The organism is Streptomyces sp. NPDC054883 (assembly GCF_053610645.1).
In genome coordinates this window covers 1-55,704 of record NZ_JBSGYT010000042.1, presented here as the reverse complement: position 1 = coordinate 55,704, position 55,704 = coordinate 1, and the positions used below count along the sequence as shown (strand labels likewise).

At 68.7% G+C, this 55,704-nt stretch carries 54 protein-coding genes and 9 pseudogenes (1 of these 63 only partly in view); 28 read left to right on the top strand and 35 right to left on the bottom strand.

Annotated features, from left to right (window positions below):
* Positions 1-110: the 3' portion of a hypothetical protein gene (locus ACWGH1_RS26565; RefSeq protein WP_453351500.1), read on the top strand. 553 nt of this gene lie to the left of the window's left edge; 110 of the gene's 663 nt are visible here — the last part of the coding sequence; its start codon lies beyond the left edge, outside the window; the stop codon is at positions 108-110.
* A gap of 336 nt (positions 111-446) precedes the next feature.
* On the opposite strand, the pseudogene ACWGH1_RS26560 reads toward ACWGH1_RS26565, so the two are convergent.
* Positions 447-712, bottom strand: a pseudogene (locus ACWGH1_RS26560) (hypothetical protein).
* 447 nt (positions 713-1,159) lie between these two features.
* Here ACWGH1_RS26560 and ACWGH1_RS26555 point away from each other — a divergent pair.
* The 8 genes and pseudogenes from ACWGH1_RS26555 to istB all read left to right on the top strand — a co-directional run bounded on the left by ACWGH1_RS26555 (position 1,160) and on the right by istB (position 9,670).
* Positions 1,160-3,847, top strand: coding sequence for a tyrosinase family protein (locus tag ACWGH1_RS26555; protein WP_453351501.1), 2,688 nt, complete (start codon positions 1,160-1,162; stop codon positions 3,845-3,847).
* Between the two features lie 453 nt (positions 3,848-4,300).
* Positions 4,301-4,453 (top strand): hypothetical protein, encoded by a 153-nt coding sequence (locus ACWGH1_RS26550; RefSeq protein WP_453351502.1) that lies wholly within the window; start codon positions 4,301-4,303, stop codon positions 4,451-4,453.
* Between the two features lie 563 nt (positions 4,454-5,016).
* Positions 5,017-5,304 (top strand): SbtR family transcriptional regulator, encoded by a 288-nt coding sequence (locus ACWGH1_RS26545; RefSeq protein ID WP_453351503.1) that lies wholly within the window; start codon positions 5,017-5,019, stop codon positions 5,302-5,304.
* 81 nt (positions 5,305-5,385) lie between these two features.
* Complete coding sequence (locus tag ACWGH1_RS26540) at positions 5,386-5,823, top strand: hypothetical protein (RefSeq protein WP_453351504.1); 438 nt, start codon at positions 5,386-5,388, stop codon at positions 5,821-5,823.
* Positions 5,824-5,929: 106 nt separating this feature from the next.
* Complete coding sequence (locus ACWGH1_RS26535; RefSeq protein WP_453351505.1) at positions 5,930-6,652, top strand: hypothetical protein; 723 nt, start codon at positions 5,930-5,932, stop codon at positions 6,650-6,652.
* A gap of 296 nt (positions 6,653-6,948) precedes the next feature.
* Positions 6,949-7,419, top strand: a complete 471-nt coding sequence (locus tag ACWGH1_RS26530) for a class I SAM-dependent methyltransferase (RefSeq protein ID WP_453351506.1) — start codon at positions 6,949-6,951, stop codon at positions 7,417-7,419.
* 131 nt (positions 7,420-7,550) lie between these two features.
* Positions 7,551-8,903: an IS21 family transposase gene (gene istA, locus ACWGH1_RS26525; protein WP_453351507.1), complete on the top strand. Its 1,353-nt coding sequence runs from the start codon at positions 7,551-7,553 to the stop codon at positions 8,901-8,903.
* Positions 8,900-9,670, top strand: a pseudogene (istB, locus tag ACWGH1_RS26520) (IS21-like element helper ATPase IstB). Before istA ends, istB begins: the two are co-directional and overlap by 4 nt.
* Positions 9,671-9,763: 93 nt before the next feature.
* Here istB and ACWGH1_RS26515 read toward each other — a convergent pair.
* From ACWGH1_RS26515 to ACWGH1_RS26500, 4 genes and pseudogenes are all read right to left on the bottom strand, one after another.
* Complete coding sequence (locus ACWGH1_RS26515; protein ID WP_453351508.1) at positions 9,764-10,258, bottom strand: hypothetical protein; 495 nt, start codon at positions 10,256-10,258, stop codon at positions 9,764-9,766.
* Between the two features lie 91 nt (positions 10,259-10,349).
* A pseudogene (locus ACWGH1_RS26510) lies at positions 10,350-10,682 on the bottom strand (transposase); the annotation flags it as partial.
* 130 nt (positions 10,683-10,812) lie between these two features.
* Complete coding sequence (locus ACWGH1_RS26505) at positions 10,813-11,166, bottom strand: hypothetical protein (RefSeq protein ID WP_453351509.1); 354 nt, start codon at positions 11,164-11,166, stop codon at positions 10,813-10,815.
* Positions 11,167-11,227: 61 nt separating this feature from the next.
* Positions 11,228-11,746, bottom strand: coding sequence for a DUF6262 family protein (locus ACWGH1_RS26500; RefSeq protein ID WP_453351510.1), 519 nt, complete (start codon positions 11,744-11,746; stop codon positions 11,228-11,230).
* Between the two features lie 86 nt (positions 11,747-11,832).
* Between ACWGH1_RS26500 and ACWGH1_RS26495 the strand changes: the two are divergent.
* Positions 11,833-12,460, top strand: a pseudogene (locus tag ACWGH1_RS26495) (DNA polymerase III subunit alpha); the annotation flags it as partial.
* Positions 12,461-12,810: 350 nt separating this feature from the next.
* On the opposite strand, the gene ACWGH1_RS26490 reads toward ACWGH1_RS26495, so the two are convergent.
* From ACWGH1_RS26490 to ACWGH1_RS26460, 7 genes are all read right to left on the bottom strand, one after another.
* The gene (locus ACWGH1_RS26490; RefSeq protein ID WP_453351540.1) at positions 12,811-13,038 is read right to left on the bottom strand and encodes a hypothetical protein; all 228 of its coding nucleotides are present in this window, start codon (positions 13,036-13,038) and stop codon (positions 12,811-12,813) included.
* 120 nt (positions 13,039-13,158) lie between these two features.
* Positions 13,159-15,204: an NACHT domain-containing protein gene (locus tag ACWGH1_RS26485; RefSeq protein WP_453351511.1), complete on the bottom strand. Its 2,046-nt coding sequence runs from the start codon at positions 15,202-15,204 to the stop codon at positions 13,159-13,161.
* Positions 15,205-16,163: 959 nt separating this feature from the next.
* Positions 16,164-16,763: a hypothetical protein gene (locus ACWGH1_RS26480; protein WP_453351512.1), complete on the bottom strand. Its 600-nt coding sequence runs from the start codon at positions 16,761-16,763 to the stop codon at positions 16,164-16,166.
* 125 nt (positions 16,764-16,888) lie between these two features.
* A complete protein-coding gene (locus ACWGH1_RS26475) occupies positions 16,889-19,096 on the bottom strand; it encodes a hypothetical protein (protein ID WP_453351513.1) in 2,208 nt (735 codons plus the stop codon).
* Between the two features lie 167 nt (positions 19,097-19,263).
* Positions 19,264-19,608 carry a helix-turn-helix domain-containing protein gene (locus ACWGH1_RS26470; RefSeq protein WP_453351514.1) on the bottom strand — a complete coding sequence of 115 codons (345 nt, stop codon included), beginning with the start codon at positions 19,606-19,608 and terminating at the stop codon, positions 19,264-19,266.
* Between the two features lie 4 nt (positions 19,609-19,612).
* Complete coding sequence (locus ACWGH1_RS26465) at positions 19,613-20,770, bottom strand: tyrosine-type recombinase/integrase (RefSeq protein WP_453351515.1); 1,158 nt, start codon at positions 20,768-20,770, stop codon at positions 19,613-19,615.
* Positions 20,771-21,028: 258 nt separating this feature from the next.
* A complete protein-coding gene (locus tag ACWGH1_RS26460) occupies positions 21,029-21,205 on the bottom strand; it encodes a hypothetical protein (protein WP_453409060.1) in 177 nt (58 codons plus the stop codon).
* An 18-nt stretch (positions 21,206-21,223) separates the two neighbouring features.
* On the opposite strand from ACWGH1_RS26460, the gene ACWGH1_RS26455 reads away from it, so the two are divergent.
* The 3 genes from ACWGH1_RS26455 to ACWGH1_RS26445 all read left to right on the top strand — a co-directional run bounded on the left by ACWGH1_RS26455 (position 21,224) and on the right by ACWGH1_RS26445 (position 22,773).
* Entirely contained in the window at positions 21,224-21,508 is a 285-nt protein-coding gene (locus ACWGH1_RS26455) for a hypothetical protein (protein ID WP_453351516.1), read from the top strand.
* Entirely contained in the window at positions 21,505-21,831 is a 327-nt protein-coding gene (locus ACWGH1_RS26450; protein ID WP_453351517.1) for a transposase family protein, read from the top strand. The genes ACWGH1_RS26455 and ACWGH1_RS26450 overlap by 4 nt, the downstream gene beginning before the upstream one ends.
* 138 nt (positions 21,832-21,969) lie before the next feature.
* The gene (locus tag ACWGH1_RS26445) at positions 21,970-22,773 is read left to right on the top strand and encodes an SMI1/KNR4 family protein (protein ID WP_453351518.1); all 804 of its coding nucleotides are present in this window, start codon (positions 21,970-21,972) and stop codon (positions 22,771-22,773) included.
* Between the two features lie 486 nt (positions 22,774-23,259).
* Here the strand turns inward: ACWGH1_RS26445 and ACWGH1_RS26440 are convergent, their stop codons facing one another.
* On the bottom strand, positions 23,260-23,826 hold the full coding sequence (locus ACWGH1_RS26440; RefSeq protein WP_453351519.1) for a TerD family protein: 567 nt from the start codon (positions 23,824-23,826) through the stop codon (positions 23,260-23,262).
* Positions 23,827-23,902: 76 nt separating this feature from the next.
* The gene (locus ACWGH1_RS26435; protein WP_453351520.1) at positions 23,903-24,874 is read right to left on the bottom strand and encodes an LLM class flavin-dependent oxidoreductase; all 972 of its coding nucleotides are present in this window, start codon (positions 24,872-24,874) and stop codon (positions 23,903-23,905) included.
* A 479-nt stretch (positions 24,875-25,353) separates the two neighbouring features.
* Here ACWGH1_RS26435 and ACWGH1_RS26430 point away from each other — a divergent pair, with 479 nt between their 5' ends.
* Positions 25,354-25,647, top strand: coding sequence for a YciI family protein (locus ACWGH1_RS26430; protein ID WP_453351521.1), 294 nt, complete (start codon positions 25,354-25,356; stop codon positions 25,645-25,647).
* Between the two features lie 514 nt (positions 25,648-26,161).
* On the opposite strand, the gene ACWGH1_RS26425 is transcribed toward ACWGH1_RS26430, so the two are convergent.
* Positions 26,162-26,854 (bottom strand): FadR/GntR family transcriptional regulator, encoded by a 693-nt coding sequence (locus tag ACWGH1_RS26425; RefSeq protein WP_453351522.1) that lies wholly within the window; start codon positions 26,852-26,854, stop codon positions 26,162-26,164.
* Positions 26,855-27,005: 151 nt separating this feature from the next.
* Between ACWGH1_RS26425 and ACWGH1_RS26420 the strand changes: the two genes are divergently transcribed.
* Together ACWGH1_RS26420 and ACWGH1_RS26415 are read left to right on the top strand one after the other, a co-directional pair.
* Positions 27,006-28,787 carry a 2-isopropylmalate synthase gene (locus ACWGH1_RS26420; RefSeq protein ID WP_453351523.1) on the top strand — a complete coding sequence of 594 codons (1,782 nt, stop codon included), beginning with the start codon at positions 27,006-27,008 and terminating at the stop codon, positions 28,785-28,787.
* A pseudogene (locus ACWGH1_RS26415) lies at positions 28,739-29,055 on the top strand (IS5/IS1182 family transposase); the annotation flags it as partial. The gene ACWGH1_RS26420 and the pseudogene ACWGH1_RS26415, both read left to right, overlap by 49 nt.
* A 413-nt stretch (positions 29,056-29,468) precedes the next feature.
* On the opposite strand, the gene ACWGH1_RS26410 reads toward ACWGH1_RS26415, so the two are convergent.
* The 3 genes from ACWGH1_RS26410 to ACWGH1_RS26400 all read right to left on the bottom strand — a co-directional run bounded on the left by ACWGH1_RS26410 (position 29,469) and on the right by ACWGH1_RS26400 (position 30,461).
* Positions 29,469-29,672, bottom strand: coding sequence for a hypothetical protein (locus tag ACWGH1_RS26410; RefSeq protein WP_453351524.1), 204 nt, complete (start codon positions 29,670-29,672; stop codon positions 29,469-29,471).
* A 112-nt stretch (positions 29,673-29,784) separates the two neighbouring features.
* The gene (locus ACWGH1_RS26405; RefSeq protein ID WP_453351525.1) at positions 29,785-30,168 is read right to left on the bottom strand and encodes a DUF6233 domain-containing protein; all 384 of its coding nucleotides are present in this window, start codon (positions 30,166-30,168) and stop codon (positions 29,785-29,787) included.
* Positions 30,165-30,461, bottom strand: coding sequence for a hypothetical protein (locus ACWGH1_RS26400; protein ID WP_453351526.1), 297 nt, complete (start codon positions 30,459-30,461; stop codon positions 30,165-30,167). The genes ACWGH1_RS26405 and ACWGH1_RS26400 overlap by 4 nt, the downstream gene beginning before the upstream one ends.
* Positions 30,462-30,661: 200 nt before the next feature.
* Between ACWGH1_RS26400 and ACWGH1_RS26395 the strand changes: the two genes are divergently transcribed.
* Together ACWGH1_RS26395 and ku (ACWGH1_RS26390) are read left to right on the top strand one after the other, a co-directional pair.
* Positions 30,662-31,048, top strand: a complete 387-nt coding sequence (locus ACWGH1_RS26395; protein ID WP_453351527.1) for a hypothetical protein — start codon at positions 30,662-30,664, stop codon at positions 31,046-31,048.
* A gap of 215 nt (positions 31,049-31,263) precedes the next feature.
* The gene (gene ku, locus ACWGH1_RS26390) at positions 31,264-32,184 is read left to right on the top strand and encodes a non-homologous end joining protein Ku (RefSeq protein WP_453351528.1); all 921 of its coding nucleotides are present in this window, start codon (positions 31,264-31,266) and stop codon (positions 32,182-32,184) included.
* Between the two features lie 441 nt (positions 32,185-32,625).
* Here the strand turns inward: ku (ACWGH1_RS26390) and ACWGH1_RS26385 are convergent, their stop codons facing one another.
* The 3 genes from ACWGH1_RS26385 to ACWGH1_RS26375 form a co-directional block, all read right to left on the bottom strand.
* A complete protein-coding gene (locus ACWGH1_RS26385; RefSeq protein ID WP_453351529.1) occupies positions 32,626-32,880 on the bottom strand; it encodes a hypothetical protein in 255 nt (84 codons plus the stop codon).
* Positions 32,881-33,277: 397 nt separating this feature from the next.
* A complete protein-coding gene (locus ACWGH1_RS26380; RefSeq protein ID WP_453351530.1) occupies positions 33,278-33,847 on the bottom strand; it encodes a hypothetical protein in 570 nt (189 codons plus the stop codon).
* Between the two features lie 167 nt (positions 33,848-34,014).
* Positions 34,015-34,254: a hypothetical protein gene (locus tag ACWGH1_RS26375; RefSeq protein WP_453351531.1), complete on the bottom strand. Its 240-nt coding sequence runs from the start codon at positions 34,252-34,254 to the stop codon at positions 34,015-34,017.
* Positions 34,255-34,684: 430 nt separating this feature from the next.
* On the opposite strand from ACWGH1_RS26375, the gene ACWGH1_RS26370 reads away from it, so the two are divergent.
* The 5 genes and pseudogenes from ACWGH1_RS26370 (at position 34,685) to ACWGH1_RS26350 (ending at position 37,668) form a co-directional block, all read left to right on the top strand.
* The gene (locus ACWGH1_RS26370) at positions 34,685-35,344 is read left to right on the top strand and encodes a hypothetical protein (protein WP_453351532.1); all 660 of its coding nucleotides are present in this window, start codon (positions 34,685-34,687) and stop codon (positions 35,342-35,344) included.
* Between the two features lie 21 nt (positions 35,345-35,365).
* A pseudogene (locus ACWGH1_RS26365) lies at positions 35,366-35,629 on the top strand (HD domain-containing protein); the annotation flags it as partial.
* A 28-nt stretch (positions 35,630-35,657) separates the two neighbouring features.
* On the top strand, positions 35,658-36,077 hold the full coding sequence (locus ACWGH1_RS26360) for an SDR family NAD(P)-dependent oxidoreductase (RefSeq protein WP_453351541.1): 420 nt from the start codon (positions 35,658-35,660) through the stop codon (positions 36,075-36,077).
* A 33-nt stretch (positions 36,078-36,110) separates the two neighbouring features.
* Positions 36,111-36,548 carry an NUDIX domain-containing protein gene (locus tag ACWGH1_RS26355; protein ID WP_453351533.1) on the top strand — a complete coding sequence of 146 codons (438 nt, stop codon included), beginning with the start codon at positions 36,111-36,113 and terminating at the stop codon, positions 36,546-36,548.
* 193 nt (positions 36,549-36,741) lie between these two features.
* On the top strand, positions 36,742-37,668 hold the full coding sequence (locus tag ACWGH1_RS26350) for a DUF6624 domain-containing protein (protein WP_453351534.1): 927 nt from the start codon (positions 36,742-36,744) through the stop codon (positions 37,666-37,668).
* A 197-nt stretch (positions 37,669-37,865) separates the two neighbouring features.
* On the opposite strand, the gene ACWGH1_RS26345 is transcribed toward ACWGH1_RS26350, so the two are convergent.
* On the bottom strand, positions 37,866-38,489 hold the full coding sequence (locus tag ACWGH1_RS26345) for a TetR/AcrR family transcriptional regulator (RefSeq protein WP_453351535.1): 624 nt from the start codon (positions 38,487-38,489) through the stop codon (positions 37,866-37,868).
* A gap of 69 nt (positions 38,490-38,558) precedes the next feature.
* Between ACWGH1_RS26345 and ACWGH1_RS26340 the strand changes: the two genes are divergently transcribed.
* Positions 38,559-38,996, top strand: coding sequence for a hypothetical protein (locus ACWGH1_RS26340; protein ID WP_453351536.1), 438 nt, complete (start codon positions 38,559-38,561; stop codon positions 38,994-38,996).
* Between the two features lie 127 nt (positions 38,997-39,123).
* Entirely contained in the window at positions 39,124-39,852 is a 729-nt protein-coding gene (locus ACWGH1_RS26335) for a hypothetical protein (RefSeq protein ID WP_453351537.1), read from the top strand.
* 348 nt (positions 39,853-40,200) lie between these two features.
* On the opposite strand, the gene ACWGH1_RS26330 is transcribed toward ACWGH1_RS26335, so the two are convergent.
* From ACWGH1_RS26330 to ACWGH1_RS26305, 6 genes and pseudogenes are all read right to left on the bottom strand, one after another.
* Positions 40,201-41,000 (bottom strand): IS5 family transposase gene (locus tag ACWGH1_RS26330; RefSeq protein WP_453351542.1). Its coding sequence is split into 2 segments (ribosomal slippage): positions 40,201-40,661 and positions 40,661-41,000, totalling 801 coding nucleotides; the frame shifts between segments, so codons are not numbered across the junction.
* Between the two features lie 175 nt (positions 41,001-41,175).
* A complete protein-coding gene (locus ACWGH1_RS26325; protein ID WP_453351538.1) occupies positions 41,176-41,652 on the bottom strand; it encodes an ATP-binding protein in 477 nt (158 codons plus the stop codon).
* Positions 41,653-42,061: 409 nt separating this feature from the next.
* Positions 42,062-42,400 (bottom strand): MerR family transcriptional regulator, encoded by a 339-nt coding sequence (locus ACWGH1_RS26320; RefSeq protein WP_453351539.1) that lies wholly within the window; start codon positions 42,398-42,400, stop codon positions 42,062-42,064.
* A 989-nt stretch (positions 42,401-43,389) separates the two neighbouring features.
* Positions 43,390-44,297: pseudogene (ku, locus tag ACWGH1_RS26315) on the bottom strand (non-homologous end joining protein Ku).
* Between the two features lie 404 nt (positions 44,298-44,701).
* Positions 44,702-44,959: a hypothetical protein gene (locus tag ACWGH1_RS26310; protein WP_453357724.1), complete on the bottom strand. Its 258-nt coding sequence runs from the start codon at positions 44,957-44,959 to the stop codon at positions 44,702-44,704.
* A gap of 39 nt (positions 44,960-44,998) precedes the next feature.
* Entirely contained in the window at positions 44,999-46,030 is a 1,032-nt protein-coding gene (locus tag ACWGH1_RS26305) for an ATP-dependent DNA ligase (RefSeq protein ID WP_453409059.1), read from the bottom strand.
* A 136-nt stretch (positions 46,031-46,166) separates the two neighbouring features.
* Between ACWGH1_RS26305 and ACWGH1_RS26300 the strand changes: the two genes are divergently transcribed.
* Positions 46,167-46,370: a hypothetical protein gene (locus tag ACWGH1_RS26300; protein ID WP_453409058.1), complete on the top strand. Its 204-nt coding sequence runs from the start codon at positions 46,167-46,169 to the stop codon at positions 46,368-46,370.
* A gap of 538 nt (positions 46,371-46,908) precedes the next feature.
* Here the strand turns inward: ACWGH1_RS26300 and ACWGH1_RS26295 are convergent.
* Both ACWGH1_RS26295 and ACWGH1_RS26290 read right to left on the bottom strand, forming a co-directional pair.
* The gene (locus tag ACWGH1_RS26295; protein ID WP_453356628.1) at positions 46,909-48,000 is read right to left on the bottom strand and encodes a hypothetical protein; all 1,092 of its coding nucleotides are present in this window, start codon (positions 47,998-48,000) and stop codon (positions 46,909-46,911) included.
* Between the two features lie 63 nt (positions 48,001-48,063).
* Positions 48,064-49,140 carry a hypothetical protein gene (locus tag ACWGH1_RS26290; protein WP_453356627.1) on the bottom strand — a complete coding sequence of 359 codons (1,077 nt, stop codon included), beginning with the start codon at positions 49,138-49,140 and terminating at the stop codon, positions 48,064-48,066.
* Positions 49,141-49,543: 403 nt separating this feature from the next.
* Here ACWGH1_RS26290 and ACWGH1_RS26285 point away from each other — a divergent pair, with 403 nt between their 5' ends.
* Positions 49,544-49,756 (top strand): hypothetical protein, encoded by a 213-nt coding sequence (locus tag ACWGH1_RS26285; protein ID WP_453409057.1) that lies wholly within the window; start codon positions 49,544-49,546, stop codon positions 49,754-49,756.
* A 507-nt stretch (positions 49,757-50,263) separates the two neighbouring features.
* On the opposite strand, the gene ACWGH1_RS26280 is transcribed toward ACWGH1_RS26285, so the two are convergent.
* Complete coding sequence (locus ACWGH1_RS26280; RefSeq protein WP_453356237.1) at positions 50,264-50,776, bottom strand: hypothetical protein; 513 nt, start codon at positions 50,774-50,776, stop codon at positions 50,264-50,266.
* Positions 50,777-51,109: 333 nt separating this feature from the next.
* Positions 51,110-52,078: a BP74-related protein gene (locus tag ACWGH1_RS26275; protein ID WP_453356236.1), complete on the bottom strand. Its 969-nt coding sequence runs from the start codon at positions 52,076-52,078 to the stop codon at positions 51,110-51,112.
* Between the two features lie 512 nt (positions 52,079-52,590).
* Between ACWGH1_RS26275 and ACWGH1_RS26270 the strand changes: the two are divergent.
* Positions 52,591-52,730: pseudogene (locus tag ACWGH1_RS26270) on the top strand (Tn3 family transposase); the annotation flags it as partial.
* A 19-nt stretch (positions 52,731-52,749) separates the two neighbouring features.
* On the opposite strand, the gene ACWGH1_RS26265 reads toward ACWGH1_RS26270, so the two are convergent.
* The 3 genes and pseudogenes from ACWGH1_RS26265 to ACWGH1_RS26255 all read right to left on the bottom strand — a co-directional run.
* Positions 52,750-53,358 (bottom strand): hypothetical protein, encoded by a 609-nt coding sequence (locus ACWGH1_RS26265; protein ID WP_453356235.1) that lies wholly within the window; start codon positions 53,356-53,358, stop codon positions 52,750-52,752.
* A gap of 692 nt (positions 53,359-54,050) precedes the next feature.
* Positions 54,051-54,215 (bottom strand): hypothetical protein, encoded by a 165-nt coding sequence (locus ACWGH1_RS26260; protein ID WP_453356238.1) that lies wholly within the window; start codon positions 54,213-54,215, stop codon positions 54,051-54,053.
* Positions 54,216-54,534: 319 nt separating this feature from the next.
* Positions 54,535-54,882: pseudogene (locus ACWGH1_RS26255) on the bottom strand (ATP-dependent DNA ligase); the annotation flags it as partial.
* Between the last annotated feature and the right edge of the window lie 822 nt (positions 54,883-55,704).

The window sequence follows — 55,704 nt, the reverse complement described above, 5'->3', positions numbered from 1 at the left end:
CCATCTGGCGGCGCGACGGAATCGTCGGCGAGGACCTGCTACTGAAGCTCGGCCCACACGCCCAGGACCGCGTCCGAGCCCTCGACGTCAGAGTGCGAAGCCCTTGGTGAGAACGGCAGCGACCTTGTCGCAGGCGAGCAGCCAGGCGACCACCGCCGCCCGGTCGAACCGCGGGGTGCACCTCGATGCCGCATGCCGGTTCCGGAAGATCGGCGTGTCGGCGCGCCAGAACGCCGCCGCGGCCCGGGTCTCAATGACCAGCCCGGTCTGCTGCGCGGCCTTCTCCCGGGCACGCTTGCGGACCAGGGGCTGCCAAGGGCGCTTTGAGTCGTCTCCATCCGGCCCGCGAGTTCGAGCTTGGCGCGCTTGATCTGCTCTTCCACGTACCGCTCGACGGCGCGCTGCGAGACCCCCGTCGGCGCGGGCTACCCGCATCCTCCCCACGGCTACCGGACATCGCCCCGCCACACGAAGCGGACACCCCCGGCGCCGAGGTCCGCTTCGGTCGGCTCGTAGTCGGATCGGCCGGACGGCCCGAACGCGCCGTGCTCCGACATCAACATCGCTCCGTCCACCACCTCTTGCGGGGGCCAGCCCGTCACATCCAGCAGCATCCCGTCCAGGGGCCGCCCACCAGCTCTACGTACACGTGCCCCGGCTTCGGCCCCCGGTCCCGCTCGCTCGCCTCCGCCCCGTACACACGCCGATCCACCCACCAGGCATGCACCCCCACACCCTCCCACCACCAAGCCGGAACCGGGGCAGTGATGCGCCGGCCGCCTTCGAAGAGGTGAACCCCGGGGGACGCAGCGGCCGGTGAGCAGCCGGCCCGACCGAAACAGCCTGTTGCTGGCCGTCGATGGACTGCGGGGCGACCTCGCCTACTCACCGGGGCGGGAGACGTTCTTCCGGGTGAGTGGCGAGCTGTTCTTGCAACATCCCCTTCTCGGCCAGGTCGTCGGCCGCGGAGACCGCCCGGCTGGTCGTGCCCACGCTCCCGGTCGAGGGGGCCTCAATCATGGCCGTCTCGAATGGCGTCACTCATGGGGCGGATGTATAGATGGAAATAGCTGACCCGCTTGGGGGGCGTGCCAGGTCAAGATGCGCGCCTGCGACCGGCATTCGGCCTCCTCGGTCGCGCGTGATGGGAGTTGTTCTCATGCCATTTGGGGATGGGATTCGCCGCGACGTCGCGAAGGTGAGTCAGGCGGAACGGGACCGGCTGATCAATGCGATCCTGCAACTGGATATGGCGAAGTTCTTCGGCGACGGTGTTTCGTACTGGGATAAACAGGAGGATATTCACAAAAACGCGCATTTGGCTGGAGTGGATGTGCACTCGGGGCCGGGTTTCGTGCCATGGCACCGGGAGCTAGTCAACCGGTTTGAGGCGCTGATCCGCGAGGTGGATCCCGATCTGTCGCTGCACTATTGGGACTGGTCCGTCGACCCGCGCAGCACAGCCGGCGGCCGGGCGAACCTGTTTACCAGTTCATTCATGGGTTCAGATCAGGGCGACGCCGGACCGCCTCTGGCTAACTTCGAATCCACCGAGGGGGGAGGCCACACCCATATCTGGCGCCAAGTGAACGGCGGCAGCTCGTCACTTGGTATGCCGACAACTGTCAGTGACAACGACATCGTCACGGCCCCCACTTGGAGAACCTTCAACAACCTCATCCAGCAAGCGCATTCCGAGGCGCACGGGTACATCGGTGGCACACTTCCTCATTCGCATTTTTCCTTCCACGACCCGTTCGTGTTCTTGCTGCACTCAAACGTGGACCGGCTGTTCGCAATGTGGCAGACGCAGACAGGGCATTCGGACCGGCTCAATCCGGCGGCTGTCTACCAGGACGACACCGGCGACCCCGGCCTCAATGGCCCGGTAGAGCCGTGGGCAGGCAACGCGGCCATCCCGAGCCTTCAGCTGAGGCCGTGGGCTCCGCCAGAGAACCAGCAGGTGGTCAAGACCTACAAGGATCCAACCATCGTCGCCCCGCCGTGCTACGACACCGTGCCCCAGATGAGGTTCCTGCAAGTCATGAACGCGGGGAACGAGATTGTATTCAACGACGTGCCCACAGGTGAGACCACTGCGCGAGCGGCGGTCTTTCGGCTGTTTAGCTGCGGTCCAGCGACTCTGCGCGTAACGTCTGCGCCCGGCAACCCGTACACAGTGCTCACACCGACGCGTACCGTGCCGCACACGTTGGTGCCCTACACCGAGGTCCGGTTGTGGTTCGGCATGCAAGGCCAAGCCGCGAACACTGTCGCGCCGCCTGCCAGTGTCACCATCCACTGCGATGAAAACGGCCAGGATTTCCCGTTCACGTTGAAAGGCAACTCGATCGCCCGTCCCACCGTCGCGGTGATGCTGGCGCTGGACCAGTCCGGCAGCATGGACGAACCAGCCGGTACCGGCAGTGCCACCAGGGTGCAGGTACTACGCGAGGCCGCCGGGCGCTTCGCCCAGCTCATCCAGGAGACTAACGGCATCGGCCTGATCCGGTTCGACACCGACGCCTATCCCGTCAACGACCCTACGTTCCCCGGCCTGCCGGTTACCCGGATCGGCCCTGGCGGTGACTTCGACCCGGCGCGGGTCCAGGCGCTGGGCGCGATCGGCAGCCACGCCACCAACATCAATGGCGAGACATCCATTGGCGACGGGGTCATGATGGCACGTAATTTCCTCAACGCCGTACCGGCGGCCGACTACCAGGACAAGGCACTCATTGTCTTCACCGACGGACTGGAGAACCAGCCCGCCTCCATCGACAGCATTGCCGGTTCCATCGACCAGCGCACCTTCGCGATCGGACTCGGCAGCGAAACCCAGGTCAGCACAGCCGCCCTGCGCAAGCTAGCCAACAACACCGGCGGCTACCTGCTGCTCACCGGCCCTCTCACGCCCGGCACCGACGACTACTTCCGACTCAGCAAATTCTTCCTCCAGATCCTCGCCAAGGTCACCAGCACCACTATCGTCACCGACCCCAACGGATACCTCGCGCCGGGCATCAAGCTCCGCATTCCGTTCGCACTAACCGAGGCTGATATCGACGCTACCGTCGTCACGCTCGACGACTTGCCCGTCGTAGACGTCGCGCTGGAAACCCCGGACGGCGACATCATCGACGTCGGTTCCGCTTCCTCGGTCGGGGTGCAGGCCGGCGAGGGAATGCAGATGCGCTACTACCGCTACACCCTGCCCGTGGCCATCGGTTCCGGAGCGCACGCCGGCATCTGGAACGCCGTACTCACGATCGACGAGGGCCAATGGAAGGATGCGCTCGGCAACCTCAAGGACGAAGGGGACCGCGCCCGCGCCGAGGCTCTCGGCGCGCGTTATTCCGTGAGCGCGTATGCCTGGTCGAACCTACGCATGGAAGCCACCCTCCACCAGGCCAGTATCGAACCAGGCAGCTCCGCGCGGGTCAGCGCGACCCTGGCTGAATACGGGCTTCCCGTTGACCACAGGGCAGCGGTACGAGCCGAAGTCACCGGCCCGGCGGGAACACCCACCACCGTCCTGGCCGAGACCGGTCCGGGCCTATTCGAGGCGGACGTTCTCACCCCTCTGCCAGGCACCTATCACGTGCGCGTCATCGCCGATGGACTAACTATCCGAGGCACGCCGTTCACTCGCGAGCAGTCACTGACCGCCGTCGCACTGCCCGGCGGAGATCGGCCGCCCGTCGGTCCGGAAGGCGACGACCACCGCCTCTGTGGATTGCTCCTTTGCTTGACCAAGGCCAGCGCCGGGTTCCTCGACCGCAACGGTATCGACCCCCAGGCCGTACACCGCTGTCTGCAGGCATACTGCGGCCGCCACGCCGACTGAGCCTGTGTGTACGGCAGGGCCTCTCTGTTTTGAGGGGCGCCTGCCGCAGGGCTCCGTCGTTACCGAGATCGGCCGGAATGATCACGTGCGTCCGAGGGTCCCACCCGGTCAGCCGGAGAGCGCCGAAGGCAAGAGCGGAGCGAGTCCCAGATGCCGTGATCCAGCACAAGCCGGAACCAGATCAGCAGCGGCCAGCGCCCCAGGGGCACCTCCTTGGGGTCCGGGACCTTCAAAGCCCAGTCCCGAGTTTTGGGTAACTGCGGAAAATCTTCCGCATGCGTCACTTTGCGCCTCTACTGACGTCTCACTCGCCGGGCGCGGCGGCCGATTCCCTGGAACAGCTTGGCCGGCAAGACCAGCCGAGCAACTCCGCGTCCAGCATGAACCGGAGCCAGGACCGCCCGCTCACATTCCGAAAACTGGTCCGGCGGTCCCACACCCCGAGGAACCGTCATGGACAACGGCCCGATCGACAACCGCACAGCGGTCCTCCTCCTCGCCGGAGGCTCAGCCACCTACATCGCCCCGCTCCACCCCGCGAGCGGCACCGCCCTGATGGTGGGCATCGCCCTCGTCACCCTGCTCCACATCCTCCTGCGACCTTGAACACTTCCCCGGGTGACAAACGGCAGATCGCCTCGCCGGGGGCCGACCCCGGCACCGTCACCCTCGCAGCCTCACCATCTGGCCGAACATGATCCGAGAAGAACATCGCCCAGTAGCCGCTCTTCGCCGGCTCGTTGTAAAGCAGCCGCGCCTCCTGCCTCAGTTCCCGGCTGTGCGGCTGCCGGGCGAGTCATCGCCAGCCCGACGACCGCCGCTGGCAGCGCCTCCAGCAGGTCGAGCTGCACGGTTGCAGTTCTGGTGCCAGCCGGTGGGAGGGCGGCGGCCGGCTGGCCGCCGGAGCCGACGCGGCCACCATTGCGCTCGCGCTGGTCGGCACCACTCATCACCTGCTAATGACGCGCGTTCCCGGACAGGGAGAAGACGCGAAGACAATCACGCGGCGGCTGCTGGCCGTCCTGCTCGGCGGCTCCGAGCCGCAGCCGAGCGCGTAGTCTCGGGGCCAAGGTCAGGACCTGGCGCTGGCGCCTGGCTCGTGGCGGCCCACGGCCAGGTGCCGCTCCGGCAGGGGGTTGATTTGCCGACGGACAGCGCGCCTGACCTCAGTGCTGGAGGCGCACGCGGGCATCGCCCGCCAACGCAACGGCGGTGAACTCGCCGCCCTCCTGCACCAGGGTGAGCATCTCTCCCACGCCGAACGGCACCTGCACGACATGCTCCAGCACCTTCTCGCCGAGGCCGCCGAAGCCGGTGACCTGCGCGGCGACGTCCCGCCCGCCGAGCTCACCCAGTACTGCCTGCACGCCCTGACCGCCGCAGCCGCCCTGACCTCCCAGAGCGCAGTGGCCCGCCTGGTCGCCGTCACCCTCGACGGCCTGCGCCCGGTTCCCTGAATCCGCCAAGACCGCCACTTCGTGTGATCGACAACGGGGCCGCCGGACAGCGCCTTCCGGCCGCCGGATAGGGTCAGTGGAGTGATCACGGTCAGGGCTGTACTCGGCACGCCGCGGACCCGCCGAACGGCGGGCCCGCTCCAGCTGCTGTGGCTGGCCGCCCTGCTCCTCGCCTTCCTCTACACCCACGCCGCCGGAGCCGATAGCGCTACCGCCCACATCACGGGCGGCGCCGTCACCATCCCCCACCTGACGCCCGCCGGCACCGACAGCGCCGAACACCACGACGGCTCGCGGCACCAACCCCGCGACGACGACGGCGCTCACTCACACCCCGCGCAAGAATGCGCCTCCGGCCACCCGCAGCAGGGCTGCGACCTGCCCGGCCCGAACGTGGTTTCCCTCGGCGAGCGGACTGACGCCGTCGCCGCGCCGACTCCGCAGCCCTGGACCCAGATCCCGCCCGGCCGCCTTCCTCCCTTGCGAAGTTCCCTCAGCTCACTGGTGCAGCAGGTATAGATCCGGGCCATTTGCCCCGATCTGCCCTGACACTCATCGACCGTAGGCCGCCGCCACAGTGGCGCGCCGGGTGATGAGCCACGCCCGCACCACTCAAGGACTTCGCATGACCTCCGCTCAGCTCCTCGACGCCGACATTCCACAGACCGGACCGCAGGCTCCCGTGATGGGGCGGGCCGCCCGGCGCAAGGCCCACTCGTCCCGCAAGCGTTCGCTGGCCGCCCGCTACCTCGGCTACGTCGGCTACTTCGTCGGCGCCGGGCTCATCAGCGGCGCCGTCGTCCACCACCCCCTCGACCCCGACCGCTACACCCGCATCGCCGGTTACGGCGCGCTCGTCTTCCTCGCCGCGACCGTCCTCAACGAGTTCCTCCTCACCCGCGAGCGTCCCGGACCCGCGCGCATGCTCGTGGTGATCGGCTCCTCGCTGCTGCTGTCGTTCGGCATCGGCATGCTCAGCGGCGGCCTCCAGCACTTCGACGACTTCCCTACCCGCGGCGCCGTCCTCGTACCCGCCGGGATCGTCGTCTCGTTCATCGCCTACGTCATCAAGGACGCCGACACTCCTTGGCAGCGCGTCTTGAGCCTGCTGGGCCTGGCCGTCCTGGCAGTGGCGGCCCTCGCCTTCTTCGGCCTGCGCGAGGTCGCCGCGTCGATGCAGACGGCGCCCGGCGGCGGCCACAGCCACGGAACCGCCGAAGAGCCCGCGGCGGACGACCACGCTCCCGCCACCAGCCCCTCCACCGCAGCCACTCCCGCGCCGGTCACCACCGCCCCGCCGAAGCCGGCCTCCCCTGCACCGGCCCACAACGACGGCCACAGCCACTGACAACCCGCACCGGCGCGGCCCGCAGAACCGGGCCGTGCCGCCCGGCGCCACCTTCCCGCCGATGAATGTCACCCAGGTGAGGGCAGCGGCCGGCGGACCCTGCTGGCCAGGGTCCGGGCACCGTCGCCAGCCGGGCGGTCAGCCAGGTCGAGGCGGCCGTTCGTCCAGCTCGACCCCGCGGTAGGGGTTCACGTGCCAGAACAGCGCTGGCTTTTTCGCGAGTTCCGGTAGCGATTGTCTAGGGTGACCTGACGGGGCCGGTTGTTCGATGCTGGCCCGGTGAGGAGGGCGTCAGCGTGTCGGAATCGGAGCAGGGGCTGGCCGAGGTTCAGCGTGCGCACTGGCAGCAGACCTATGGCGAGCATCCCGGCATGTACGGCGAGGAGCCGTCTGAGCCGGCGGTCCGTGCCGCTGCGGTCTTCCGGACCGCCGGTGCCCGCCAGGTACTGGAGCTGGGTGCCGGCCATGGCCGTGACGCGCTGTACTTCGCCCGCGAGGGTTTCTCCGTGGCGGCCACCGACTTCAGCCCCGCGGGTCTGAATCAGCTGCGTGAGACCGCCGCGGCCCAGGGCGTGGCCGGGCGGATCACTACGACGGTTCACGACGTCCGCCAGCCTCTGCCGCTCGCGGACGCCTCGGTGGATGCCGTGTTCGCGCACATGCTGCTCTGCATGGCGCTGTCCACTCAGGAGATTCACGCCCTGGTCGCTGTCGGCGTACACGTGAACGTCCCCAGTCTCGTACGGATGAATATGGACAGTTGCTGATGCGGTGAGACCTGCTGCTCGGCACTCTGCTGCTTGGTCGATTCGGGTGGCGGAGGGGGCTGGCAGTGGTCTTGGATCCGCAGCGTTGGCTGGAGCTTCGGCGTTTTCGTGGCTTGCTGGAGTCCGGGGCGATGAGCTTGTCGGAGATCGCTCGGGAGACCGGGCTGGACCGGAAGACGGTCCGCAAGTACCTGACGGCACCGGGGCCGGCGCCCCCTCCGCGGCGGTCGCCGAGCGGGCGGTCGCGGGCAAGGGTGATCGACGAGTTCGGGCCGCTGATCGACTCGATGCTCCGGGCCGAGGTCCTGATGAAGGCCGCGGTCATTCACGAGCGGCTGGCCCAGGAGTACGGTTTCACCGGCAACTACCAGCGGGTCAAGCTCTATGTTCAGACGGCCCGGCCGAGGATCGCCGAGGAACTCGGGATCACGCCCAAAGAACTTGCGGGCATGCACCGCCCGTTCGAGGTGATCCCAGGCGCCCAGGCACAAGTGGACTGGGGTGACGAGGGCAAGATCCTCGCCCACATGGGCATCGCGAAGGTCTACTCCTTCCACATGACGCTCTCGTACTCGCGAGACCCGTTCTGCTGCTTCACCACCAGCCAGGATCTGCAGACCTTCTTTGACTGCCACCGTCGGGCGTTCGCGCACTTCGGCGGTGCTCCGATGACGATCGTCTACGACCGGACCAAGACCGTCGTCCGCCGGCACGTCGCACCTGGTGAGGCCGTCCCGCTGCATCCGGAGGCGGTCGGATTCGCCGGCCACTACGACTTCGACATCGACGTCCTGGCCGCTTACCGGCCGCAGGGCAAGGGCCGGGTCGAGCGGCAGGTCCTGATCGTCCGCGACCACGTCCTGTCCGGCCGGTCGTTCTCTTCAGTCGAGGAGATGGATGCCGCATTCGCCTCGTGGGTGCCGCATAGGCGGGCCCAGATCCACAAAACCCACCGGGAGGTCATCGCAGAGCGGGCCGCGAGGGATCACGCGGCTCTCAAGCCGCTTCCCCCGACTCCGTATCTGGTGGCCGAACGGCAGCTGCGGCACGTCGGCAAGGACTGCCTGGTCGCCTTCGACGGCAACCTCTACTCCGTGCCGGCCCGCCGAGTCCGCGCTCGCCAGCTGGTCGAGATCCGGGCGACGAAATCCCAGGTCATGCTGCATGCCACCCTCGCCGACGCCCACGGCAGCACGCTGCTGGCCTCCCATCCCCGGGCCATCGGACGCGGTGCCCGTGTAGTCGACGAGACACACTGGGACGGCCTGCCCACCGGCAAGGGACGCCGGACCACCACCGGCGACGTCCCGGTGCAGCCTCGTCCGGAGCGGCCGCGGGGCGAGGAAGTCGGCCCCTTGCAGGCCCTGTTGAACAGAGCCGCGGCCACCCGGATCGTGGTCGGCCGACGGCCTTTGTCGGTCTATGACGAGCTGACCGGAACCCGGCCGTTCACCACCCATCGAGCGACGAAGGAATCCTCTTGAGCGAGCTGACCGGCAACCGCATCCGCACCACGGCCGGCAAGCTCGGCCTGCCCCACCTCGCGGAAACCATCAACGAGTTCACCCGCCGGGCGGACGAGGCGAAGATGGGCTACCTCGACTTCCTCAACCTGGTCCTCTCCGAGGAACTGGCCGTCCGCGACGACCGCCGTTTCCGCCAGGGCCTGCGACTTTCCCGGCTGCCGCACCACAAGACACTCGATGAGTACGACTTCTCCTTCCAGCCCGACCTCGACCCGCGCAAGGTCAAAGACCTGGCCACCCTCTCGTTCGTCGAGGCCAAGGCGAACGCCGCTCTCCTGGGGCCGCCCGGGGTCGGCAAGACACACATCGCCGTCGCTCTGGCCGTTGCGGCCTGCCGGGCCGGCTACTCGGTCTACTTCACCAGCCTCGACGACATGGTCCGCAACCTCAAAGCCGCCGAAGCAGCCGGCCGCCTGGCCAACAAGCTGGGCACTTACCTGCGGCCGGGCGTCCTCGTGGTCGACGAGGTGGGCTACGAGATCCTCGAACGCGGAGAAGCGAACCTGGTCTTCCAGGTCATCTCAAAGCGGTATGAAAAGGGCTCAATCATCCTGACCTGAAACAAGACCTTCAGCGAATGGGGACAAGCGTTCGGCGACGAAGTCCTCGCCACAGCCATCCTCGACCGCCTCCTGCACCACTGCGACGTGATCTCCATCAACGGCCCCAGCTACCGGCTCAAGAACCGACTCAAAGCCATCGAGCGAGACACCGACGTGGCCTGATCCGAGCCGGATATCCGACGAGGAGCATGTTCCTTGTCGATTCGGACGGTATGCCATCCCTCGCGATCGGTGACACTTGGTGATCGCACGGCTTCAATCGAGCGCTCGCAGGACGAGGACCGTCTGCCGCGCAATGGCCTGCTGGCACATTGGGTCCCGCTTCTCGTCTTCAGCTGTGACTCGCCCAGTCAACTGGGATACCAGGATTGCCTCGTAGCAGCTGGACAGGCACTCCAACGCTTCGTCGGCCGACAGGAAGCCGCCAGGCGCTTCGAAGAGTCGAACCAGCGCCATCAGGAAAGGGCCGACCGCTGGCCTGGTGGGGACATCCGGCAGAAGGTCGTATTGAGTCAGGAAGTCTCGTCCGAAAGCCGTGTCGTCCCACCAGCTCGCTGGAGCTTGTGCGCGCAAGGTCAGCACGGACTTGACCAGCTCGCGGTGCGGTTCTGGGAAGAAGTCGTCGAACGGCGGCTCGAAAAGCGGCATCGTCGATGCCACCACGGCCAGCACGAGGTCGGCCCGCGTGCTGTTGTCCAACGCCTCCAGCTCATCTCCGTACGGCGCGACGTTCTGGTCCCACAGCTCCAACCCAGTCCTCCAACGCTCTGCTACCCCTGAACCGTAGATGGGGACGTTCATCCGTACACAACTGGGGAGCCGAGGTTGTACGCCGACAGGCATTCTCGATGCGTCCTGCGGTGCCGGTGTACTGCCGCTGCACTCCTGCCGAGGACCGGCCCTTCTTCAGGAAGCCGGTCTCGTCGACGACGAGAACGCCGCCGTCGGTGCCGAGGTGTTCGGCGGCGCAGGCACGCAGATCGTCGCGGACGGCATCTGCGTCCCAGCGGGCGCAGCGCAGCAGGCGCTGCATCGGCCCAGGCCGAGTATGGCCCGCCTCTTCGGCCAGCTGCCAGCAGTTCTTCCGTTCCACGCCCGACAGCAGCCCGAGCAGGTAGGAGCGGGCCGCGGCCCGGGGCTCAACCCGCCTGAACCGGCCCGCGATCCGGGCCATAACCTGGTCGAACATCGCCCGCCAGCGGGCAGGGTCTACGCTATGGCCTGCGGCCACCGCACGATCTTCAGGAGTCCACACAACCCCCGATGATCACGCGGTGGCCGTCCCTGCTGCGGGCGGGCAGTGTTCACTCGTCGTAGTACTCACAGTCGTCGCCCTGGACACGCGCCCCCAGTACCCGCGCGATCTCCCGCATCTTCCTGAGCAGGATCTCATCCGGGTTCTTCACCACGATCTGCCCCTCTTCCCAGTCCAACCAGGCACCGTGAGTGTCCCGTTGCGGGTGGGTGGACATCTGTGCCAGCCACTCGTGCCGGTACTCCAGCACCGCGTCCTGGCCGCGCGGAGAAGCCCGGGCCACCTGAACCATCTCCAGGTCGGAGTCGGCAGCGACCACCGCCGCCCACTCCTGCGTGGTGATCTGCTCGCCCTCTTCCTCCCACCACGGCGTACGCCTGGTGATGTGCACGCCATAGCCCATGCCGCCACAGTAAGGGGCACGACTGACGGCACAGACGCGATCACGAAGTGGCACTGGAGTATTAACTGCCCTGGTTCAGGGCCCGGGTCAGTTCCCGGTTCGCGGCCCGGGCCGCCTCCAGCTCCTCTGTCAGCTCTTCGAGTTCACTCTGCTTGTTGGCGAGCTCTTGTTCGAGGAGGTTGATGCGGCGTTGGAGCTGGTCGATGTCGACCGGTGCTCCGAGCCGGGACTCGGCCCAGACGCTCTCGCCGAGCTGGGAGGAGAGCCGTTTCTCGAGCTGGCGGGCCCGCGCCGTGAGGCGCTTGTTGGCTTCCAGCGCCTTCGCGAGGTCAGCCTGGAGCGAGGCCCGGCTGACCGCCGCCATCCGGCCGTTCTCGACGGGTGTGCTGGCTGCGAAGTGGACTCGTTCGAGCAGGTCGGGGTGGCGGTAGAGGAATGTCCGGTCGACGCGGGCCGCGCGGGCGAGTCCGGAGACGGTGATGTCCCCGCCGGACTTCACTGCGGTGTAGATGGCTTTCAGGACACGTTCGCGGCGGCGGGCCGAGTCGGCTCGCTTCCCGTCGATCACGGGGTTGGTCATCCGGTGGGCCTTTCGGGGCGGAGATCCTCTTCGGGCGGCCCGATGCGGGGCAGCCCGAGTGAGACGACGCGGCGGGTGCGGCGGACGAGATGACCAGCCGCGAAGCCCTGAGCGTGGAGATCAACGTGCTGAAGATCGACGTGTCCCAGCACCTGATGACCCACCACCACCGGCTGCTGCGCGAGATCGGCCACCGACGCCGCCCACCTCACGACCATGCACCCCGGGCAGCGGGTCCTCGTCGCCGGCGTGCGTGCCTCCACCCAGACCCCGCCCATCCCCTCCGGCAAACGCGTCATCTTCGTGACCCTGGAAGACGGCTTCGGTCTGGTCGACATCGCGTTCTTCGAAGACAGCCACGACCAGGTCGCCCACACCGTCTTCCACTCCGGCCTCCTCCTCGTACGCGGCACGGTCGAGGCACGCGGACCACGCCGCACCGTCGTCGGCCAGATGGTGTGGGACCTGGAAGAACTCGCCGCCGCACGACGCGACAACGGCCCCGAAGCCGTCCTCACCCTCCTCGGCCAAAGCCAACTCGCCCCCACCCCCGCCCAAACCCCGGCCCCGACTGCGGCCGCGGCCCCGGTGCGGACCCTCGCCAATGGCACCACCGGCGCCCGACTGCACCCTTACGCCGACCTCCAACCCGCCGGCACCCGCTCCGCCGACTTGAAGACCCTCGGCTACACCAGCCCCGGAAGCCGCGGGTGACCACCATGACCGAACGCCGCATCCTCCACGCCCACTTCCACCTCCCCCACCAGGCGCACCCCGACCTGTACCCCCAGCTCCTGGCCCTCGCCGAAGACATCACCCCGCGCATCCAGGCCATCCCACCGGACGCCGCCCACCTCGACATCACCGGGGCGCTGCGCTACTGGCAACGCGACCCGGCAGGCATCGCCGGCCTCCTCCAGCTCCGCGCCATGGCCTGGTACGGCGTCCAGACCACCTGCGCGATCGCCCCCACCCGAAACCGACGGGTTCGCGGATTCCTAGCGCCCCCTGGCGACGAACCCGAGGGCCATTGTGGTCGAACGCCTCGCATCGCACGTTCGGTTCTACGCCATCACGCAGTCCTCCAACGCTCGGCGCCGGCCGCTGCCGATCACGCCGTAGCTGGCCATGCACGTACGGAGTCGTGGCAGGGAGGCTGCTGCGGGACGCATGCGGTGACCGGGGAGGGCACTGAGCCGCCATTGGGCGGTGATGGAAGCGAGCGCGAGGACGGTTTTGGTGAGGCCGCAGCTGTCACCGATGCATTTGCGGGAGCCTGCGCCGAAGGGGATGTAAGCGTTGCGGGGTGGCTGTGCTCACTGCGCGGAAACATCGGCCAACCCGAAGACGCGGGAGTCCGACTTGGTCGGTGGCGAGGGCCCGCTGAGCGAATCCCGTCCGAATGATCGTTGTTACACCGGCGGGGGGCCGGGATTGCGCTCCAGCCATTGCTGCAGTTCACGGTGACGGAACTGGTAGGCGGCGCCTGCGAGACGCAGCAGTCCGGCAGCGTAGGCCCAATCGAGGAAGGCTCCGAGCCTCCATGGCAGCTTTCCCTTGGAGCACAGCAAGAAGACCAGGTACCGGCGTCCCGCTGTTCCACCGACCTGAAGCCCGCTACGCGAGAGGGAGGAGTCGTCGCCCGCCAGCCCGCCGGTGAGGCAACCAGTGAGGCCGCCTGCGGTACCAAAGGCCAGACCGAAAGTGAGACCGCCCGCGGTACCAAAGGCCAGACCGAAAGTGAGGCCGCCCGCGAGACCGCACGCTAGGCCACCCGCGATGCCGCACACGAGATCACCACGGACCATTTCCCGGGGTTTCGAGCTCACCGCCGACCCGTGCGTGATCGCCGTGAGGAGCCCCAATGCGAGTCCCACAGTGAGTCCGAACCCGAGCCCGAAGGCGAGCCAGCTGCGAATCAGTCCCATTGATCCGCCCATGAACCAGAGGATCAGCCCGAGCACAAGAGCAACCACAAGCCCGAGGACGGAAGCGTAGAAGATTAGGGACGCTACGCAGGCACCAAGGAGGGGCACAGACGGGGGCAACGTGGGTCCGGCCCAGAGCAGGTACAGGAGCCCGAGGTGAAGGCCGACCAGGAGTGCGGCGATGCTACAGATAACGAGCGTGGAATCGGGCCCTGACACAAGGCCGAGGAGGAGGCCCAAGTCGAGCCCAAGCACGAGTCCGTTGGCGAGTCCGAATCCGAGCCCGAACACTAGGTTGCGATATCCGGCTTCAGTGCGTAGACCTCCCCATCCCACGCGCTTCGGCGGCGCAACCTCATTGACTGTCGCAAGAGAGCCAGCCACGACGGCTGTCAGGGCAATGGACAGAGCGATACCCCATGGAGAGGAACTGGCCCAAGCGAGAGGGAGCGGCAGCAGGACCGTGAGCGTTGTGAGCAGCGCGTCGGTGCGGCGCACACGCCGAGGTCCAGCCATTGGCCACAGCTGGTGGAGGACGAGGTCGGTACGAGGGGAAACATGAGAGGCAAGCTCGGCGAGCCACTGGTGGACAATGCGGGCATCGTAGGAGCGGCGCTGGCGCGGGTGGAGGGCCACAGCCGCGCGGATGAAGCGGGCCAAAAGGTGTTCAACGAGGACGTTGGGCCTGGCATGGCGAAGCAGGTCGGAGGGGTCACCATGCTGTGCGTAGACGGTGGCCGCCAGGCTCAGCCGCCACGGCGTGGACAGGGCCCTGGCCAGTGTGCAGGTCGGGTCACTGTCCAATGCATCCAGCACTGACTGCCAGCGCGCCGGATCGCGGGCCCGCTGCATCAGATAGGAGCGGGCTGTGGAAGGGGTGACGTGCTGGATTTGGATGTGGGCGGCGTCGAGCAGCCGTGCCTGGCTGCCCAAGGCTTTGTAGTGGCGGGTGCGGCATGTCAGGACCACCGGGCCGGCGGTGCGGCCGTCTTGGTAGTCGTTGAGCGCGTTCAGGGCGGCTTGGGCGCGGGGGGCGTTGCGGGAGGGAGCGCCATCTGGTCTGGTGGGATCCATCTCATCCAGTCCATCCAGCACCGGCAGCACGCGACGTTGGCGGACGAGTTCCTCGGCCATCTCGGTCGGCCAGTCGTAGACGTCGACCAGGTGGCGGGCGACCCACGCGGGCAGGGCGATGGCGGTGTCCCACTCGGCCAGCGACAGCCGCACTGGGACCGGATCCCTCTCGTCCCGGTCCTCAAGAAGCGCCAGCATCAGTTCCAGAGCGAGCACGGTTTTGCCCGCGCCTGCCGCACCGGTGACCACCAGACGGCGCGGGCGCGTCTGACGGTAGTACGCGGCTACGTCTGGAAGGGTCGGGGTTCCCGCGAACAAGCGCCCGGTGTCGGCGGGAGTCAGCGCCGTCCGACCCGGCTCCGGACGGAGCTTGAAGGCGACATTGATCCGTTTCGTGTCGTCCCCGATTAGCTGCCGCCACTGCCGCTGCTCGTCCTCCTTCACCTGCTCGGCCAAGGTCGACGCCCACCCGCGCGCTAGCTGTGCCAGGTCACCCTGAGGTGGCCTCCGTAGATCCACCACCCCGACTACCAGGGCCGCCACCCCAACGGGCAGCCCGAGTAGGCCTGCGGTACCGACAGCGTCAATGCCTCCGCGGGCCAGCTGCAGACCCGCATACAGCAAGCTCGCCGCCACGAGTAGCCCACCCACCCCAGCCAGCCACACCCGCCAGCGTCTGTGCCTGCGGCCTCCGATCCTCGCCACGCTCTGATCATGCCCCTTCCGCTCCTGACCAGAGATGAGCCATACCGACAAGGGGCGAGAAGATCACAGCCCACGGCATTCGGCAGGCATAACTCGTATGGCAAACCAGGATCCTCCCCAAACCCATTGGCTTTGGGTTCCTGCGGTGCCCCCTTCGGTGCGTTGGAACCCACAAGTCTCCCCACGCCCCGCAGTCCCCTCTCGAACACCAGCCACAAAGTAACTCCGGTGCCTGGGCCGGAGCGCAAGGGGCCTGCCTCCCGAACGCTGAGCGCGGGGTCGGCAGGGCAGACGCCAAACAGTCGCAGCGCGTCGGCCATCTGGGCGATCGTCGCCGAAGGGGCAAAGCCTGGGCGAGCGACGCAATCCCTCCGAGCACCTCCATAAGCTCCGCAGCCCGCCTTGCCGACCGAATCGGATGTGGAAGGACACCGGCTGCCTCACGGCCGCGGCCCCTCTGAGCGGTTGCCCGTTCCGTACCGGGGCCGCGTACGAACCCACAGCTCATCCGGGTGCCGTGTCCGGGAGGAGAGCCGGGTTCACCTCCCAGGCCGTACGAGAATCGGCGAACCCGCTGGATTCGGTTGGGGGCGACCACACACGTCGCTTGCACGCCGTTTAGGGCCACGGTGCGCAGGCGCAGCAGAGCGGCGATGCCTTCGGGGCTGCGCTGCCAGTAGCACAGAGCCCTCGGCGATCGCTCTGCTTCTTCACTTCCCAACTTTCCGGAGCCCGAATGCTCCCTTCACGTTGGCTGAACCTCCGCCCAGGATCCGTTGGGCAGCCGATTCCGACGACATCCCGTCAATGACCGCCAGGATCAAAGTCCCAACTCCGATGAAGGCGCTCACGAAAAAGAAGAGAATTCCCCAACTGCGGTAACTATCTAGATTGAATGCGATCATTCCCGAGACGGCGTAAGCAGAGCAAATAAGCACGAGAAAGATCACCTGAATTCCTAGAATGCTGAGATAGCGACGTTTATGCATGACATCGTTGTATGCCAGCTTGACCCCTTCGCCTTCCAGGGCCTCGTTGAGTTTATTCTGCAAGGTCTCGATGTAGACTCCAAGGGCCAACGCGTCACCAAACAACTGCATCATGAAGGCTAGGATGACGCACAATGCTGGGGGTGCGGCCAGCAGCATCACTTTCCCGTCGCCGCTTTTGGAGATGCCCGCCACTGCACCCAAGACCAAAACGGCCAACAGTCCGAACTGCCCAAAGCTTGTATTTTTAGCCTGAATGGCTGTTGCTGTTTGCTTCACTTCTTCAATGAGCATCTTTTCTTGGTCGCTGGTGAGTGTCATGAGTCATCGATACCCAGCGAAGGGCGGCAGACGAAGCGGGTGCAGGTAGTTCCCTCAGACGGCGGCACCGTTCGCACGTTTCAGGAACTCGGATGGATTTGGGCGCGTCAATGTACTGATACGTATCAACTACCCGAGTCGCTGTGAATGGTCCGCTCGGTCACGGCCCCGGTCCGAGAGCGGCGGGAACGGGGACCGGCGGGGTAGGCGGTGTGTAGGTATCTCACGGCGGTGCAGGCGCTGATGCCGAACTGGCGCATGAGGTGGACGGGGTCGGCCTTGTATTGGGCTTCGTCGAGGATGCGGTCGGCCCGCAGGGCGCCGACGGTGAGTTTGATCGCGCGGATCGGTTTGACGATGGCCTCGGTACTGACCGGTGGGTTGGTGTCGTCGGCGGAAGTTCGGCCGGTCACCAGAAGATGCGGGTTGGCCGTGGCGGGCCAGAGCCGGTGGCGCTCGGCGAGGTATGCCGTGGCCAGCGTTGAGGTGAGTTCGTCGAGGAAGACGATGTGGTCCGCGCGGCCGGGCCGCCGAACTGTGAGGCGCCCGGTGGTGCGGTTGAGGTCTTCGAGGAGGATACCCCGCTGGTCAGCCACGGACAGGGCGTGGACTGCTGCGAGCGCGAAGCAGAGCCGGGCGCGGGTCGTGGTCAGAGTGGCGAGGGCAGTGCGGAGCCGGTCGGTGGGGACCGGGATGGGAAGGGCGGTCGGGATGGAGACGGAGAGGGCGGTGGCCGGGTTGTGGAAAATGAGCCGTTCTCGTTTCAGGGCCCGGAACAGGGAGCGCAAGGCGGTGGCGCGGGAGTGGGCTGCTTCCCCCTGAACCGGCTTGACGGCTTCGTCTATATGGGTGCGCGTGATCGTGCGGAGGTCGTCGATGCCCTGACGGGCCCACTGGTCCAAGACCGGCTTCACGTTGCACAGGTAGTGGTAGATAGTGGAGGACGCCCTGCGACGGCCCGGACGGGTGCCGTGGCCCAGGAGTACCTCGATCCAGGTCAGGGCTGGTGCGCTGAAGTCTTCCGGGAGGGCTTGGGCGAGGTGCCGGGCGCGGGTGAGGTACCAGTCGGGCCGGGGTGCGGGGACGAGCATTCCGGCGGTGCGCAGGTAGTTGATGATGCGGCCGGCGCTGGCGCGGCGCAGGTGTGCGGCGGCGCGTACGTCGGCCTCGGGGATCGGGGCCTGGGCGCCGAGGTGCGCGACGATCACGTGGAGGGTGCGGTGGGCGGAGCTGTGGGCGTCGCGGCTCCAGCCTCGGTCGGTGATGTGGTGGGCGAACCCGTCGAGGAGGGCCTGGGCCTCGGGGGTCAGGGGCGGCAGCTTCGTCTCGTCCAGGCGCTCCCAGCTCCGGGTCAAGGTGAACAGAGCCTCCTGGCCTGGAAGGCTCTGGTGTGGGGAGGCCGTCTTGCCGTCTTGGTGGGTGCGGCGGGCGGTGCGGGCCCGGGCTTCCAGGCGTCGGTGCAGGGCCAGACCGCCGACAGTGGTCCGCATGCGCGGAGCGAGCGCTCCGCCGAGCCAGAGCTGGTCGCCGCCGTCCAGGGCGATGCCGTCGAGGTCCGTGGTGGTTTCGGCGAGCAGGAGCAGGCAGCGCCGGCAGTGACCGTCCCGCAGGGGCAGCAGGTCCGCGCAGCGTGTGCAGGATGCTGTTGCGGGATGTGTGGCGGCCCAGTTCAGGCAGTCGACGCACCGTTGGCCGGCCTGGTTCGTCCAGGCCAGGCATGTACGGCAGCTTCCCTGGCCGGAGCCCATCCAGCCCGGGACGAGTCGGATCCGCGGTCGAGCGAGCAGGCCAGCGCGGGCCAAGGCCTCGGTGATGGTCGGTCTCATCTGGGGAAGGTCGGCCAGCGCCTCGGGGCGTACGAGGTGTTCGTCGGGCGGGCGCGCGGCGAGGGCGAGGCGGGTGCCCTCCTCGGTGTGGAAATGCCAGCTCTCGCCGACCCGGCGTTCGGCGACCATCTCCCGCAGTACCACCAGCACCGCGGGCAGGCCGTCGATCTCGCGGCCGCGAATGAGCTTGCCGTGGCCAAGGGCGAAGGTCCGGGGCCACGGCGCGAACAGGCCGAGCTGCCCAGGTACTTGGACCTCGCAGACTCTCGGATCGTCGCGGGGCGGCGGCTTCCGGTCCCGGGCCCAGCGGGGCAGCTTCACCACGGTGGTGGGCTCGCCAGTCAGCCGCAGCGGCTGGGCCGCCGGAGGCCGTACCCCCTCAAGACGCAGCGACAGCTGTAGCGGGCGCCCGCGTGGCAGCTGGCGCCGTTCCAGCTCGGCCCACATCCACTCGTCGTCCTGGCCGAGGCGGACCGCGGCGCGGCACCCGCGGCAGGTCCCGTCCACGGCGAGAATGCCCGGCCAGCCGCACCGTCGGCAAGCCCCCTCCACGGCTTGCTTGCTTGGGCTGCGGGCCGCTGAGCATTCCGGGCAGTGCCCGCTGATCGTCACCGTTCCCCAGCTCGCGCAGAGCACGCATCCGCCCCGTTCGGGCCGGCGCCCGGCGGGCATGGTTAGTTCGGCGGCAGTGAGCGGCGCGCGCCGCCCCTGCCGCCCGCCTGCCTCGGCACCGGCCTGCCCCCACCGGCCGCCGGGGTGCTCTCGCCGACTGCCTGCGGGGCCCGCTCGGCCGCCTCCAGCCCGACGGGTTCGGCCTCCATGAGGTCCCCGACCGTGCCCTGCAGGGCGGTGCAGATCATGTCCAGGTCGTCCAGGCGCACGGTGAGCGGCTTGCTTGACCAGAGCGCGGCCACCTTGCTCAGCGACGGGGTGAATCCGACTTCCTCGAACGCGGTCTTCAGCTGGGTCGGTCGCCAGATGTCCCGCTTGGCAGCCACCCACCGCAGATTCCACTTCATATCTTCAGCTCTCCCAGCTCAGCCGACGCACCGCACGCCGCGACGATTCCAGACTGGCCCGCTCCGGATCGCCCTTCACGGTCGCCAGGTAGCCCACCGTCGTGGTCGGCCACTGATGTCCCAGCAACACCTGCACGTCCCACAGGGGCATCCCCGCCTCATAGTTGTGGGTGGCGCACGCGTGTCGCAGCAGGTGCGGGAAGAGCACCGTCACCGTCCCTGAAAGGTGACGGCGCGAGGCGGCCTTCAGCGTCCGTCGGAAGGTGTCCGGGTGCAGCGGCGGGGCGATCGCCACGTCCACGCCGAACGCCGACGGCAGCCTCTCCGAGGGGAACAGCGGGGCATACGGATCACTGGCGTCGTCCGGGAACTGCCCTCGGACCTCCTCGACGTACCACCACAGCAGCTGTCGCCCCTCGGTGAAGAGGAACGCCTGCCGCTCGCGCGGTCCGGATCCGCGCGCTCCCTTCCCACGGACCAAGTAGCGACCCCACTGGCCGCTGTCCCAGTGCACATCCCCCAGCCGCACCTGGCACAGCTCGGCCGCCCGTACCCCCGATACGTACGCGATCTTCGCCATCACGTAGTCCCGCACCGCGACCGGATACTTCCGCGCGAGAGCGAGTTCGTCCCGCCACGAGGCGAAGAACGCCGTCATCTCCTTCGCCGACGGCGGGATCCGAAGGCCGAAGTCGCCCCGGTGATGAGGCCGGTTGAACGCGTCGATCGGCGACTCCACCGCCGCCCCGAAACGGCGGAGCACCTCGCCGGCGTAGCGCTGTTCCAGGAACGCGAAGTACATGTCGATGCCGGTGATCTTCTTACGGACGGTCGCGTGACTGCGCTTGCCCGCGCCCGCGAAGTACTGGTCCAGCTCGCGCGGCGTCAGCCTCCAGGGCACCGTGTCGTAGAACGCGCACACCTCGATCACCGGCTGCACCAGCCTGCTCAAGGTCGAGGCGGCCAGGCCGGCGACGTCCCTCGCCCAGCAATACTCGGCGAGCGAGTCCTGGAACAGGTCGCGCTCGGCCTGCGGTGAGGAAGATGCCTCCGCCCGCCGCTGCAGCGTCAGAACATCGGCCAGCCCCTCCTCCGGCCCGCTGGCCGGAGGAGGGGCACCGATCACGGTGAAGCGGCGACTCCCGAAATCCGTCACAGCCACACAAATTACGAGAATAACTCCAGGAATCTACGAGTAAGTAGCGGAATCACACCAGATCGAGTGAAGAGCACTAGGACGGGCTTAACCAGCGTGAACAGGCACAACAGGTCGGCGCACACCTCCGCGGGAACCTGTCGGGACTCCAGTCGCATGCTCGCCACGATGGCGCGCGATCCGCTGCCGCGTGCCCCACTCGCGCACCGACCCGCTCGGTGCGGTGCGACGCGCGGCCGGGAAACGGGTACGGCGGTCGTCAGCTCACTCTTGGAACGCCGCGCTGTGAACGGCGGCGGCCGGGTGGCCGCGGACGTGCAGGATCTCGACCGGATTGGATACGTGGCGAAGAAGGGTCGCCTGCACTGAAAGATCTGCTCCCGCTGACGCAAGCTCCCGCCCGGCCGGATCGCCCTCATCGTCCTCGCGGTCCTGCGCCACGACCAGCGACTTTCCGACATGGCGGGCGGCAACGACGTCTCCGCCTGCACCGTGCGCCGCTGGCTGCTGGAAGTGATCGGCCTGCTCGCCGCGCGGGCCCCGCGGCTAGACCGGACGCTGATGAAAATCGCCCGGAAGGGTTGCGTCGTTGTGTTGCTCGACGGCACCCTCATCCGTACTCGCAGGCGAACCGGGGATGCCAACCGGCCGAACTACAGCGGGAAGCACAAGGCCCACGGCCTGCTGTTTCTCGCCCTAACCGACGAGCGCGGCAACCTGGACCAGGCTGCTCCAGCGAGGTGACCACCGCCCGGCACAACAAGATCACCGCCAAGGTGCGGGAGGCCGGCATCGGGGCGCCGACGGACCTCGGCTTCACCGGCCTGGACGACGAAGCCGACGACCCCGTGATCATCACCGGCCGCAAAACGACCCGAGGCCATCCCCTCAGCACCGCTCAGAAGGAGGCGAACAAGCTGATCAGCCGCGAGCGCGCGGCGAACGAGCACGGCTTCGCCGACCTGAAGAACTGGCGGATCCTCACCAAGGTCCGCATGAACGCCCGACACGCGACCACGCTCCTGCGGGCCCTCCTCGTGCTGACGAATGCCGAGGTCAAACGGTGACGGGCGATCACCCAATGCCGCGAAGTTAAGGCGTCGTGACCGGCGCGATACCCCAGTCTCGGCCCACGCCAGCGCCATAGCCTGCAGCTTTAGGTTGGACGATGCCTATTGTCAGCGCGGTGCGCTTCACTGTCCGCCATGGAGCTCACGCAAGCGACCGTCAACGACCTGCTGGCCCAGCTTGGCCCGGGGGACGGCTACATCTACCTGCCCAGCGACCTGAACCCGCAGGACCTGACCAACCTACTCAACAACAGGTACGGCGCCCCGCGCACCCTCGTCCTCGACGGCTTCACCGATCCGACGGTCGACGAGTCCAGGGGCGCGGCTCTCCTCGTCCCCTTCGAGGACCGGGCGGTGAAGATACGGGCGTGGGCGTATGGGGATCAGTGGGTGGGCACGGGTACGGCGCGGGACGCCGAAGGGGCCGAGCGGCCGGTGTTAGTGGTCGCCCGCAGGGAAGTGTCAGAACCCTTGGCGGTCGCTCCGGATGAGGACGAGGACGTCGACTGGATGGAGCGGCTCAGACAAATCATCGGCTGGACACAGCCCGCTCAGCGGCCGGACGTGGACTGGGCGGAGGTGGAGTCACGCCTGGGCACCGCGCTGCCGAGCGACTACAAGCGCATGGTCGAGACGTTCGGCACGGGCGCCTTCGACGGATATCTGGACCTGAATCAGGAGCCGTGGACGGACCTCAGAAGGGACGGTCTGCTCATCTGGGCGGGCACTGAGCACGAGGACCTGTACTGCTGGAGGGCCGACGGTGACGACCCCGACCGTTGGCCCGTCGTGGTCCGGTCCTTTGACAACAAGGACGTCCCCTTTGACTGCCAGGCCGCGGAGTTCGTCTGCCGCATCCTCATCGACCCGCACCACCCATTCACGATGGCCCGCTATTTCGACACCCACTGGTTCATGAACTACCGGGAAAGCGGCTGACCGAACCCCGCCGCCAACGGCCCCGGCTCTCCTCGGAGCCTATGAGGCACTCCGGACCCGGCATCGCGATTCCGGCGAACCGGCAACGCGCCGGATGATCACCTGCTACCGATCACGCCTACGACCGGCACGAGCATCTCAGCCCCCGCTCACGCCAGCCGTGACCAGCGAATTCAGGTGGAACAACGCTCATTGAACCGGGCGGCGGGGGTCGAAGCCGTAGCGGCGGGCGAAGGCCGGCCACCTCGGGTCGCCGCTCTTGCCCTCGGTCGCCGGGAGCCCCTACGCGCGCACCTGCTCGTAGGCGAGCAGCACCCAATTCACCGAGCTCCAGCAGCCGGAACAGCAGGAGGGCGCCGCTCTCGCCGACCTGGCACGGCTGCTCCGGAAAGGGCGACAGGCCTACGAGGCGACGGAGATCCTGGCCCTGCAGGACCAGATGGTGCGGGTGCTACCCGCCTGTGCCATGGCGGTGGTTGTCGCCGATCACCTGGTCCTTGCGCAGCCGGAGGAGAGCGCGGAGCCAGCGGAGGGGAAGGCACAGCGGGAGCTGCTGACCGCACAAGGCGCCAGGCCGGAAGCGTAACCCTGCCCCACCGCGCGGAACTTCCACCCACCGCCCCGCCGGTACAGCTCGCCGAGCAGGAACGCCGTCTCGGAGTCGGCGTCGGTGGCGTCGAACCTCGCCGCCTCGGCACCGCTCTCCGCGTCCAGTACGCGTACGAACAGACCGGGCACTCGGCCGAACGTGCCGTCGGTGGAGGCCGCGACCACCACGGTCGTGATGTCCTGCTCCACCGCCGACAACGTCACGCTGATCGTCTCGACGACGCTCTCGCCGTCCTGTCGCCTGCCCTCGTGGCTCGCGGCGCCGCTGCGGTGGGCGGGCTGGTTGTAGAACACGAAGTCGACGTCCGACCGCACCTTTCCGGCAGCGGTCAGCAGCAGGGCCGACACGTCGACGTCCGGAGTTCCGGGGCGCTCCTGCCATCCCACCTCCACCCGCACCGAGGTGTGTTCCACCGGCACATTGGCGCCTTTTCGTAAGCCCATGCGCGCCCCCCCTTCCGCGACTGCCCCCGACGTCCGCAGCGTACGAGGTCTTCCCGCCCGTCTCGGTACTTCTCGCTCAGCCGCAGCGCTTCCTGATCATTTCGTAGGAGCGCAGGCGGTCGCCGAGGTCGTGCACGGGCGTGGTCAGCATCAGCTCGTCCGCGCCGGTCTCGCGCGCCAGTCGGTCGAGCCGGCGTACGACTGTCTCCGGGGCCCCGACGGCCTGCTGTGCCCGGAAGCCGGCCAGCACCGCTCGCTCCTCCTCCGTGAACGGGTGGGTGGCGGCCTGCGCGGGGGTCGGGAAGGGCATGTCGCTCACCCCCTTGAGGAGCCCGGCCTTGACGACGGCCATGGGCCCCGTCCGCCGCACGGCCTCCTCGTCGGTTTCCGCGCACACCGCCTCGACGCACAACAACACCCGGGGCCGCTCGCACCAACGGGACGGGGTGAACTCCGCCCGGTAACGCTCGAGTACCGCAAGGGTGTTGTCGGGTCGGATGTGGTGGGCCACGGCCACCGGCAGGCCGAGCGCCGCGGCGAGGGCGGCGCCTGCGGTGCTGGAGGCGAGCAGCCACGGCTCCGGCAGCGGGTCGAGGGCGACTTCGCCCACCAGGAAGGAGAGGACCGAGGCCACGTCGCTCCCGTACTCCGCGTCGGTCGTCGGTCCGGCGCCGCGGCGCAGCGCCCGCGCGGTGGCCTCGTCGAAAGTTCCGGGGCCACGGCCGATGCCCAGGTCGATACGGCCCCCGTGCAGGGCGGCCAGGGTCCCGAACTGCTCCGCCAGCATGATGGGGGCGTGGTTGGGTGCCAGCACCCCGCCAGAGCCGAGACGGATGACTGAGGTCGTGGCGGCGGCGTGCGCGATCAGCACGACCGGCGGGAACGCGCCGATCGCGGGCGAGTGGTGGTGCTCGGCGTACCAGAGCCGGTGGTAGCCGAGCCGTTCGAGTCCCTGTGCGAAGGCCGTGGTGTCCCGCAGCGTGTCCACGGCGCGGGTGTCCGTCTGGACCATCGCGACTTCCAGTGCTGAAAGAGGTATGTCGAGCATGTCGTCAGCATAGGGATCATGGTCGCGTCCACGAGACGGCCGACCGTGGTGGAGGTGGGGCCGTCCTTCCAGGAGGTGTCGGCCTGGAGGCGGCCCAGGTGCGCGCCGAGGAGTGCGGGGCCGCCCTGGTCGCGGATCCGGTCCATGCGGGCCGCGAGCAGGGGCCAGGGACGGGAGCCGACCAGGAGACCGACCTGCGTCGCGGGTAGCACGTCCTTGACGAGTCCGACGATCGCGGCGTGTGCGAGCGACTTGACGCCGAGCTGTTCCAGCGCCTTCGCGCGGTCGCCGAGGTCCAGGTTCCGGGGCACGCTCAAACCCTCGGTCAGCAGGCCCCAGGAACGCTTCGCATCCGTTCCCGGCACAGCCACCGGCTGACACCCAACCGCTGCCACCACCCCCCACACTCACACAGGGTCTGTCTCCTGGATCATGGAATGTGATCGCGGCAGTACTTGGTGTTCCGCTACGGTCCGTTCATGTTCGTTGTCACAGTGACCTACACGGCACCGCCGGATGAAGTGGACCGATGGAGACCAGCCCACGGCGACTGGTTGAACCAGCTCATATCCCGGCAATTGCTTCTGGTGGCCGGGCGCCAGGTGCCTCTGGTCGGTGGCGTTTACCTCGCCCCCCGGATGCCCGCCGAAGAACTTGACCGGCTTCTCGCCACCGATCCGTATGTCCTCAAGGGTGTCGCCGCGCACAGCGTTGTGGAGTTCACCCCGCTGCTGGTCGCGGCCGGCTTGGAGGACCTCAAGTCCCTGGGGTGAGCAAATTCTGCATGCTACGAGTGGAGCCAGATGAGGAGTGCGGCGCCCGAGGGCCGTCCGCCTCGTGAACCCCGACGCGGACGTACGGCCTTGTGGTCCTTCTTCTCGGGGATCACATGCCGGAGGCCTCGCTGGCGGAGGTAGGCGCGCGCGGACCTTGCTGTATGTCTCGTCGGCACTCACGCTGTCCTGCGTGCGACGAGGACGGCCAGGTGCCCGGCGGGGAACGCGGATTTTCCCCATGACCGATTCGAACTGGGTGCAGCCCACCCGTTGGCCTTCTCCTGCACCCGAACGGCCATCGCAGCGATCTCCGGAGGCCGCCCTTGCTCCCAACTGGGCTGGTGAGCGGGGTGAGCACACCCATCGGGAGTGGGTCCGGCTGCAGGGCCCACCCCGAGCCCACGCGCGTGGCGCGGAAGATCAGTATCATCGTCGACATCCGACCGCATGAGCGATGAGGCGTACGCCATGGCGCGAGCCGCCTGCCCGCTGATGAGGCCCGACCCGGGGCTCAGGGGGTCGACTGGAGAAGCGCCAGCGTCGACTCCAGTTCCTGGCGGGTCAGCCGTGCGGCCTCCTCCGCCTCGCCGGCCTCCACCGCCCGCACCACGTCGGCGTGGGCGTCCTCGCCGTGCCGGAGGTCGGTGCCGCGCAGCCCGAGCAGGTCCAGGAGTTCGATCAGGCCCTCGCGGAGCACCGGCGCGAACTCCGCGAACAGGTCGGTCAGGACGGGGTTGCGCGCCGCGGCCACGACCGCCGCGTGCAGGGCGATGTCGGCGTCGACGAAACCCGCGTCGTCGCACTCGGCGGCCTTGCGCCGGCCGTCCAGCGCCTTCCGCATCGCCGTCACGTCCCCCTCGGTCCGGCGCTGCGCCGCGAGGCGGGCCGCCTCGACCTCCACCAGCATCCGCACCTCGTACACATCCGTCACCGCCGCCCTGCGCAGCCGGGCCGGCCAGTCCTCCGTCGGCCGGGTCGCGGTGACGAAGACGCCCGCTCCCTGCCGGGGCTGGACGAGCCCGGCGCCCGCCAGGGCACGCAGCGCCTCGCGGACCGTGGAACGCCCCACACCCAGCTCCTTGGCGAGCGTCGTCTCGCCGGGGAGCTTCGTGCCGACCGGCCAGTGGCCCCCGACGATCTGCTCGCGCAGCCGCTCGGCGGCCTGTTCGACCAGAGGGCTGGGACGGAGGGCACCGAGCGGCACGGGATCACCTGCTTCTCTGATGTCCGGAGTCTCCGAGGCTCCGGATCGCGGGCGCGTCCGCCGGATGCCGGAGGCGCTCGCCGAGAAATCTACCGCAACTTGCCTGAGGAGCACTTGTCTGAGGAGCTGAGGAGTGGTTACGGTACCGGCCATGATCCGCAATCCCCAGCGCCCCGGCCCCATGCCGTACCACCGCTACCGCCCGTTCCAGGACCGCGTCCACGTCCCCGAGTTCGACCGCCTCTGGCCCTCCGCCCGGCTGGAGCGCCCCCCGCTCTGGGTGCCCGTCGACCTCCGCGACGGCAACCAGGCCCTCGCCGAGCCCATGGACACGGACCGCAAGCACCGCTTCTTCGAGCTGCTCGTCCGCACGGGCTTCAAGGAGATCGAGGTCGGCTACCCCTCCGCCAGCCGCGCCGACTTCGACTTCGTCCGCCACCTCGCCGGACTCGTCGGTTCCGGTGGCTTCCCCGAGGACGTCACCCCGGTCGTCTTCACGCCGGCCCGCCCCGAACTCATCGAGCGCACCTTCGCCGCCCTCGACGGCCTGCCCCGCGCAGTCGTCCACCTCTACATCGCGACCTCGCCGGTCTGGCGCGACACCGTCCTCGGCCGCGACCGCGCCGAGGTCCGGCGCACCGTCCACGAGGCCGCCACTCTCATGGCGCGGCTCGCCGAGACCCGCCCCGACACCGACATCCGCTTCCAGTTCTCCCCGGAAACCTTCAACCTCACCGAACCCGACTACGTCCTGGAGCTATGCGACGGCCTCACCGCGCTCTGGGACGCCAGCCCCGACCGGCCGGTCACCCACAACCTGCCCGCCACCGTCGAGATCTCCACCCCCAACGTGTACGCCGACCAGATCGAGTACATGCACCGCCACCTCGCCCGCCGCGACGCGGTGATCCTCTCCGTGCACCCCCACAACGACCGCGGCACCGGCGTGGCCTGCGCCGAACTCGCCGTCCTCGCCGGGGCCCAGCGCGTCGAGGGCTGCCTCTTCGGCAACGGCGAACGCACCGGCAACGTCGATCTGGTGACCCTCGCCCTCAACCTCTACGCCCAGGGCGTCGATCCCATGCTCGACCTCTCCGACATCGACGCCGTCCGCGACGTCGTCGAGTACTGCAACCGACTCCCCGTCCACCCCCGCCATCCCTACGCGGGCGACCTCGTGCACACGGCCTTCTCCGGCACCCACCAGGACGCCATCAGCAAGGGGCTCGCGCGGCACGCCAAGGACGCCGCCGAGGCCGGGATCCCGCCGGAGCTCGCCCCCTGGAACGTGCCCTACCTGCCCCTGGACCCCGCCGACCTCGGCCGGGGCTACGAGGCCGTCATCCGCGTCAATTCCCAGTCGGGGAAGGGCGGAGTCGCCCATCTGCTCCGCACCCACCACGGCCTCGACCTGCCGGAGCGCATGCGCCCTGATGTCTCCCGGGCCGTCCAGGAGGTGACCGACGAAAGCGGACGCGAGGCATCCCCCGGCGACCTCCACGCGCTCTTCCGCACGGCCTACCTGGAGCCCGGCCGGGGCGCGGGCCCCGTGGCCCTGGAATCCTGGAGCACCGCCCACGACGCCGGCCACGACGCCGGAACCGACGTGGACACCGAAACCGCCGACTTCACCGGCCACGGCCACCGCTTCGCCTGCGTCCTGCGCGTCGGCGACCGCACCGTACCGGCCGACGGCAAGGGCAACGGGCCGCTCTCCGCCCTGGCCGACGCCTTCACGCGCGCCGGAATCCCCGTCGACGTCCTCGACTTCGCCGAGCACGCGGTCACCACCGGCAGCGCGGGAGAGGCCGCGGCCTACGTCGAGTGCAGGGTGGGGGGCCGTACCGTCTGGGGAGCGGGCCAGGACACCTCCGTCCTCACGGCCTCCGTACAGGCCGTCCTCTCCGCAGTGAACCGGGCGTACGAAGCGTGAGGCGGCTCCCCGGTCCGGCCGCGCCGCCGCGGACTCTGTACACGCGTTTCCGCAGGTGGGCGCTGGATGGGACGTTCACTCGGATGTTGGCCGCGGTCCAGGCGGAGAAGGACGCGACCGGTGACATCGACTGGCTGGTGTCGGTCGACTCCACGGTCGCGCGGGCTCATCAGCATGCCGCGGGCGCCCGTAAAAAGGGGCAGGGCAGGGGGACGAAATATGTGATCACGCCCTCGGGCGATCCCGAGGCGGACTGACCACGAAACTCAGGTTCACCACGTCAGCCAGCAGCGTTCGCCGATCGCTCGATGCTCGGTTCTCCGAGAAGATCAGCACCCACGCTCGCTCCGCCCGCCAGATCAAGGCCCCCGGCCGCAGTGCCGCGTCATCTTCACGACTACGCGGCCGCGGCCCGCTCGCGTGACGCGGCGTGCGGGCCGTCCGCTCCTTCTACCGGTGGGCCGAGACGCCCGGGCCCGCCGGACCGGCTGGCCCTCTCACAGGTGACCGCCGCGCCTCAATCACACCTGACGCACTCGATGGCATCGTGGCCCCCGGAGCCCGCCTGGAGGCCCTTCGCACGTCGTCCCAGGCGGGCCTCAGACGCGTCGCGAGAGCGGGCCCGCGCCGCTGGGGTGGACGGCGCCGTGTGACGGCTACGCGATCCGGTGGTCCGACCCCTCAGGCGTCCGGCCACCGCTTGAGGGAGCGCTCGCTGCCATCGGGTCGCTGCTCGACCAGCGTGATCACGACGCCGGTGCTGGGGACGCCGTAGAGGCCGAACCACTCGACCCACTTCCGGGCCGCAGGCGGCTCGGACTCCCAGTAGCCGGTCACGCGCGGGCCTCCGGGAGCGAACTGGATGGCGGTGATGAACGGCGGCACGGCGGGCTCCTGGTCGGCGCAGGCGAGTTGGGGTCTGGTGGCGGGTGGCCCCGGCCGGAACCTCGGCCTTCGGGTCCTCGACCGCGATCGTGGTGTCAGCATGCCGTCGCGGTCACCGCCGGCGGGCCGGGGGCCGCTCAGCGCTTCCGCTGTGATCGCACGGGCCCCTAGCCGGGCATGCCGAGGGAGGCGTCCGGGAGCAGTAGGGGCAAGGGTCGACGCCGTCGGCCAGCATGCGGCGGGCCTGGTCGCGATTGATGGGCTTGCCCTTGCCCATTCCGCATATGCCGACGTGGACGAGTAGGGCCCGCCGCCCGGCGGCCGTCCGTATGGCCTCGACCTTCCAGTCCAGAGGGGGCAAAGGGGGCAGACGACTCTCCTCCTCCGTCAGGGCTGCCTCCAGGCCGCGGATGGTCTGCTCGACCTGGTGCTGCTGCCAGGCCAGCCACGCCTGGACGGCTCGCCACCGCTCCAGCCGCTCCCGTATCCCGGTCACGAGGATCGTCTCCCCGGATCGGAAACGGTGAAGGCACCGTCGACGTAGCGCACAACCAGCTCCCGCTCGCCCCCAGGCGCGGTCTCGGCCGCGCGTCGCAGCTCGACCCGCCGCACCGCGTTGTACCCGCCGGCTCGCCAGTACGGATGCGCGCTGATCTCGCACGACATCCTGATCAGCTCGCGCCGTAGCTCCGCTCCGCCGCGGACGGGTCCGACGGCGAGCAGGTTGTATGTGCGGGTCCACCGCTGCTGGAGCCGGATCAAGTCGTCGGGGAAGGGGAAGCGCCTCATCCACTTAGTAAAACAGGTGTTCGATTTATTGAGCGAGTCCGGCGCCCCCCGACGCGAGCCTCGGTGTGACTGAGCGTCGTAGTTGGCCACCGAGCGCTCTAGTTGGCCGGAGCCGCGCAGAGCGGCCGGGCTCGACCGGTAACGCGCGAGTCCGGGAAATGGAGGTGCCGGCTCCTGACCTGCACAGGCAGGATCTCTCCATGTCGACCGACGTGAGCGGAATGATCGAATGCCGGCCAGGGGCCCGCCTATGGGGCCCCGACGACGAGGACTCTGTATGGGAGGTCGGCATCGATCTCTTCCTCCTCAACAGGGGCAACGCCTACGACGGCCTGGCCTGCCTCTTCGGAATCCGGAACTCCTACGGCTTCCGGCCCCTGGCGGAAGATCGTGGCTTCCCGGACGACGCCTCGGATGGGCTGCGAGCTGAGCTCGCTGGCTACGGCGGCCCCCCCGATGTGCACGGGACCACCTGGCTGACCTGGGCCGAGCTGGACACCACGGACTGGCAGGAAACCAACGCCTCAGGCACACGAACCCGCGCCGCACTGGGGCCAGGTCTGGAGCGTCATGCGCATCCTCAGTGAAATCCACGGAGCCGAGAACGTGCGTCTCGTCGTCTGGTTCCACTGACTCGCGGCTGAGCAAGCGGTTGGCCAAGCTGGCCAACTACGACGCTCAGTCACACTCGGGTGGCGCGCCACCGAAGGTGCGGAGGGTGCACCCGACCGGCCTTCTGGGGCCGCGGGGGAAGGGAATGTGGTGCGAGTCTGGAGATGAGAGGTTCATCGGGAGGTGAAAAATGCGCCCCATTTGGTCCGGTGCGATCAGTTTTGGACTAGTTACGATCCCGATCAAGGTCTATCCCGCAACGGAATCGCATTCGATCTCGTTCCGGCAGTTCCACACGGCCGACGGAGGACGGGTCCGCTACCGGAAGGTCTGCGAAGTGGACGGCCGGGAGCTCGATCAATCCGAGATCACCCGCGGTTACGAGACGGCCACCGGAACTCTGATCCCGATCTCCGACGAAGACCTCGACAGCCTGCCGCTGCCGACGGCGAAGGCAATCGAGATCGTCGCTTTCGTAGCCACGGAATCCATCGACCCCCTCCAGATCGGCGCCTCCTACTACCTCGCCGCCGAAGGTGTCGCCGCCAAGCCGTACGAGTTGTTGCGCCAGGCGCTCCAGCGCAGCAGCAAGGTCGCCGTCGCCAAATTCGCCATGCGCGACCGGGAGCGGCTGGGCCTTCTCCGCGTCCGAGACGACGTGATCATGCTGCACGCCATGAGGTGGCCCGACGAGATCCGCTCCGCCTCCCAGGTCGACGTGCCGGACGCAGCCGTTACCGACGAGGAGATCGACGCGGCGGTCGCCCTCGCGGACAGCCTCTCCGGGATGGACGTCAGTGAGCTCCATGACGAGTACCAGGAGGCACTGGAGACGCTGATCCAGGCCACGGCCGCCGGGACCCGCCCGGAGCCGGTGACCGCCCCCGAACCCACCCGTTCCGCCGAGGTCGTCGACCTGATGGCGATGCTGGAGCAGTCGGTGAGCGACGCCAAAGCCGCCCGCGGCGACAACAACGACCAGGACGCCACGGTGCATGATCTGCCCGCCGCGAAGAAGACCTCGAAGAAGACCGCACCGGCCAAGGCCACCGACAAGAAGGCCACACCGGCGAAAAAGGCGACCACCGGCCGCAAGCCTCGCAGCGCCTGACCTCCAGGTGTCCCCGTCAGGGCGATCTCCTGTGCGCAACCGTGCCGCACGCCGGTGCAGCACCGGTTGGTCTGCCATGAAGAAGAACGCCCACCTGACTGCCCTGGCACTCGCGGGAAGCCTCGTTCTGGCAGGGGCCGGTCCGGCGGCCGCCGACTCCAGCGCCTGCACACACCACATGTCCGGGCCCCAGGTCTGCATCCGTCTGAAAGGCCTCAACAGCTGGAACGCGGCGACAGCGATCTGGACAAACCCCCCGCGGGGCGTGAACTCACGGGAGGTCTACCTCTACATCAACGGCCGCCGCGAGTTCACCGCCACAGCTACCCGAGTGGGCAAGACCCTCAGCCACAGCTGGGACTCCATGCCGGGCCTGAACAAGTACTGCGTGCGATTCCAGGGCAGTGAGCGAATGGCGTGCCAATTCCGCTCCGTCGGCGCTTACGGCAGGTCAGCGGGCGGCGGCCCAGGCTCCGGCTCGTATACGTGCGGCCCGTCACCCTGCCACTCGACCAGCGGAGACTCGCCGAGGACTAGCTCGTCCGGGTCGGGGACCTCGATCCGCCGCAGGAACTCAATCACGTCCGCGTCGCTGTACGCCGTTCCCAGGATCGTGTCTGTACCGCGCACGTGGAACGTCACGCGGCGGCCACCGCTCGGGGAGATCCGGTGCACAACGATTGGCGCTCGCTCCATTCCCCCAGGGTGCGGCGGCCAGGCCAGTCCAGCACCCCGAGGCGCCGCGCCTGGGGGAGAGAACCGCCGCCAGCCGTGGCGCTGACCGCCTGCGGCTGGACGGTGCGGTGCGCTACCGTCCGGCCATGACGACGCCGTTCGCGACCGGCCCCGATCATCCGGCGTGCGGGATCTGTCCGGCGACGAGGCTCCCTCGCGAAGGATTCGTGGTCTACGACCGTCCCAGCCGTGAGTGTCCGTTCAATGCGGCCGACGGCCACCGGTACACCGCCGACGGCACCCCGGCCTGTGTCCACCCCGACAAGGTCGGGCTGGAGCCAGACCGGATCGCGCCGCCGCCGGAGCCGTTCGTCGTGCCTGCGGAACCGGTCCGGCGGCGGTGGTGGAGGGCGGGACGTTAGGCGGCGGCGAAGTCGATGCCGTGCTCGCGCCCGGCACGGTCCAGGCCGATGCTCGCGTACCGCGCGGTGAGGATGTCGACCCGGCGGTCGACTTCATCCTTGGTGAGCCAGTACCGGGTGGGGGGCTCGCCCCAGACGAGCCGGTAGGCGTGGTGGGTGAAGTCCCCGTCGCTGTAGTCGGTGTGTTCCTGGTCGGTCTGGTGGATGAGCTGGAAGCCGGTGCGTGCCGCGATCCGGGCGAACAGCTGCGGTTGGGCGATCATCGCGTGGGTCATCTCGTCCACGGGGACCGCCACGGCGACCTCGGCCAGGTGCTCGTCGCCGGTCAGGTCGAAGACGGCCGCCTTGAGCGAGAGGGCGCGCAGGCCTTCGGTGAACAGCGGGCCTTTGTCGGCGTCCGGGTTCCAGCGCTCGATGACGGGGAACCCGGTGAAGCACTGCCAGTCGGAGGAGTACTCCAGCGTGGCGGTCTCGAACGCGCTGAACTCCTCGTCGGTGACGATCGCGGCCAGGATCTCCTTCGCCCGATGGGCGGTCTGTGCGGGGGTGGGCATGCTCGAACTCACAGTGGACTCCTCGACGAGATGGTCGTGCGGTGCCCCGCCGGGCCCCTGGTGGGCCGGTGCGGTCCGTGCCCCGTACGCCCGGGGGATCGGTGTCGCGCCCCAGGCGTACGGGAGTGATGGCCGGCCGCGGCAGGTGACCCGGGGGCCACCTGCGCCGGCCAGGTGCTTCACCTCACGCGCTCCACGTCCCGTATCAGCGCCTTGACCTCGCGGCCCGACGGCAGGCGCGCCCACAGGTAGGCGAGGGCGGCATCGACCCCGTCCCAGCCGGAACCGACCTGCACCACCGTCCCGGTGAAGTGCACGGCAGTCTCCCGTCCCCGGTCGGCGGGCTCGACGTACGAGATGCCGGTGACGGTGTCGCCGACCTCGCACGGGGCGTTGCGGCGGCGAGCCATGGTGCTCACCGCCCGCTCCCTGAGCCGTCGGCGACGTCGTCTTGGACTTCGGGGACAGGCTCGGGGGGTCGGTCACAGCAAGCCTGCCTCTCTGACCGGGCGCGTGAAGGCGATGTTCAACAGCTGGCCGGCACCCGTGCTGTCAGCCAGTGGAAGCGGCCCTTCGGGGAAACCCCGGACCGATTCCACGGGTTGACCGCACGGACACCCGTGGTGCAGTAGGACTGACTGCGGGTACGAGTTCGGGTAGCGGCCCCGCCCAAGGGAGCGTCGATGACCGCCACACACACCGCCCGGCCACGTTCGGATTCATCAGCGGTTTCGTGCTGCGCACCGCCCGGGAGTCGATCCCTGCGACCCAGCAGGGCCTCGCCGAGAAGCTCACCGTGGACCTGGCCACCGTGCAGGGAGGGAGTCCGGCCGCCGCCCGCTGGCCGACATGAAGGCCGGGGCCCTGACCGGCATGCGCCGCCACCTGGCCGTCCTCGGCGCCGACCAGAGCGTTCTCGCGCTCCTGGACGCCGCGATGGACGCCGACCGGATCGTGGCTGCCTGCCTGGCCTCCTACGACCGCACCCCCCAAGCACGGGCGTGGACCGCGCAGGCCCTCAACGCCCGCCGCGACGCCCTGGCCCGCCACGGCTGGACCCCCCAATGGGCCGAAGCCCGATCCACCGCCGCCGCCCTGGCCCGCCTCGGCGACCCGATCCCGCTGTGGGACTTCATCGAGCGGGCCATAGCCGACAACGACGACGGCGAAGCCGCGAACCTGAACTACTGGGCGTACTGGCTCGGAGTCTCCCGCCAGCCACAGGCAGACGACACGTTCATGCGCGACCGCGCCCTCACCGGCTGGGACCCCGTAGCCCTGCTGCGCGCCCTCGCCGACGGCATGCACCTCGCCCCCGGTTACGTCGACCTGTACGCCCACTCGCTGTGGGCGCTGCTGACCGCCCACCCCTGGCTCCCCCGCGCCCTGCCCGAGCTCGCCGCATCCCTGGACACCCGTACGGAAAGGCTTCTGGGAGACGGCGTGATCTCCCAGAGATCCAAACGCGAACTCGGCGCCCTCCATTACGTTTTACGACAGCACACATGATCCGAACCGGAGGTCCATCACATGGCAGACGAGACGGCGAATGCGCAGGGCACGGCCGGGTTCCTCTTCGAGATGGGCGTCCTGGAGAACGCGAAGCGCGCCGGCTGGTGGTTCACCGGGAACAACAACCCCGAATCGATCGCCGAGCACTCCTTCCGCGTCGGAATCATCGGCTCCGTCCTGGCCATGATGGAAGGCGCCGACGCGGGCAAGGTCGCCCTGATGTGCCTGTTCCACGACACCCAGGAGACCCGGATCGGGGACATCCCCCACATCGGCCGCCGATGAGGAGGTTTGGGCCGAGGCGCTCGACATCAACCTCACCGCGCACTACCGCACCTGCCGGGCCTTCACCCCGACCATGATCGAGCGCGGCTGGGGCCGGATCATCAACGTCTCCTCCGTCAACGCCCGCATCGGCCGAGCCGGCCTGACCGCCTACAGCACCGCCAAGGCCGGAATCCTCGGCCTCACCCCGTCGCTGGCCAGGGAACTTGGCCCGCACGGCATCACCGTGAACACTGTCCTCCCGGGGGCGATCCAGGTCCCCGCCGAGAACGACCTCCCCGCACACCACCGCCCCCGGCCTGAGGACCAGATCGCCCGCCAATGCGTCCCCCGCCGCGGCCAGCCCGAGGACGTCGCCGCCGCCATCACCTTCCTCGCCAACCCCAACGCATCGTTCATCACCGCCCAGTCGTTGACCATCGACGGCGGCTGGATGCCCCACTGACCCAAGACCGACCACCACCAGGGAGACCAGCTCATGAAGCAGCGCGTCCGCGCCATCCTGCTCACCACCGCCAGCACCATGCTCGTCATCAACCGCATCCGCCCCGGCATTCCCCCGTACCAGGTCCTCGTCGGTGGCGGCGTCGAGCCCGAGGACGCCGACCTGGAAGCCGCTCTGCTAAGGGAAATCCGCGAGGAGATCGCCGGCGAAGCCGTCGACCTGCACCCGTTCAGCCAGCTGGAGAACGACAAGGGCGAGACCGAGCACTTCTACACCGCCCAGATCGTCGTCTGGAACTTCGACGACCGCACCGGCCCGGAGTTCGCGCGCGACGACCGCGGCGAGTACCTGCTCGAGGAGGTCTCGCTCACCGCTGAAGCCGTCGAGGCACTGAACCTCATGCCGCCCCAGATCAAGGACGCGCTGCTCGACGCGATCCGCGCGGGAAGCCTCACCGTCCCCGTGGCGTAGCCAGCCGCCCCCTGCTCGAACTGGCCAGCTTCCTCGCCGACCCGAAGGTCGCAATGGGCACGGTGAGATTTGCCCGGAAGTCGATCGTCTGAGGCCGCCTGGTCCGAGAATCGGGTGCATGGGTGATTCGGTGATACATGAGACGGCGAGTTGCTATGCATTCGCGCGGTTCGGCCGGGAGTGGCGGCTGTGCGTGATTGGACATCCGCGCCTCGGGGGCGAACTCGTCCCGGGTGGGCACATCGAGGATGGTGAGGACGCGCTCACAGCGGCGGCGCGCGAGGTGCTCAAGGAGACGGGGCACCGGGTCCGCCTGTTGCCGCCACCGCTTTCCGAGTGGTATCCGCACCCGGCGGCCCCGTCGGTGTGGCATGTGGTGTCGATGCCGGCTGCCGCGGACAGCCGCTGCGATCGGCGTCATGTGCACCGGGACCACATCGTCGTCGGTGTCGTCGACCGACCGCTCGCTGCGCACGGTACGCCCGAGCACACGTCCCACTGGGTGGAGCGCAGCGCGCTGGACCGGCTCGACCTTCCCGAGGACAGGCGGCTGCTGGCCGCGGAGCTGTTCGGGGTGATCGACCGTGCGGCGGCTCTGAGGCCCCGGCCGCCGGTCGACGAGGTCCTGGGTGCGGAGTTGCTCCGACGCCAGGAGGAGGATCAGGCGGTCCGGCTGGTGCCGGTGGCCGCGCGGACGCCGGAGCTGATGGAGCGGTGGAGGGCCGTGGACGAGGCGAACACCGCGTGGCTGGGTGAGTTGATCACCGCGCGCGGGTGGCCGGGCGAAGCGCTCGTCGGGCGGCGGGCCGCCGGGGCTGCCTGGCTGCTCGCCCAGCACGCCGACCGGAGGCCCGACTTCCAGCAGGAGTGCCTGGAGCTGCTCGCGGCCGCTGTGACGGCGGGCGACGCCGATCCCCAGCACGGCGCTCTGCTGGAGGACCGGGTGCTGCTCGCCCAGGGTCAGCGGCAGGTCTTCGGTACTCAGCTGACGCAGGGCCCGGACGGGACACTCGTCCCCCACCCCGTTCGAAACCCGGACGAGGTCGAGGCGCTGCGCGCCATGTGGGGGTTCGAGCCTCTGGAGGCGTACATCGGGCAGGTCTCGGCCGGCATCCGGTAGCGCGGCCGGGGCGGCCTGCGGTCCGGACTGCTGGGTCGGCAGCACCTTCTTCGGCTGCGGGTGCGCGAACGGGGGAGGCCTCGCCCACGAGGGCAGCGAGGCCTCGCTCGACACCCGATCAGCGAAGGGCGCGGGGCCCATACAGGGCCGCCGGCTGGTTGGTCATCAGGGCCCAGTACCGGTCGCCGTAGTGACCATCACGAAGCGTCCACATCGTGATCGATGAGGGACATATCAGATGCCAAGGCGCAGGCGGCGGCGGCGAAGTACTGCTCGTCGGCACCATGCGCGAGGCCGAGGGTGACGCCCTGGCTGAGGCCGACGAACAGGGCCCTGAGTGCGGTGGCCAGGCGTTGTGCCTGGCGCGGCTTTACGACGCTCCCGTTGTGCGACCTTCCCGTGAACAGCGCGATCAGGTGGTCCTCCTGCGATCGGATGGACGTGGCGAGTTGGGACCCCAGGTCTGGGTCGTGCAGGGCCATGTCCAGCAAGGTGATCTGGAGCGCCAGGCGAGAATGCGCATCGGGAGCGTCACAACTACGCCGGTAGTACCGGGCGAAGGCATCGACCGCTTCGAGCAGATCCAGCCCGGAGGGAACCGCCTGCTCGACCTCTTCGTAGTGCGGCCGCAGGTAGTCGGCGACCAAGGCGACCACCAGGCCGTTCTTGCTCCCGAACAGTGAGTAGATGGCGCCGGTGGTCAGGTCGGCCCGTTCGGCGATCTCCTCAAGCTTGGCCCCGTGCCCGTCTCGGGAGACGACCCGGAACGCAGCATCCAGCAAGGCGCGGCGGTTGCGTTCCTTGGTCTCTGCTCTCGTCATCCTCATAGAGCGATTATTGCCGTAATCTTGTTATTGAACCAGTCGGGACGAACTCAGGGAGGAACGCTCATGGCCCAGGTCGTGACACCGTCAGTGACACGCCGGACGGTGGGGATCATCGCCGATGGCGTCTTCAAGGTGTTACTCGCTGCTGTCTATATCTTCGGCGCTGCCCCGCTCGGTCGTCTGCTCGGCGTGCCCGCCTGGCTGTTGGTTGTCTCTGGCGTGGCCTTGCTGATCGGTGGTGGGATCGAGATCGGGTATGTACGAAGCCGCCCGGTGCGCACTTACATGCGGCTCATAGTTGCCTACGACGGCGGCTGGGTGCTGGCGGCCGTTGCCGGCCTCCTGATGGGGTGGCAGGGCAGCAGCGCCGGGGGTGAGGTGTGGATCGGGTACCAGACAGCCGCCCCCGTCGTGCTGGCCGCACTGCTGGTGGCCGCCAACCCCACGCAGACTGCCTCGGGCACTCGCACAGAGGACCCCACCCAGCGACGGCAGGCTTGATCGCCACTGATCCCGGCGGAGACCAGCACCCCTCAGCTTTCCAGCTCAACCGGTCCCCCGAAGGGGAATAGTGCACGGTCGGAATAACCCCCTCCCGCCAGTACTGCAGGAGATCGAACGGAACTCCGTGGTCCAGCACTTCGGCTCTCCGGCCCTCGCCTCGCGGAAGGTCAAGCACGACGAATCCCGGCCCCGCCTCAAGTGGTGGATCACCGAGCCGGTCGCACAGGCCGTGGCGGTCGCCGAACGCCTGTCCTGGCACGACAGCCACATCTTCGCCACCCTGGCCCCACCCAGCGGGTTCCTGCCGGAAGGAACCCGTGGCCGGGCCGGGTTTGACGCGTTCCGCGACATCGACTTCTTCATCGAGAACATCAACAGGACGCTGGACCGGACCGGGCTGGAAGCCATCCCCGAGGGCCTGGTGAGGCCGCACATGTTCCGCAGAACCATGGCGATCATCACCGCCCAGCAGCCTGACGGGGAGATTGCGCTCGGAATCCAGCTCAAGCACGCTGCCCGCCGGGCCCTGGCCAACCAGGTCACCGCCGGCTACGGCCAGATCGATCAGAACTGGCGCAAAGAGTTCGACAACCAGCTCGAGCTGGCCGCAGCCCGCAAGCTCGTCGAGCTCCTCAAAGCCCGCCGACAGGGCGAGCTGGTCGCCATCGGCCCCGGCGCCGCCCGACTGCACGCGGGCCTGGACAAGGTCATCACGACCATGGACAGTGACCCGCACCTCCAGGCCCAGATCGCGGACGAACGGATGCAGGCCAGCCTGCTGCGGGACGAGTTCACCCAGCTGCACTTGGAGGGCGCATCCTGTGCTTCGCATGGCATGGAGCAGTTCCCGTAATGGCCGAGACATGCGTGGCCGGTCGCTAGGCATGGGGCATCTGTACCAGTGAGCACTGACAGCGCCCACTCATCTCTGCTCGAGGTGGTCAACTTTCGATGGCAATCCCTAGGGGAATCGCTGTCACGGGAACTTCAAGCACCCGGCGCTTGCACGGCGCAGATGTTGCATGACTGAGCGAGGTTGCCGAGGCTTCTTAAGGCGATACGGTAAAGAATCGGCAATGGATCACACGGGCTGTTGAGACACCTCGGCCTCCGACAGCAGGACCATTCGCATGGGTCGTCGCGCAAGCCAGGTGAGACAGTTCAGTGGCTGAGACAGCCGAACTGTTCCTAAGACGTCATCTCATTTGGCCAGTCTGCGGTAGCAGATGAGGGTGCAGGCGATGCTGGTGAAGGCGAGGAAGTGTTCGGCTTTGCGTTCGTAGCGGCGGTGCAGGCGGCGGCAGCCGGCGAGCCAGGCCATGGTGCGTTCGATGGTCCAGCGGTGTCGGCCAAGACGCTGCGAGGACTCGATGCCCTTGCGGGCGATGCGGTGCTTGATGCCGCGTCCGCGTAACCATCGTCGCAGGTGGGGGTAGTCGTATCCCTTGTCCGCGTGGAGCTTGCCGGGCTTGCGCCTTCGGCGGCCCCGGCGCGAGCGGATGGGCGGTATCCCGCGGACGAGGGGCTCCAGGGCCTGGCTGTCGTGCAGGTTCGCCCCGGAGATCCCGATGGACAGGGGCAGACCGGTCCGCTCCGTGATCAAGTGGATCTTCGACACGAACTTGCCACGGTCAACAGGATTCGGACCTGTCAGGTCCCCCTTTTCAGGGCCCGCATGTTGACGGAGTCGATCGCGCAGCGGGACCAGTCCAAGTCGCCGCGGGCGCCGAGTTCGTCGAGCACCAGGCGGTGGAGTTTGGCCCACACCCGGGCCTTGCTCCACTCGGAGAACCGCCGGTGAGCTGTCGCCCCCGACGGCCCGAACAATGCCGCTGGCAGCTGCTGCCAGGTACAACCCGAGGTAGCGACAAACACGATCGCCGCCAGCACCTCCCGGTCACCGTGCCGACGCCGGCCACCGCCCTGAGGCCGCGACGGCGCCTCCGGCACCACCCGCTGGAACAACACCCATAACTCATCCGGCACAAGCCGCTCAACAATCCCCACCACGACCGACAGCCTACCCAACCACCCAAATGAGATGACCTCTAAGCACCGGCCATGACGGTGGTGGCGTCAGTCCACCCGACGTCACTTACCCGCAGGCGGCCTGGCCCGGACCGGAGCTGGTCGCTCTCCCCGGACCGCTTCGGCCCGGGCCTGAGGGGCTCTGCGATCACACCGTCTGCGGGGCGCCGATGCCCGTGCCCCAACCGTCGGACAGTGCGACGGCCGCCTTGATGCGCTTGCCTACCGGTTCTCGGCGCATCTCGAAGCTCCGGCACATGGTCGTGACGATCTCCAGACCGTGCCGGCCTATCCGATGCGGGTCGGCGGCCTGGACCGTGGGCAAGGTCGGCTCACTGTCCCAGACGCTCACCTCGACAGCGCCGTCACACGCCTCCAGCCCCAGCACGTACGGGCCCGGGGCATGTTTGCGGGCATTGGTCACCAGCTCGCTCACCACCAGCTCCACCGTGTCCGTCACCCGCTCGGACACCGGCAACCCGTGCACCGTGTGCAGATCCGCCAGAAACGACAGAGCCAAGCCGCGGGCATCGGCGATCTTCTCATCACCGGCGAACACCGCGGACACCATCGATGAACGACCCGCCAACAGTTGTCGGCCGTCTTCCTTCGCAGCCTGATACATACAGCCGTCCTTGCCCCAGTGACCTCGCCGACAGACTCGTCTGCCCGCAAAAGCACATCGCAACCACCGGTAACAGGCGAAGTCAAAATCGCCCCGGGGTCCGCCCCGATCGGAGAAGGCCGCTGCACCGAGGAGCAGCGCGGGACGCGCCGACCGGGTTGCCCGCACGTAACGGCCGCCCAGGGCGCTCTGCAGCTCGCTGTCCCCGTACACAAACTGCCGCACCGTCCGGTACGTGCCCGATGCGTGGGGGCCGCCCCGGACGCTCGGGGCCTTCCGGGGCGGTGTGGATCCCATTCTCGACGAGCGGGAGCAGAATCGGTTCTGCAACACGGCCGCCGCACGACCACCCGGGGCCGGTGCACGGGTGCGGCGGGTCGCCGGCCGTGGCGGCGGTTCCGGCCGGTCTTCAGGCCGCGGCCGGAGGAGACGGGGATTGGGCGGTACGGCGGTATTCGGCGTTGATGCGTTGGGCTTCTACGAGTTGGTCTTCGAGGATGACGATCCGGCAGGCCGCCTCGATCGGGGTGCCCTGGTCGACGAGCTCGCGGGCGCGGGCGGCGATACGCAGCTGGTAGCGGGAGTAGCGGCGGTGACCGCCCGCGGAACGCAGGGGGGTGATCAGGCGGTGCTCGCCGATCGCGCGGAGGAAGCCTTGGGTAGTGCCGAGCATGTCGGCGGCCCGGCCCATCGTGTAGGCGGGGTAGTCGTCGTCATCGAGACGGCCGAACGGATCGTCTGCTGTCATCGCACCTCTCTGTGGAACACGTGGAGGGGCCCTGGTGCCAATGGCACCAGGGCCCCGAAGGAACTGCTACACCATCTGCCGGCCCTGGTACTGCGCCGGCCTTCTGTATCCGCATGCCCACCCGGGGGAGGGAGGGGAATGCGGGGATCGCGGATGCGTGACCGGAGACCACCTCACTATCGATGTCCTGCGGTACCCGGACTCGCGTGGCGTCCGGGCGATCCTGATGGCGCCTTGGTTCCTCCGTTCTTTCCCTCTGGATCACTCACTTACCAAACGGGAACTGCGTACTGCTGATACTGCGAACTGCTACAACGCGGGTACTGCTCTTACTGCGAACTGCGTGTACTGCCGGGTGTTGCGTACTGCTGGTGACCTGTCAGAGCGCCACTCTTCGGCAGCCAGCCCCGTCGCCCATCCTGCGTCTGCTCTGGCTTAGAACCCCACTGCCGAACCTCCCGGTGCGCGCGTCCGCAGCCGACGCCTTCACCGAGGTGCTGCTCACTACTTCACTGCTGGGTACTGCGAACTGCACTTACTACGGGTACTGCCACTGCGGAACTGCTTGCGGCGGCCCCTGATCACTGCGGGCCACCCGGTCCGGTCACCAGTCCCGTCGCCGTCCTGCAACCGCTCTGGCTTCGAAACTCCGTCACCGCACCGTCCTGCGCACTGCAACTACGGGTACTGCGTGTACTGCTGCCCGGCAGTTCGTCTCTGCCAGGCCCTGCGGTCCTTCTCGGTTACGAGAGAAACCATAACCATCCGACCACGTAATGTCTACTCCAGCCGACACAGATTTCCGCGTGTTCGGGAGAAAGACAGTCGCCCTCGAACGGAGCAAGGACACAGACGGCGGCACCACGGCACGCGACCCCGCCGGCCCTGCATCAGCACACTCCCGGCCCGGTGACACCAAACCGACCCCGGCCAAGCCCCCTGAAAAGGACCGGCGGTCAGGCCCGCGAGACCGAGCAGGCCGGACCGGTTCAGGCGCTGCGGGGTTTGCGGCCGGCGCTCTTCTTCGCCGGAGCCTGCTTGGCTGCCGCCTTCTTCGCCGCTGCTGTCTTCTTGATGGTCTTCTTTGCGGCGGGCAGGTCGTGGACGGTGGCATCGGCCCCGCCGCTGCGGGAGGCTTTGGCTTCGCTGACGGACTTCTCCAGCATCGCCATCAGGTCCACGACCTCCGCCGAGACCGGGGCGGGGGTCTCGACCGGCTCGGGCCGGGTGCCGGCAGTCTTGGCCTCGATCAGCTTCTCCAGCGCCTCGCGGTACTCGTCGTGCATCTGGTCGAGATCCCTGCCGGAGAGGGTGTCCGCGAGCGCGACCGCCGCCTCGACTTCCTCATCGGAGACCTCCACGTCCGGCACCTCGACCTGCCCGGAGTCCCTGATCTCGTCCGGCCACCGCATCCCGTGCAACACGATCACATCGTCCAGGACCCGCAGCAGGCCCAGCCGCTCCCGGTCGCGCATCGCGAACTTGGCCACCGCCACCTTCGAGGACCGCTCCAGGGCTTGGCGCAGCAGTTCGTACGGTTTGGCGGCGACACCCTCGGCGGCCAGGTAGTAGGAGGCGCCGATCCGGATCGGGTCGATGCTCTCGGTGGGCACGAAAGCGACGATCTCGATGGCCTTCGCCGTCGGCAACGGTAGCGCGTCCAGGTCCTCGTCGGTGACGGGGATCAGGGTGCCGGTGGCTGTCTCGTATCCGCGGGTGATCTCCTCCTGGGTCAGCTCCTTTCCGTCGGCCTCGCACACCTTGCGGTAGCGGATCCGGCCCCCGTCAGCGGTGTGGAACTGGTGCAGCGAGATCGCATGCGACTCGTCGCCGGATAGACCTTGATCGGAATCGTCACCAGCCCAAAACTGATCGCACCAGACCAAATAGGCTGCATTCGCGCTTCTCCTCACAAAGGCTCTCAATCCAGCCTCGCACCATCACCGGCCCCTCCACCGCCCCAGGAGGGCCGGCCAGGCGTAGCCCGATGCCCGGCCACCGGCCCCAGCTGCCGGCCGCCCGCGCACGGCTGTGGCGGTGAAGGCCGTGGGGCGTTGATCCGGCATGGACGAAGACTTCCTCAACGCGCTCCTCGATGCCGCGGGCGAAACCCGGCTCAAGCTACTGACCGAGGACGAAGCCAGAGCGATCATGATGCTCCTGGGCGCCCTCGAGGACGAGAGTCGACAGCGCGGGCCGCCACCGGGTGGTGGCGGCCCGCGCAGGGGGTCGTCGATTGGGTGCCCGCTCAGGCGGGGCGGCAGGACGGCGGTCGATGCCGTCGGCCGGCTCAGGGCTTGTTCACTGCGGCTGCGGGTTCGTCAGGTTGTTGACCAGATCGGAGAGGGCCCCCGGGTCGCCCGTCTTCGTGAGATGGCGGTTCGAGAACGCGTGGCCATCACTGTCTCCGAAGTCGGAGCCGCCGGAGCCGCCGGAGCCGAGCGATGAACTGTCCTGCCCGATAGCACCCTTGCCCGAGCCGGGGGTGTCGGCCGAGGCGGGAACAGTGGCTAGGAGCAGGGCCGCGACAGCAAGCGTGGAGGAAGCAAAGATCTTCATACGTGGCCAAACGATGAAACCGGCATCAAGATGCGCCGGTCATCCGGCCGCCGCTGCCAGCCCCTTCCCGAACCGCGGGACGTCGTCCACGGTCACGTCCAGGCGCAGCCGTTTGAAGCGGAGTGGGTGGCGCCAGACGCCGCCCTGGTCGACTGCGCGGTCGGCGCTGATCTCGGCCACCAGGTCGGGGCGGACCAGGCGCACGTCCAGGACGTCACGGGACCCCCAGGTCGCGGCGAACGTGACACCCTCCCAGGGATGTCCGGGATCGGCGGCCGTCAGGTGCTCGGCGACCAGGCGGGCCGCCTCCGTGCGCAGCGGGACGGTGCGGCCGACCGCGCGCAGCCGGCCGTCCCGGTCGTGGCGGCCGAGGACGAGGAGCTGCGGGCGGGTGAGGGTGCCGGTGGTGGCGCCGATGATCGCCTCGGTGGTGTCCCCTCGTCTGACCTTGGTCCACGCCCCCCTGTGGCCCGGCATGTAGCGGCTGGTCTGGGGCTTGACCACGATGCCTTCGACGCCGGACACGTCCGTCCACGACTCCAGCCATTCGCGGGCCTTGGTCGGGTCAGTGGTCATCGGACACAGGGTCCACGGGGCTGTCAGGGCTTGGTCGGTGAACAGGGTCTCCAGGCGGGCGCGGCGCTCCACATACGGCAGGTCGAGCAGCTCCCGGCCGCCGATCTGCAAGACATCGAACACCACGAAGAAGGCCGGCATCCTCGCGGCCAGCGCGGGAGCGCTGCGGGTGCGGGCGGCAGCCCGACGCTGCAACCCCTCGAACGACAAGACGCCCGCCTCGGCATCCCACACGAGGAGCTCGCCATCGAGGACCAGGCCGGCGGGGAGCTGCGCCTCGCCAGCCGCGACGAGATCGGGGAACGCGCCCTGGACCAGAGACCCGCGGCGGGTCTGGAGCAGCACCCGCCCACCCGGCCCGGCCGGAGTAAACACCAGCGCCCGGTACCCGTCGAACTTCTGCTCATACGCCACCCCCGAAGCGAGCGGACGCACCGGCGGCATCACCTCAGCGGCCTGCGCCAACATCGGCTCAACCGGCGGTCTCAAGGTCATCCTGGAACCTCCCTCGCCGTCCTCCCTTCCAGAGTCCACCGCACTGGACGACTCCCGCCCGCCAGGCCCGGCCCGGCAGTGCCCGGGATGTCATCCATGTCGGTTCAGGCCGGTGGCTGCCGGGTGCCGTGCACACGTGTCCAGCGTTGATCCCGGCATGGACGAAACGGTGGAACTGCTGGTCGACCGGGTCACCGAGACGCACCTGAAGCTGATCAGCGCGGACGAAGCGAGGGCACTGATGGTGCTCCTGGGGCTGCTCGGCGTCGCCGAGCAGCCCCAGGACATCCGCCGGTCCGCGGTTGAAATGCGCTTCCGCCTCGGATCCCGCCTGGCCTGACCCGCGCCCTCTGCCACCTGCACCCACTCAGGCACCCAGTGCATCGACCTCGGCCCCCTCCAAGCGGCCCGCGGACTGGAGATGTACGCCCACTTCCACACCGCCCTCGGCCTCGCCCTCGGCAACCGCTTCGGCGTCAAGATCGTCCGCTGAGGCGATTACCACCGGCCACGGCACGTCTCAAGGCACAGGCCCTGTTCCGCGACGATGCCGCCGCATCGCCAGGAAAACAGGGCCTGCCCGTATGCCCTCTAGTGCCGCACTCTAAGGTCCCGTAATCCCCGGCGGGCAGACGACGGCAGCTACGGCCTGACGCCGTGAAGCCGTTCTCACGTGGACCTGCAACACCCCAGCTCACCGGACCACCGATACCGCAACCGCCCTCCCCCTCAGCGACAGGTCGCGGGGCTGCTGGCGGCTCCGTTGCCGCTGCCATCGATCTGGGCGACATCATCGGATCGTCCCCGCCCGACGGAAGAGCGGACCCTCCTGAGGCAGGAGGGTCCGCGGGTCCGCTCCGGGGCAGCTGTTCGGGGAGCTACCGCTTGTGCCCGTGCTGCACGTCCAGGCAGAGCGCCCAGACGTCGGAGTAACTGCCCTGTGAGGGCGAACCGCCGCTATGGGTAGCTGACGTCCAGTACGAGGGGTTGGCGCCCCCGTCGCGGACAGGGTTGCCGGCGGCATCACTCGGGAAGCTGCCGTTGAGGTGGGGGCCGCCCGACGTCGCCTTGCTGAAGTCGGTCGTGGTCACGTTGCCTCCGCTGATCGCGGCGCCGCCGCTGACCAGCTCCCCTTCCCCGCGGGAGCAGCCGGCCGTCGCCGTCTGGCCCGTGGAGGCCGTGTTTGGGCCGCTGACCTCGGTGAAGTGAACCGTCGTGGAGGTGTGCTTGAGGTCTATGTCGTCTGTGCTGCAGATCGCGTAGGCGTAGGTCATGTTGTCCGCGCCGCGTCCGCCGCCGATCCCCCCGACCGCCGTCCAGGAGTCGGGGTCGCGCTCGCTGTCGCCCGCGGCGATCGAGCCGAAGTGGTGCTCGGCGTCGTTGAAGGTGGGGAAGCTGGCGATCGGCTTGAGGCTGCCGACGCTGGCCGGGGTGGTGCGGGCGCCGCCGCCGATCAGGACCGTGCCGGCCGGGCAGGTCGCCGTCACGAGCTTGGACGACAGCCCGGCGGATGGCCCGGGGGCCTTGTTCATGACCACCTGGGTGTGCCTGATCAGGTTGCTGTGGAGGCAGACCGCGTAGGGGGTGGTGGAGAAGGCGGTGCTGCTGTGGCTCCCGCTTCCGCCGAACGCCATCCAGTGCGTGGCGTCGCTGCCGACGATCCCGGGCGTGTCGGTGTACTCGGTGGCGCCGTCGGCACTGGGCACCATGCCCATCACGTGGTTGCCGTTGGAACTCTCGTCGTTTCCGATGGTCTGGTCGGCCCCACCGCCCGATACGAGGCCGTCGGCGCAGTCCGCGTGCGAGGAGACCCCGGTGAAGGGGGTCGCGGGGCCCATGGTGGCCCCAGGGGTGATCACGGTGATGTCGACGGTCTTGGCGTACGCGGCTCCCGGCACCGCCACGGTCAGCAGGGCGGCCAGGATCAGGGCCTTGCCCGTGGCGGAGCCCCGCCGGATTCTCGTGCTCATCGGATTCTCTCTCTTGTTATTCATGTGCATGGCCGAACTGTCCGGTTGTCCGCAACCGCTGTTTCAGACTCCGTCGTTGGCGCACAGTGCCCACGCCTCGGTGTAGGTGCCGGCCGAGGACTGTCCGCCGGTGTGGGCGGAAGCCGTCCAGTACGCCGCCGTGGTGGTCCCGTCGCTGACCGCGGCGCCGCCGGAGGTGCTGGGGAAGCTGCCGTTGAGGTGGTCGCCGCCCGAACCCGGACCGGTGAAGTCGGTGGTGGTCACGCTGCCCCCGCTGATCGCGGCGCCGCCGCTGACCAGGTTGCCGTCGCCCTGGCCGCAGCCTACGGTCGCCGTCTGGCCGGTGCTGCCCGTGGTCGGGCCGCTCACCTCGGTGTAGCGGACCTTCACCGTGGCGCCGCTGACGTTGATGCCGCTTCCGCTGCAGATCGCGTAGGCGTAGGTGTAGTTGGCACTGTTGACGGCGGAGTCCCAGCCCACGGCCGTCCAGGAGTCGGGGTTCGTCTCTCCGTCCGCCGCGGCCTTCGCGCCGAAGCTGTGGGCGGAGTTGTTAAAGGTGGGGAAGCTCGCGATCGTCTTGAGGCTGCCCGTGTTGCCCGGGGTGGTACGGGCGCCGCCGCCGAGGAGGCGGGTGTTGGCCGGGCAGGTCGCCGTGACGCGGCCCACGGTCGCTGCGGCGGTGGGTGCGTTGACCTTGTTCATGACGACCTGGGTGTGGTTGATCAGGTTGCTGGCGAAGCACATGGCGTAAGGGGTGGTGGAGAAGGAGGCGTTGACCTGGCCCCCGCTTCCGCCGATGCCGAGCCAGTGCGTCACGTCGGTGCCGACGACGCCGGTGGAGCTGGTGTATTCGGTGGTGCCGTCGGAGCTGGGCGAGGTGCCGTTGACGTGATTGCCGTTCACGCTCGCGCCGGTGCCGATGGCCTGGTTGATCCCGCCGCCGGAGATGAGACCGCTGGAACAGTCCGCGTGGGTCGATATCTCCGAGTTGGCGGAGGCGGGGCCGCTGGTGGCACCAGGGGTCTTCACGGTCACGCTCACGGTGTTGGCGTAGGCGGTTCCCGGCACTGCAAAGGCCAGAACGGCGCCTAGGAGGACCGTCCTGCCTGTGGCGAAGCGGCGCAGAAGTCCTGCGTTCATGTGGATCTCCCCATCTGACGGGCGATAAGCGACGAGCGGTGAGCGGGCGATGGGCCTCAAAGGCGGCATGGGCGGTACGGAGCGGAAGAGGCGCACGGGCGTCGTTGGTGCGGAATTGCCACGGCATCACAACGGCTGCCTGCCTCGCGGATGTACGCCGCTCAGAGGCAGACCTGGGGTTCGTACCGGCCATCTCGCCGCCCTGTCGCGAGCAGCGCATGCGGACTCTAGCAGCCCTTCACCCCTGCATCTACATAGCTGTTTTGTATTTTCGAGTAGCAGACGCGTAGGTGAAGGATCGGCCCTCCCCGGGCCGTTTCTCCGGATCACCTTGCTGACCAGATGAAGAAGGCGGCGAGATGGCTGGTGGCGGTCTTGCGTGCGCGGGGGCCGCGGCCGCGGCGTGCGCGAGGTCGGCGATCTGATCCGGGACCTGGACAACGACACGTTCGGCATCACCGAGCACTGGCACAAGCGCATCATCGGCGGGCGGCTCTTCGCCGCTGACCAGCGCATCACTGGCCGGTCGTACGCCGAGGTCGAACGGCTGGCTACCGAAGCCGGTTGGACCTTCGGTATCTGTCACGCTGGCCGCCTCGTCGGCGAATGCCCCTGAGGCGAACAACGGCGCCAAGGCTGGGTCCTGCCAGACCGAGGCTTCGGGGGCATCGCGAACAGCTCCTGGACCTAGCCTGACGGTTCTGATGTGCGCGGGAGACTGCCGCACATCCAAAGGCCAGGGGGTTGGCGCTGGGTCTGCTGACGAGGGGCAGGGGTAGTCCCCGGCCATGAGCGCGATGGCGGCGTCAGGCTGCGCCTCGTGACGTTGATCCGGGCCAAGCTCGACGAGACCTCCTGACCAGGAAGGCAGAGATTGTGCAGCGCGCGGCTCTCAACATCGGCGACGAGCCGATCAAGGACATCCGCTTCACCTGGGTGGCGATTTCCCGAAGGACCGGCGCCTCCACACCGACAAGCTGTACGTCATCTACCGCCGCTGACACCCCCCACCCGCACGACAGCCCCGGCCCCCAAGCAGCGGATCGGGGCACACAACGCCCCGGGCCGCCGCCAAGTGGTGGCGGCGGCCCGAGCCGGGGCCCCTCCAAAACAGCCTGGTCTACTACGGCCCGCCTACAGGGCGGGGGGTGAACTCCACGTCGGTGCCGCCGCAGCCGGCCGCGATGTCCAGCAGCCTGTCCCGCCCCAGCTCGTCCACCGCCAGGCCCCAGCGGAGCTTGGTCGCGGTCCACTCCACGCCGTCCCGGCACAGCGCGTCTGCCGACGAAGGCAGCCACTCCGCGGGATGCTGATCCGACATCTGCCGGTTCGAGCGGGCCGTCACCGCGCCCAGGGAGGACGCCTTGCCGACCGCACGCAGTCGGTCCGCCTCGTCGTGGCGGCCGAGGATCAAGAGCTGCGGGCGAGCAGACAGGCGCTTGTTCCACATGTTCGCCGCGCTCGCGTTCCACCGGGTCATGACGGCCTCGACCTGCTCGCGGGACAGGTCGCCGGTGAGGAACGTGTCGCCGAGGAGGTCGAGGAGCCGGGCGAGGGTGCCCGCGTAGGTCGAGCCGGTGGTGGGCACCTCAAGGAAACGGTCGAGGAAGCGGTCGACCGCGACGACCAGCGGCACACGGTTTGCCCGGACGCGGCAGCGCGGCCAGGGACACGACGGCGCTCCTTTCGACTCGATGTGACACAGAACGCTACCAAGTCGCCCCACCGCCCGGCAGGTCGCGTCGCAGGTCGGAACCGTCTGTGTGGCAGGGAATACACAATTCTGTGTCACTTCCAGGCGCTCGTCGAGACGGGTGTTCGTAGACGCAACCCTCCCATCACAGGGCTGCCCCCGGGGCGTGGAGCCGTCGGCCGTCGGCTCCGCGCCCCGGGGACGTCGCGACGTGCAGCCGGGAGGTCGCACCGAGCCTGTGGCGAGTGACCGTTTCCTCCCCGGAGGCCGGGGGGGTCAGCGGGCGCGTGCGTATCGGTCGTTCTTGAAGAAGTAGAGGTCGGTGGCGTGGCCGGGGACGCGGCAGACCTCGTCGAGACCGGTGGTGAACTCCTCGGCGAGTTGCCAGGTGTGAGCGATGGCCTTCGGGCCAGCGGTGATCTTCTCGTCGGAGGTCTGGTACTCCGCGTACTGGGAACCCTTGAACAGGTACACGGCCAACGGCCTGCCCGGGGCCGCGCACGCGGCGTCGATGCCGTCGGCGAGGAAGGTGCCTTTGAGTCCGGCCCAACCGGCGGCGATGGCCTTGGGGCCGGAGGTGACCTTTTCCTCGCCGGTGCGGTAGCGCAGATACTGGTCGCCCTTGAAGAGGTACAGGTCCGTTGCGCTGCCGGGGACGGCACACGCGGCGTCGATGCCCGCGGCGAACGTGGTGCCCTTGAGTCCGGCCCAGCCGGCGGCGATGGTCTTGGGGCCGTTGGTGATCTTCTCGTCGGTGGCGCGGTAGCGCGCGTACTGGTCGCCCTTGAACAGGTACAGGTCCGTTGCACTGCCCGGGACGACGGACGCGGCGTCGATGCCCGCGGCGAAGACGGTGTCCTTCAGGGCCGCCCAGCCGTCGGCGATCTTCTTGCCCGGAAGGCCCCCGACCTCGCGGACGAGGTACGAGCTCCACGGGCACCAGTGGCATCCGGGCAGGAAGGCGCCGCACGCCTCGTCCAGGTGGTCCTCGGTGTATTGGATGGTCGCGTCGCACACCTCGATGGCGACGTCGAAGAAGTCGATGGTGGCCGGGTCGAGGTGGAAGCTCCAGCCCGGGTTGTAGGGTTCGGCCCGCTTGACGATCCTTCCGTGGACGTGCACCCGCTCCTGCTCCTGCCCGAGCAGGATTCTTCTGGCGTGGTCGATCCTGGCGGGGTCGGTGAGCTTGATGACGAACTCCTCGCGCACCGCCGCGTCCCGGAACGCGAAATATGCCTCGGCCATGGGGGACCTCTCCGTTGGTTCTCACTGAGGAATCGGATGATGCGGACGGTGGGTCCGCATCGCGTGGCGCCGTCGATGGCGGTCGCCGCCCCCAGGCGGGCACTGCGGTCGGGGCGGCATCCACGAAGCGGAAGGCCGAGGGAAGCCGACCTCCCCGTGAACACTCGGCGCACATGAACAAATACACAGTGTATTCGGGTCGGTGTCCGTCGGGCGGCACGGCGCGACATCCAACGGGCTCTCATCGGACGGCAGGCACCTCGGCGCGGACCCGGTCGGGGGACGCGGGCGACCAATCGCCCCTTGGCCCGACCCGGTCGCGAGGGTTCTTCGGGATTCCCCGAGACGGGGCCGCGGCACGGGCCGCGGTCGGCGTCGCCCCCAGCAGGCGACACCCCTGTCACACGTTTTTCAGGACCCGGTCAGCAGGAGGTAGCCGTCCGTCCCGGAACCGGCCGTGACGAGCCTGCTTCCATTTGGCAGCAGCTTTGGTAGGGGGCCCGGGGACGGCGGGCGGGCTGCTCGCCTCCGTTGACGGTCTACACGTCGTCGTCCCGGCCCAGAGATCAACGCCGGGCCCTCACCCAAGCATTACGGCTACAAACGCGGTCTGGCCTGGCTCAATGCCGTGCACGACCAGGTGGCTGGGGTCAGCTGAATGACCTCGGAGCTCAGCGGCTGGTGGTGGGCATGAAGGTGGCGGCTTCCAGCTCACGCAGGTTCTTGACCAGCTCGTCGGGCAGGACGTCTGCGTTCTTGGCGGCTTGGAGCTGGTCGCTGGTAGGGGCCGGATTGACCTGGGGCGGAACGTCGGCGGTGTGGGGGTAGGTGCGGCCGGTGTAGGAGCCGCTGTGCAGCATCAGGCTCTCTTTGCCCACCAGGACGCCGTCGCCGCGGATGGGGACGATTTCGTGGGTGTCGGACCACAGCGCACCAGCGTGACCGGCGGGGACGTCGTAGGTGACGGCGACCCGTTTGGCTTGGCAGGTCTGCACACCGTAGCGGCGGGTGTAGCCGAGCTCGATGGACGTACTGACCGAGCTCTCCACGCTGGCGGAGGCGCCGATGCCCATGAAGGATCCGCCAGCTTCCACGCCGGTGGTGACGCCGACGGTGATGCCGGTGGCCTCGGAGAACTCCTCGCTCTGCTCGGTGGTGACGCCCTGCTCGATTTCCTCGCGGATCGACCCGCTTCCTTCGCCCCGGAGTCGACATGGCGTACGAGCTGGAAGTGCCGCTTGCGCTGGGCTTTGTAGAACGGCGAATCGGTCACCTTCCACGTCTCGGGCCGGCCCGTGTCCTTGACCATCGAGTACGGCACGGTCACCTTGCGGTCGACGACGACGATCATCTCCGGCGGTGTGTCGTAGGACGTCAGCTTCAGTTCCGGCAGATGGTCCACCTTGTCCACGACCGCCGGCAGGTCCAGGATCCACGTTCTCTTCGGTCGGCGCGTGGTCCTCTTCGGGGCCCTCGCTGAACGTGCCTGCGAGCAGCAGCAGACGTTCCCCGTCATCCCCGTCCGGGAACAGCGGCGGCAGGACAGCCCGGTAGCTCCACCTCTCGCCGGTAGAGGAGCTTCCTGTCAGCAAGGGATGTTTCCCCAGCTCGGCGCGGCGAACGTAGTCGCGCCCTGCATGCGTCTTCTTCACGCAGGCGACCCGCCTTTCAGCTCCTGGCTTGTCCATGAGGGGCCAGACCACGTCCCCGAGCGCCACGTACCCGGTCGGCGGGACAGGCCGCCACACCGTGAAAAAGGCCCATGGTGCGCAGCCGCGTGTAGTCGGTCGGCGGCTTGAGCAGGTCCCCACCCGACGAGCGGTCCTTGATGAACAGGCCGCCGTACTCCGCAAAGCCGAGCACTTCCTCGCTTTCACCAGCATCGCCTGCACCCTCATCTGCTACCGCAGACTCGTCAAATGAGGTGGCTTCTTAGCCCCGCAACCCCCTGCGGACCACGCCGGAAATCCGGTCAGCCGGCTGCGGCGGCCGGACCCTCCCCGAACCGCGGGACGTCGTCCACGGTCACGTCCGGGCGCAGCCGCCGGAAGCGGAGCGGGTGGCGCCAGACGCCGCCCCGGTCGATCGAGCGGTCGGCGCTGATCTCGGCCACCAGGTCGGGGCGGACCAGGCGCACGTCCGGGACGTCCCCACGGGACCCCCAGGTCGCGGCGAACGCGACGCCCTCCCACGGGTGTCCCGGGCCGGCGGCCGTCAGGTGCTCGGCGACCAGGCGGGCCGCCTCCGTGCGCAGCGGGACGGTGCGGCCGACCGCGCGCAGCCGGCCCGTGTGGTCGTGGCGGCCGAGGATCAGGAGCTGCGGGCGGGTGAGGGTGCCGGTGATGGCGCCGATGATCGCCTCGGTGGTGTCCCGGCGGCGGACCTTGGTCCACGCCCCCCCTACGGCCCGGCATGTAGCGGCTGGTCTGGGGCTTGACCACGATGCCTTCGACGCCGGACACGTCCGTCCACGACTCCAGCCATTCGCGAGCCTGGGCCGGGTCAGTGGTCATCGGACACAGGGTCCACGGGGCCGTCAGGGCTTGGTCGGCGAACAGGGCCTCCAGGCGGGCGCGGCGCTCCACATACGGCAGGTGCAGCAGTTCTTGGCCGTCGGTCTGCAAGACATCGAACACCACGAAAAAGGCCGGCATCCTCGCGGCCAGCGCGGGAGCGCTGCGGGTGCGGGCGGCAGCCCGACGCTGCAACCCCTCGAACGACAAGACGCCCGCCTCGGCATCCCACACGAGGAGCTCCCCATCGAGGACCAGACCGCCCGGCAACTGCGCCTCGGCAGCCGCCACGAGATCGGGAACGCACCCTGGACCAAGGCGCCGCGGCGGGCCTGGAGCAACACCCGCCCACCCGACCCGGCCGGAGTGAACACCAGCACCCGATAACCGTCGAACTTCTGCTCATACGCCACCCCCGAAGCGAGCGGACGCACCGGCGGCATCACCTCGGCGGCCTGAGCCAACATCGGCTCCACCGGCGGCAGCAACACCAGGGCCTCCCTCGTCCATCGACGCCAGCGCCAGCCTGACCCGCGCCCACACACGCGGCCCGGCGAGGACGCCGGACGGCGGAACCGGACCTACTCGACAGCAGACGCGAGAGCTGGGCCAGATGGCGGACGAGCGGGTACCTGAGCGCTGCGCGCTCAGGAGAGACCGGCCTCGCCGCGCTCGGCCGAGGCGCCTTCGGTGCCTGCTCCTCCGCTTCGCTCCGGAGCAACGACCGCCTCGCTACGCTCGACGGGGCCGGCCCTTACCCCGAACGGCCTGCTCCGCAGGCCTGAGTGACCCCGTTTCACGGGGTCCGGGCCTACGGCCCGTTGGGCGGGTCCGCTCCCCCACCCCGGTCCTTCCGGCTCCGCCTCCAGAACCAGCCCGCTTCCGCGGACTCCGGCAGCAGGGCGAGGTCTGGGAACGCGCTATTGCACACGGCCGGCTGCCGGTCCTGGGGGGTTGGCCTCGGAGCCCTAGGCTCTGTCGTCAAAGTGATCTTGAATTGTGGATCATGGTGTCGTGGTACGCCGCCATGAACTGTCCGATGCCGAGTGGGAACTCGTGCAACCGCTGCTGCCCCGACCTGCTTTCGGGCGGCCGCGGCTGGACGACCGAACG

What these genes read in the sequence shown, in the direction of transcription:
- ACWGH1_RS26555 (WP_453351501.1), top strand. Translation starts at nt 1,160, where the DNA reads ATGCCATTTGGGGATGGGATTCGCCGCGACGTCGCGAAGGTGAGTCAG.
- ACWGH1_RS26550 (WP_453351502.1), top strand. Translation starts at nt 4,301, where the DNA reads ATGGACAACGGCCCGATCGACAACCGCACAGCGGTCCTCCTCCTCGCC.
- ACWGH1_RS26535 (WP_453351505.1), top strand. Translation starts at nt 5,930, where the DNA reads ATGACCTCCGCTCAGCTCCTCGACGCCGACATTCCACAGACCGGACCG.
- istA (WP_453351507.1), top strand. Translation starts at nt 7,551, where the DNA reads ATGAGCTTGTCGGAGATCGCTCGGGAGACCGGGCTGGACCGGAAGACG.
- ACWGH1_RS26505 (WP_453351509.1), bottom strand. Translation starts at nt 11,166, where the DNA reads ATGGGCTATGGCGTGCACATCACCAGGCGTACGCCGTGGTGGGAGGAA.
- ACWGH1_RS26500 (WP_453351510.1), bottom strand. Translation starts at nt 11,746, where the DNA reads ATGACCAACCCCGTGATCGACGGGAAGCGAGCCGACTCGGCCCGCCGC.
- ACWGH1_RS26480 (WP_453351512.1), bottom strand. Translation starts at nt 16,763, where the DNA reads ATGACACTCACCAGCGACCAAGAAAAGATGCTCATTGAAGAAGTGAAG.
- ACWGH1_RS26470 (WP_453351514.1), bottom strand. Translation starts at nt 19,608, where the DNA reads ATGAAGTGGAATCTGCGGTGGGTGGCTGCCAAGCGGGACATCTGGCGA.
- ACWGH1_RS26455 (WP_453351516.1), top strand. Translation starts at nt 21,224, where the DNA reads ATGGCGGGCGGCAACGACGTCTCCGCCTGCACCGTGCGCCGCTGGCTG.
- ACWGH1_RS26445 (WP_453351518.1), top strand. Translation starts at nt 21,970, where the DNA reads ATGGAGCTCACGCAAGCGACCGTCAACGACCTGCTGGCCCAGCTTGGC.
- ACWGH1_RS26440 (WP_453351519.1), bottom strand. Translation starts at nt 23,826, where the DNA reads ATGGGCTTACGAAAAGGCGCCAATGTGCCGGTGGAACACACCTCGGTG.
- ACWGH1_RS26435 (WP_453351520.1), bottom strand. Translation starts at nt 24,874, where the DNA reads ATGCTCGACATACCTCTTTCAGCACTGGAAGTCGCGATGGTCCAGACG.
- ACWGH1_RS26430 (WP_453351521.1), top strand. Translation starts at nt 25,354, where the DNA reads ATGTTCGTTGTCACAGTGACCTACACGGCACCGCCGGATGAAGTGGAC.
- ACWGH1_RS26420 (WP_453351523.1), top strand. Translation starts at nt 27,006, where the DNA reads ATGATCCGCAATCCCCAGCGCCCCGGCCCCATGCCGTACCACCGCTAC.
- ACWGH1_RS26400 (WP_453351526.1), bottom strand. Translation starts at nt 30,461, where the DNA reads ATGAGGCGCTTCCCCTTCCCCGACGACTTGATCCGGCTCCAGCAGCGG.
- ACWGH1_RS26395 (WP_453351527.1), top strand. Translation starts at nt 30,662, where the DNA reads ATGTCGACCGACGTGAGCGGAATGATCGAATGCCGGCCAGGGGCCCGC.
- ku (WP_453351528.1), top strand. Translation starts at nt 31,264, where the DNA reads ATGCGCCCCATTTGGTCCGGTGCGATCAGTTTTGGACTAGTTACGATC.
- ACWGH1_RS26385 (WP_453351529.1), bottom strand. Translation starts at nt 32,880, where the DNA reads ATGGAGCGAGCGCCAATCGTTGTGCACCGGATCTCCCCGAGCGGTGGC.
- ACWGH1_RS26370 (WP_453351532.1), top strand. Translation starts at nt 34,685, where the DNA reads ATGAAGGCCGGGGCCCTGACCGGCATGCGCCGCCACCTGGCCGTCCTC.
- ACWGH1_RS26355 (WP_453351533.1), top strand. Translation starts at nt 36,111, where the DNA reads ATGAAGCAGCGCGTCCGCGCCATCCTGCTCACCACCGCCAGCACCATG.
- ACWGH1_RS26345 (WP_453351535.1), bottom strand. Translation starts at nt 38,489, where the DNA reads ATGACGAGAGCAGAGACCAAGGAACGCAACCGCCGCGCCTTGCTGGAT.
- ACWGH1_RS26340 (WP_453351536.1), top strand. Translation starts at nt 38,559, where the DNA reads ATGGCCCAGGTCGTGACACCGTCAGTGACACGCCGGACGGTGGGGATC.
- ACWGH1_RS26325 (WP_453351538.1), bottom strand. Translation starts at nt 41,652, where the DNA reads ATGTATCAGGCTGCGAAGGAAGACGGCCGACAACTGTTGGCGGGTCGT.
- ACWGH1_RS26320 (WP_453351539.1), bottom strand. Translation starts at nt 42,400, where the DNA reads ATGACAGCAGACGATCCGTTCGGCCGTCTCGATGACGACGACTACCCC.
- ACWGH1_RS26310 (WP_453357724.1), bottom strand. Translation starts at nt 44,959, where the DNA reads ATGAAGATCTTTGCTTCCTCCACGCTTGCTGTCGCGGCCCTGCTCCTA.
- ACWGH1_RS26305 (WP_453409059.1), bottom strand. Translation starts at nt 46,030, where the DNA reads ATGACCTTGAGACCGCCGGTTGAGCCGATGTTGGCGCAGGCCGCTGAG.
- ACWGH1_RS26295 (WP_453356628.1), bottom strand. Translation starts at nt 48,000, where the DNA reads ATGAGCACGAGAATCCGGCGGGGCTCCGCCACGGGCAAGGCCCTGATC.
- ACWGH1_RS26290 (WP_453356627.1), bottom strand. Translation starts at nt 49,140, where the DNA reads ATGAACGCAGGACTTCTGCGCCGCTTCGCCACAGGCAGGACGGTCCTC.
- ACWGH1_RS26275 (WP_453356236.1), bottom strand. Translation starts at nt 52,078, where the DNA reads ATGGCCGAGGCATATTTCGCGTTCCGGGACGCGGCGGTGCGCGAGGAG.